The organism is Stenotrophomonas sp. NPDC078853 (assembly GCF_044901215.1).
Lineage (GTDB): Bacteria > Pseudomonadota > Gammaproteobacteria > Xanthomonadales > Xanthomonadaceae > Stenotrophomonas > Stenotrophomonas lacuserhaii.
Map to the genome: position 1 here is coordinate 1 of NZ_JBJDOQ010000025.1, position 57,671 is coordinate 57,671.

Annotated in this window: 45 protein-coding genes and 1 pseudogene (1 of these 46 running past the window's edge); 30 read left to right on the top strand and 16 right to left on the bottom strand. The window is 67.1% G+C overall.

Going from position 1 to position 57,671, the window contains the following annotated elements:
- From ACI2JH_RS18475 to ACI2JH_RS18495, 5 genes and pseudogenes are all read left to right on the top strand, one after another.
- Positions 1-272 (top strand): annotated as a pseudogene (locus tag ACI2JH_RS18475) (succinate--CoA ligase subunit alpha); the annotation flags it as partial.
- Positions 273-422: 150 nt separating this feature from the next.
- Positions 423-2,057: an NAD+ synthase gene (locus tag ACI2JH_RS18480; RefSeq protein WP_101098803.1), complete on the top strand. Its 1,635-nt coding sequence runs from the start codon at positions 423-425 to the stop codon at positions 2,055-2,057.
- Positions 2,058-2,157: 100 nt separating this feature from the next.
- Positions 2,158-3,006, top strand: a complete 849-nt coding sequence (locus tag ACI2JH_RS18485; protein WP_404736890.1) for a hypothetical protein — start codon at positions 2,158-2,160, stop codon at positions 3,004-3,006.
- 4 nt (positions 3,007-3,010) lie between these two features.
- The gene (locus tag ACI2JH_RS18490) at positions 3,011-3,136 is read left to right on the top strand and encodes a hypothetical protein (protein WP_404736891.1); all 126 of its coding nucleotides are present in this window, start codon (positions 3,011-3,013) and stop codon (positions 3,134-3,136) included.
- A 74-nt stretch (positions 3,137-3,210) separates the two neighbouring features.
- The gene (locus tag ACI2JH_RS18495; protein ID WP_404736892.1) at positions 3,211-4,116 is read left to right on the top strand and encodes a hypothetical protein; all 906 of its coding nucleotides are present in this window, start codon (positions 3,211-3,213) and stop codon (positions 4,114-4,116) included.
- An 84-nt stretch (positions 4,117-4,200) separates the two neighbouring features.
- Here ACI2JH_RS18495 and ACI2JH_RS18500 read toward each other — a convergent pair whose 3' ends face one another.
- The gene (locus ACI2JH_RS18500; RefSeq protein ID WP_101098806.1) at positions 4,201-5,085 is read right to left on the bottom strand and encodes an outer membrane protein assembly factor BamD; all 885 of its coding nucleotides are present in this window, start codon (positions 5,083-5,085) and stop codon (positions 4,201-4,203) included.
- Between the two features lie 114 nt (positions 5,086-5,199).
- On the opposite strand from ACI2JH_RS18500, the gene rluD reads away from it, so the two are divergent.
- Positions 5,200-6,195, top strand: a complete 996-nt coding sequence (gene rluD, locus ACI2JH_RS18505) for a 23S rRNA pseudouridine(1911/1915/1917) synthase RluD (protein ID WP_191770620.1) — start codon at positions 5,200-5,202, stop codon at positions 6,193-6,195.
- A complete protein-coding gene (pgeF, locus tag ACI2JH_RS18510) occupies positions 6,195-6,962 on the top strand; it encodes a peptidoglycan editing factor PgeF (protein WP_404736893.1) in 768 nt (255 codons plus the stop codon). Before rluD ends, pgeF begins: the two co-directional genes overlap by 1 nt.
- 78 nt (positions 6,963-7,040) lie before the next feature.
- On the opposite strand, the gene otsA is transcribed toward pgeF, so the two are convergent.
- The 4 genes from otsA to ACI2JH_RS18530 all read right to left on the bottom strand — a co-directional run bounded on the left by otsA (position 7,041) and on the right by ACI2JH_RS18530 (position 13,604).
- Complete coding sequence (otsA, locus tag ACI2JH_RS18515; protein ID WP_182656886.1) at positions 7,041-8,405, bottom strand: alpha,alpha-trehalose-phosphate synthase (UDP-forming); 1,365 nt, start codon at positions 8,403-8,405, stop codon at positions 7,041-7,043.
- Entirely contained in the window at positions 8,402-10,183 is a 1,782-nt protein-coding gene (locus ACI2JH_RS18520; protein ID WP_404736894.1) for a glycoside hydrolase family 15 protein, read from the bottom strand. The genes otsA and ACI2JH_RS18520 overlap by 4 nt, the downstream gene beginning before the upstream one ends.
- Before the next feature lie 36 nt (positions 10,184-10,219).
- Complete coding sequence (otsB, locus tag ACI2JH_RS18525; RefSeq protein WP_101098811.1) at positions 10,220-10,978, bottom strand: trehalose-phosphatase; 759 nt, start codon at positions 10,976-10,978, stop codon at positions 10,220-10,222.
- 196 nt (positions 10,979-11,174) lie between these two features.
- Positions 11,175-13,604, bottom strand: a complete 2,430-nt coding sequence (locus ACI2JH_RS18530) for a TonB-dependent receptor plug domain-containing protein (RefSeq protein ID WP_404736895.1) — start codon at positions 13,602-13,604, stop codon at positions 11,175-11,177.
- A gap of 250 nt (positions 13,605-13,854) precedes the next feature.
- On the opposite strand from ACI2JH_RS18530, the gene ACI2JH_RS18535 reads away from it, so the two are divergent.
- The 4 genes from ACI2JH_RS18535 (at position 13,855) to ACI2JH_RS18550 (ending at position 18,716) form a co-directional block, all read left to right on the top strand.
- The gene (locus ACI2JH_RS18535; RefSeq protein WP_404736896.1) at positions 13,855-14,331 is read left to right on the top strand and encodes a DUF3574 domain-containing protein; all 477 of its coding nucleotides are present in this window, start codon (positions 13,855-13,857) and stop codon (positions 14,329-14,331) included.
- A 5-nt stretch (positions 14,332-14,336) separates the two neighbouring features.
- On the top strand, positions 14,337-15,206 hold the full coding sequence (locus ACI2JH_RS18540) for an XAC2610-related protein (RefSeq protein ID WP_404736897.1): 870 nt from the start codon (positions 14,337-14,339) through the stop codon (positions 15,204-15,206).
- Positions 15,207-15,272: 66 nt separating this feature from the next.
- Positions 15,273-16,991, top strand: coding sequence for a thiamine pyrophosphate-dependent enzyme (locus ACI2JH_RS18545; RefSeq protein ID WP_404736898.1), 1,719 nt, complete (start codon positions 15,273-15,275; stop codon positions 16,989-16,991).
- Positions 16,992-17,120: 129 nt separating this feature from the next.
- Positions 17,121-18,716, top strand: coding sequence for a hypothetical protein (locus tag ACI2JH_RS18550; protein ID WP_101098816.1), 1,596 nt, complete (start codon positions 17,121-17,123; stop codon positions 18,714-18,716).
- A 76-nt stretch (positions 18,717-18,792) separates the two neighbouring features.
- Here ACI2JH_RS18550 and ACI2JH_RS18555 read toward each other — a convergent pair whose 3' ends face one another.
- The gene (locus tag ACI2JH_RS18555) at positions 18,793-19,503 is read right to left on the bottom strand and encodes a glutathione S-transferase (RefSeq protein WP_101098817.1); all 711 of its coding nucleotides are present in this window, start codon (positions 19,501-19,503) and stop codon (positions 18,793-18,795) included.
- A 185-nt stretch (positions 19,504-19,688) separates the two neighbouring features.
- Here ACI2JH_RS18555 and clpB point away from each other — a divergent pair, with 185 nt between their 5' ends.
- A complete protein-coding gene (gene clpB, locus ACI2JH_RS18560; protein WP_404736899.1) occupies positions 19,689-22,274 on the top strand; it encodes an ATP-dependent chaperone ClpB in 2,586 nt (861 codons plus the stop codon).
- Between the two features lie 40 nt (positions 22,275-22,314).
- Here the strand turns inward: clpB and ACI2JH_RS18565 are convergent, their stop codons facing one another.
- From ACI2JH_RS18565 to ACI2JH_RS18580, 4 genes are all read right to left on the bottom strand, one after another.
- The gene (locus ACI2JH_RS18565) at positions 22,315-24,558 is read right to left on the bottom strand and encodes a M13 family metallopeptidase (protein WP_404736900.1); all 2,244 of its coding nucleotides are present in this window, start codon (positions 24,556-24,558) and stop codon (positions 22,315-22,317) included.
- Positions 24,559-24,870: 312 nt separating this feature from the next.
- Positions 24,871-26,727, bottom strand: a complete 1,857-nt coding sequence (locus ACI2JH_RS18570; RefSeq protein ID WP_404736901.1) for a M28 family metallopeptidase — start codon at positions 26,725-26,727, stop codon at positions 24,871-24,873.
- Positions 26,728-27,229: 502 nt separating this feature from the next.
- Entirely contained in the window at positions 27,230-28,933 is a 1,704-nt protein-coding gene (ybaL, locus tag ACI2JH_RS18575; protein WP_101098821.1) for a YbaL family putative K(+) efflux transporter, read from the bottom strand.
- 128 nt (positions 28,934-29,061) lie between these two features.
- Positions 29,062-31,443, bottom strand: coding sequence for a TonB-dependent receptor plug domain-containing protein (locus tag ACI2JH_RS18580; protein WP_404736902.1), 2,382 nt, complete (start codon positions 31,441-31,443; stop codon positions 29,062-29,064).
- A gap of 326 nt (positions 31,444-31,769) precedes the next feature.
- Between ACI2JH_RS18580 and ACI2JH_RS18585 the strand changes: the two genes are divergently transcribed.
- Positions 31,770-33,635, top strand: a complete 1,866-nt coding sequence (locus tag ACI2JH_RS18585) for an ABC-F family ATP-binding cassette domain-containing protein (RefSeq protein WP_404736903.1) — start codon at positions 31,770-31,772, stop codon at positions 33,633-33,635.
- A 44-nt stretch (positions 33,636-33,679) separates the two neighbouring features.
- Here the strand turns inward: ACI2JH_RS18585 and ACI2JH_RS18590 are convergent, their stop codons facing one another.
- On the bottom strand, positions 33,680-34,543 hold the full coding sequence (locus tag ACI2JH_RS18590) for a LysR family transcriptional regulator (protein ID WP_404736904.1): 864 nt from the start codon (positions 34,541-34,543) through the stop codon (positions 33,680-33,682).
- 179 nt (positions 34,544-34,722) lie between these two features.
- On the opposite strand from ACI2JH_RS18590, the gene blaL2 reads away from it, so the two are divergent.
- Complete coding sequence (gene blaL2, locus ACI2JH_RS18595) at positions 34,723-35,619, top strand: L2 family extended-spectrum class A beta-lactamase (RefSeq protein ID WP_404736905.1); 897 nt, start codon at positions 34,723-34,725, stop codon at positions 35,617-35,619.
- Between the two features lie 60 nt (positions 35,620-35,679).
- Here blaL2 and ggpS read toward each other — a convergent pair whose 3' ends face one another.
- A complete protein-coding gene (ggpS, locus tag ACI2JH_RS18600) occupies positions 35,680-37,926 on the bottom strand; it encodes a glucosylglycerol-phosphate synthase (protein ID WP_182656953.1) in 2,247 nt (748 codons plus the stop codon).
- Between the two features lie 68 nt (positions 37,927-37,994).
- Positions 37,995-39,236 (bottom strand): MFS transporter, encoded by a 1,242-nt coding sequence (locus ACI2JH_RS18605; protein ID WP_182656872.1) that lies wholly within the window; start codon positions 39,234-39,236, stop codon positions 37,995-37,997.
- A 118-nt stretch (positions 39,237-39,354) separates the two neighbouring features.
- Here ACI2JH_RS18605 and ACI2JH_RS18610 point away from each other — a divergent pair, with 118 nt between their 5' ends.
- A complete protein-coding gene (locus ACI2JH_RS18610) occupies positions 39,355-39,591 on the top strand; it encodes an FmdB family zinc ribbon protein (RefSeq protein ID WP_182656871.1) in 237 nt (78 codons plus the stop codon).
- Between the two features lie 46 nt (positions 39,592-39,637).
- Positions 39,638-40,291, top strand: coding sequence for a hypothetical protein (locus tag ACI2JH_RS18615; protein WP_404736906.1), 654 nt, complete (start codon positions 39,638-39,640; stop codon positions 40,289-40,291).
- A 187-nt stretch (positions 40,292-40,478) separates the two neighbouring features.
- On the opposite strand, the gene ACI2JH_RS18620 is transcribed toward ACI2JH_RS18615, so the two are convergent.
- Positions 40,479-41,234 carry a DUF3011 domain-containing protein gene (locus tag ACI2JH_RS18620; protein WP_404736907.1) on the bottom strand — a complete coding sequence of 252 codons (756 nt, stop codon included), beginning with the start codon at positions 41,232-41,234 and terminating at the stop codon, positions 40,479-40,481.
- Between the two features lie 159 nt (positions 41,235-41,393).
- Between ACI2JH_RS18620 and aspS the strand changes: the two genes are divergently transcribed.
- Both aspS and ACI2JH_RS18630 read left to right on the top strand, forming a co-directional pair.
- Positions 41,394-43,145, top strand: a complete 1,752-nt coding sequence (aspS, locus tag ACI2JH_RS18625) for an aspartate--tRNA ligase (RefSeq protein ID WP_404736908.1) — start codon at positions 41,394-41,396, stop codon at positions 43,143-43,145.
- Positions 43,146-43,229: 84 nt separating this feature from the next.
- Entirely contained in the window at positions 43,230-43,784 is a 555-nt protein-coding gene (locus ACI2JH_RS18630; protein WP_101098831.1) for a GNAT family N-acetyltransferase, read from the top strand.
- A 12-nt stretch (positions 43,785-43,796) separates the two neighbouring features.
- On the opposite strand, the gene ACI2JH_RS18635 is transcribed toward ACI2JH_RS18630, so the two are convergent.
- Together ACI2JH_RS18635 and ACI2JH_RS18640 are read right to left on the bottom strand one after the other, a co-directional pair.
- Positions 43,797-45,623: a hypothetical protein gene (locus ACI2JH_RS18635; RefSeq protein WP_404736909.1), complete on the bottom strand. Its 1,827-nt coding sequence runs from the start codon at positions 45,621-45,623 to the stop codon at positions 43,797-43,799.
- A 16-nt stretch (positions 45,624-45,639) separates the two neighbouring features.
- Positions 45,640-46,029, bottom strand: coding sequence for a hypothetical protein (locus tag ACI2JH_RS18640; protein ID WP_182656867.1), 390 nt, complete (start codon positions 46,027-46,029; stop codon positions 45,640-45,642).
- 348 nt (positions 46,030-46,377) lie between these two features.
- Between ACI2JH_RS18640 and ACI2JH_RS18645 the strand changes: the two genes are divergently transcribed.
- The 12 genes from ACI2JH_RS18645 to tolB form a co-directional block, all read left to right on the top strand.
- Entirely contained in the window at positions 46,378-47,376 is a 999-nt protein-coding gene (locus ACI2JH_RS18645; RefSeq protein WP_404736910.1) for a hypothetical protein, read from the top strand.
- Positions 47,373-48,005, top strand: coding sequence for an esterase/lipase family protein (locus tag ACI2JH_RS18650; RefSeq protein WP_404736911.1), 633 nt, complete (start codon positions 47,373-47,375; stop codon positions 48,003-48,005). Before ACI2JH_RS18645 ends, ACI2JH_RS18650 begins: the two co-directional genes overlap by 4 nt.
- Positions 48,006-48,099: 94 nt before the next feature.
- A complete protein-coding gene (locus tag ACI2JH_RS18655) occupies positions 48,100-48,825 on the top strand; it encodes a YebC/PmpR family DNA-binding transcriptional regulator (protein WP_101098836.1) in 726 nt (241 codons plus the stop codon).
- Between the two features lie 8 nt (positions 48,826-48,833).
- Positions 48,834-49,355: a crossover junction endodeoxyribonuclease RuvC gene (gene ruvC, locus ACI2JH_RS18660; protein ID WP_101098837.1), complete on the top strand. Its 522-nt coding sequence runs from the start codon at positions 48,834-48,836 to the stop codon at positions 49,353-49,355.
- A 13-nt stretch (positions 49,356-49,368) separates the two neighbouring features.
- Positions 49,369-49,962, top strand: coding sequence for a Holliday junction branch migration protein RuvA (ruvA, locus tag ACI2JH_RS18665; protein WP_042613465.1), 594 nt, complete (start codon positions 49,369-49,371; stop codon positions 49,960-49,962).
- A 41-nt stretch (positions 49,963-50,003) separates the two neighbouring features.
- Positions 50,004-51,914 carry a potassium transporter Kup gene (locus ACI2JH_RS18670; protein ID WP_123700595.1) on the top strand — a complete coding sequence of 637 codons (1,911 nt, stop codon included), beginning with the start codon at positions 50,004-50,006 and terminating at the stop codon, positions 51,912-51,914.
- Between the two features lie 617 nt (positions 51,915-52,531).
- The gene (gene ruvB / locus ACI2JH_RS18675) at positions 52,532-53,572 is read left to right on the top strand and encodes a Holliday junction branch migration DNA helicase RuvB (RefSeq protein WP_042613825.1); all 1,041 of its coding nucleotides are present in this window, start codon (positions 52,532-52,534) and stop codon (positions 53,570-53,572) included.
- On the top strand, positions 53,565-54,023 hold the full coding sequence (ybgC, locus tag ACI2JH_RS18680) for a tol-pal system-associated acyl-CoA thioesterase (protein WP_404736912.1): 459 nt from the start codon (positions 53,565-53,567) through the stop codon (positions 54,021-54,023). The genes ruvB and ybgC overlap by 8 nt, the downstream gene beginning before the upstream one ends.
- A complete protein-coding gene (gene tolQ, locus ACI2JH_RS18685) occupies positions 54,020-54,796 on the top strand; it encodes a protein TolQ (protein WP_042613823.1) in 777 nt (258 codons plus the stop codon). The genes ybgC and tolQ overlap by 4 nt, the downstream gene beginning before the upstream one ends.
- A gap of 20 nt (positions 54,797-54,816) precedes the next feature.
- On the top strand, positions 54,817-55,242 hold the full coding sequence (gene tolR, locus ACI2JH_RS18690; protein WP_042613822.1) for a protein TolR: 426 nt from the start codon (positions 54,817-54,819) through the stop codon (positions 55,240-55,242).
- On the top strand, positions 55,232-56,302 hold the full coding sequence (gene tolA / locus ACI2JH_RS18695; protein WP_101098840.1) for a cell envelope integrity protein TolA: 1,071 nt from the start codon (positions 55,232-55,234) through the stop codon (positions 56,300-56,302). Before tolR ends, tolA begins: the two co-directional genes overlap by 11 nt.
- Positions 56,303-56,560: 258 nt before the next feature.
- Positions 56,561-57,671, top strand: partial view of a Tol-Pal system beta propeller repeat protein TolB gene (tolB, locus tag ACI2JH_RS18700; RefSeq protein ID WP_101098841.1) — the 5' portion only. It continues 209 nt past the right edge of the window; only the first 1,111 of its 1,320 coding nucleotides appear in the window; it begins with the start codon at positions 56,561-56,563; its stop codon lies off the right edge, out of view.

Genomic DNA, 57,671 nt, shown 5'->3' on the forward strand with positions numbered 1-57,671 from the left:
AGACCGAAGGCATCATCATGGTCGGCGAAATCGGCGGTGACGCCGAAGAAGCCGGTGCCGAGTACATCAAGCAGTTCGTGAAGAAGCCGGTGGTCGGCTTCATCGCCGGTGCGTCGGCTCCGGCCGGCAAGCGCATGGGCCACGCCGGTGCGATCGCATCGGGCGGCAAGGGCACCGCGGAAGGCAAGTTCGCCGCCATGGAAGCGGCCGGTGTTGTCACCGTCCGTTCGCCGGGCGACCTCGGCGCTGCCATCGCCAAGCTGGTCAAGTAAGGCCTCTGCCGGCCCCGGCCGGCACGATTCTGTAGCGCCGAGCCATGCTCGGCGGCTGCAGGAGTAAACAGAAAGCCGCCTTCGGGCGGCTTTCTGCGTTTGGGCGCGGCGCTACAATGGCGGCATGGCAACCACAGGCTGGAATCCCTAATGGCTTCGATCCGCATCGCGATGGCGCAGTTTGATTTCCCGGTCGGCGCAGTCGCCGCCAATACCGACCGGATCATCGAGATGATCGAGCAGGCGCGCGACGACCACGGCGCCGACCTGGTGCTGTTCCCCGAACTGGCCGTCAGCGGCTATCCGCCGGAAGACCTGCTGCTGCGGCCGGGTTTCCTGCAGCATTGCGAACAGGCAATGCAGCGCATCGCGCTGGCCTGTACCGGCATCACCGCCGTGGTCGGTTGGCCCGAACCGGCCGGCGCAGTGGTCTACAACGCGGCCAGCGTGCTGCGCGATGGCATCGTGGAAAAAACCTACCGCAAGCGCGAGCTGCCCAACTATGCGGTGTTCGACGAGCGCCGTTACTTCGATATCGACCCGGACGGCCCGAGCTGCGTGTTCGACGTCAACGGCGTGCCGGTAGGCGTACTGATCTGCGAGGACCTGTGGTTCGCCGAGCCGCTGGCCGACACCGTGCGCAATGGCGCGCAGCTGGTGGTGGTCCCCAATGCATCGCCCTATGAGCGTGGCAAGCATGCGCAGCGCGATGCGGTGCTGGCTGCGCGGACGCGCGAAAGCGGGGCCGCCATCGCCTACCTCAACGTGGTCGGTGGCCAGGACGCGCTGGTGTTCGATGGCGCGTCGGTGGTGGCCGACGCCGACGGCACCGTGCACCCGGCCGCCGCGGCCTTCGCCGAACAGTGGCTGGTGGTCGAGTACGAAAGCGAAGCCCGGCGCTTCATGCCGCTGCAGTGGATGGACGACGGCGATGAGAGCATGGACGCGCTGGCATGGCGCGCGGTCACCCGCGGCCTGCAGGACTACTGCAGCAAGAACGGGTTCCGGAAAGTCTGGCTGGGCTTGTCCGGTGGCATCGATTCGGCGCTGGTGCTGGCGATGGCCGTGGATGCACTGGGCGCGGAGAACGTGACCGCCGTGCGGCTGCCTTCGCGTTACACCGCCGGACTGTCCAACGACCTGGCCAGCGAACAATGCGAGGCGCTCGGCGTGAAGCTCGAAGAAATCTCCATCGAGCCTGCGTTCAAGGGCCTGATGGAGGCGCTCGGGCCGATGTTCGAAGGCACCACGCCGGACATCACCGAAGAGAACCTGCAGAGCCGCAGCCGCGGGGTGATCCTGATGGCGCTGGCCAACAAGTTCGGTGGCCTGCTGCTGACCACGGGCAACAAGAGTGAGTACGCGGTGGGTTACGCGACCATCTACGGGGACATGTGCGGCGGATACGCACCGCTGAAGGACCTGTACAAGACCGAAGTGTTCGGGCTGGCCAAGTGGCGCAATACCGTGGGCGGCGCACCGGTGATTCCGCCGGCGGTGATCAGCCGGCCGCCGTCGGCCGAACTGCGTGAGAACCAGACCGACCAGGATTCGCTGCCGGCCTACGACGTGCTGGACGGCATCCTGTACCGCTTCGTGGACCAGGAACAATCGCGGGAGGAAATCATCGCCGCCGGTTATGCCACCGAGGTGGTGGAGCGTGTGCTGCGGCTGGTGCGCATCAGCGAATGGAAGCGCCACCAGGCCGCGCCGGGCCCGAAGGTCTCGCGCCGCGCATTCGGGCGGGAGCGACGCTATCCGATCACCAACGGATACCAGGGCTGAAGAGAGCAAACCCCTGAGAGCAGTGCTCTGAGCGAAATCTGCATGCAGCCACCTGTGATAGCGGCAATCTTGGTAGCCCCGATCAGCAGGAGTGCATTGCATGAATCTGACTCCCACCCTGCCTGTACAGGCGACGATCAGCGCCGTGAGCGCAGCCCCCGCCCGACGGCGCTGTCCCGCCCCCCACGCCGGGTCACTGCCGGGCCGTTTGAAGCAGGTGTCCAACGCGGCGGGGTGCTTGGCGCTGCGGGGCCTGAAGGCGGCATGTCGTGAGCCGGGAAGGGCCCTCACCTTGATGGCGGCGATGCTGGCCGGCCTGCGCCCGGCCGGCGCGGGGCCGTCCGGCTGCCGGTATCCTGGGCTGCCCGGCCCGGAGGGTGTTGCCGATGCACCCGCTTCGACGGCTGCTGACCAGTGGGAACAGACAGGCCGCCACATCGGTGCCGAGGTAGCGCTGTGCATGCGCACGCGCCATCTGGCGGGTATCGTTCCGGCCGCTACCGAGGCGCACTGCATGGGACAGATCGCGTTCAATCGTGCGATGGAGATCCCGTTCGATCCGGATCAGTTCCGCGAGGTAGGGCGTGAGGCGCCTGACCTTGATTCCGAAGCCGGCCGGTATGTCGCCCTGGTCGAGCGTGGCATGCATGCGTCGGTGACGATGGTGAAGCCCACGCCGGTACTGCAGAACATCGAGGATGCGGCGCGTCTCGCCAATGGGCTGCCTGCGGTCCAGCATCGGATCAAACACGCCGCAGGCCGCATCATCAGGGACTGCAACCTTGACGAGCGCGTGGACAATGATGCGCTGGGTCAACCAGGATTGTTCATCCGGGCGGACCTGGACCTGGTCCTGCAGGAAGCGTGCAGCGAAGAGATATTGGCTCCCCCGACCACCATGGAGCGGGGCGCTGCGGCGCGCCAATGCGGCGTTGTATTACCAGTCTGACCGCGTGAAGGACGAGCGCGCCTTCCTTGTCGGGCAGCATCGCATCCATGCAGGCCAGGCGTCCGCATCGGCAGAGGGGGCCTTCGAAGCGAAGGTCGTCGATCTGATCGCCGAACGCACCGGGATCTGAGTTCCAGGCGCGCGCCGGGTGAGCGGCGCAGCCTGCTTTCCAGCAGCACGCATGTGCAACCCAGGAGCAACCAGATGAGACTTGCCGAGATGTTGGTCGCCGGCCTTGGCGCCGTGGCCGGGCTGCAGGGCCGAAGTGCCCAGCGGGCCAGCCAGCCTTCCGTCGACTCCAGATTGATGCATCTGCCCATTGCCGATATCTGCAACCACGGCACCCACTGGATCGTGCCCAACGGTGCCGGCCGCCAGCTGCAGGATGCGCCGATCGGCTTGGCGGACGTGGAGGTCGCATTCGAGAATTGCCTGTATCGCATCTCGTCTCGTGGCCTGCCGGAGCAGCGCAGGACTGCGTTGTGCCTGCTCGAGCTGGCCGGCGATGCCTGCGCCGACGGTGACGATGTGTGGTGCGTCGATGCACTGAGGCGATCAGCGATGGATGTGATACCAGATGCGGGCAGGAGGCTTGCCGCTTCCTTCGAGCCCGGCACGTTGCCCAGGGCGACCTATCGCTCGCTGGACCAGCTGCGCAAGGACGTGCATGCCGAGTTCAGCGGAAAGAGCACGTATCAGGATGCCATGTTGGCGCTGGAGATCGAGTTGGTCGACCGCACTGGACTGGGCCTGGAGCGACTGACGTCGCCGCTGACCGTGGCCGATCTGATGCAGGTACTGAGCGAAAAGGACAGCGGTGAAGTGGTGGGCGCCACCACGATGGATCGTTTCGACTGGGTTGCCAAAGACGAGGGGCTCAAGCTGGGCGAGCTGCTGAGGGCCATCGGGCAGGAGACGATCAACGCCCGGCCCGAGCATTACCCGGAAGATCTTGGCGTCGAGCTGGCGAACTGGCTGGGCCGGAACTTCCCCGATGATCCTGCCGTGCCGCTCACCCCGCACCAGCGGCGGCATGTGCTACGCCTGTTGGTGGACCACATCAATGCACGTATCCCCCAGCGGAGCAGCAGCGCCGAAGCAATCGACTGATTGCGGAAACGGACCGGCCCGCCACAGAAAAGCCCCGCAGCAGAACTGCGGGGCTTTCAGTTTTTCAGCGACGCATGAGGCTGATTACTTGCGGTTCATCGTCGCGTTGCGCATGCCGGTGGTGGCCGACTTCTCGCCCGCGAACGGGTTGAGCTTGCGGATCATCCACGGGTAGTTCGGCCAGTCGTTCTGCAGCCACGGGTGGTCCGGGGCGTTGAGCTCCAGCACACGGCGGGCGTCACCGGCCAGCGTCTCGTTGCCGGCGCGGGTGTAGGCCTCGGCCAGCACCGCCACCGCATCGTACTGGTAGGCACTCTGCGGGTAGGTTTCCAGCAGGTAGTTGGCACGGCCCGCAGCGGACAGCCACGCTTCCCGGCGCAGGTAGTACAGCGCGTTGTCCAGCTCGTGCTGGGCGAACACGTCACGCAGTTCGGTCATCCGGCGGCGCGCATCTTCGGCGTAGCGGCTGTTCGGGTAGCGGTCGATGACGATGTTGAAATCGGCATAGGCCTGGCGCGGCGTGGACAGGTCGCGGCGGCTGGCGTCCAACGACCATACGCGGCGCAGGAAAACCGTATCGCGGTTGCTGTTGGACAGGCCACGCAGGTAGTACATGTACGCCACGTTGCGATGGGTCGGGTAGGTCCGGATGAAGCGGTCGATGCTGGACACCGCATCGTCGTGCTTGCCGGCCTTGAACTGGGCGTAGGCGGTTTCGATCATCGCCTGTTCGGTGTACGGGCCGTACGGATACTGGGCCACCAGGCGGCGGAAGCTGGTTTCCGCACCGCTCCAGTTGCCGCCTTCCATCAGGCCGTGGGCCTTCTGGTACAACGTCTCGACCGGTTGGCCTTCATCGGGGTTGTCCCCCTTGGTGCCACGGTTGCAACCAGTGGCGGCGATCACCAGGACCAGCAGCAGGGCGGTCAGGCGGACGGGCGCAAAGAGCGGGGAAGAGCGTCGGATCATGAGGTCAAGGCGGGACGCGGCTGGAATACGAAGGGTCGATGATAGCCTAGTGTCCTGTCCCGCGACTGAAACCTGTCCACGGGACCCCCAATTTCGTCTCCAAAAGTTGCCGCCATGTCCGAATCTGCTGCTGAACAGGCCCGCCAGGCCGTTGTCCCCGATACCGCCGCCGGTCGTCGTTTCGACGCGGTGCTGGCCGAACTGTTCCCCGAATACTCCCGTTCCAAGCTGACCGAGTGGATCAAATCCGGCGACGTGCTGCTGGACGGGGTGACCGTGCGCGGCCGTGACCCGGTGCGCGGCGGCGAGGTCGCCACGCTCAATGCGGTGCTGGAAACCCAGACTCATGCCGAGCCGGAGGACATCCCGCTGGACGTCCTGTTCGAAGACGAACACCTGCTGGTGATCAACAAGCCGGTGGGCCTGGTGGTGCACCCGGGCGCCGGCAATTCCAGCGGCACCCTGGTCAACGCGCTGCTGTTCCGCGATCCGTCGGTGTCGGCGCTGCCGCGCGCGGGCATCGTGCACCGGCTGGACAAGGACACCAGCGGTGTCATGGTGATCGCCCGCACCATCCAGGCACAGACCGCGCTGGTGGAACAGCTGTCCGCACGCCAGGTGCATCGCCAGTACCTGGCGGTGGTGGTCGGTGCGCTGGTGGCCGGCGGTACCGCGGATGCGCCGATCGACCGCCATCCGCGTGACCGCCTGAAGATGGGCGTGCGCGAAGACGGCAAGGAGGCGATCACCCATTACCGCCTGCGTGAGCGCTTCCGTGCCCATACGGCGCTTGAGTGCCGGCTGGAAACCGGCCGCACCCACCAGATCCGCGTGCACATGGCGCACCTGCGCCACGCGATCGTCGGGGACCAGCTGTACGGCGGCGCGCTGAAGCTGCCGAAGGGCGCCAGCGATGAGCTGGTCGCTGCGCTGCGTGGTTTCAAGCGCCAGGCCCTGCATGCCGAAACGCTGGAGTTCGTGCACCCCATCACCGGCGAAATGGTGCGCAACACCGCGCCGGCGCCGGCCGACATGCTGCAGCTGTTGAAAGCCCTGCGCGAAGACAGCGAGCTGTTCGCCGAGCGCGAGCGCGGCCGCGACCGCCGCTGATGGACAGCGCGCTGCCCCTGCTGATGCCGCAATGGCCGGCCCCGGCCGGGGTGCGCGCGCTGACCACGCGGCGGCATGGGGCGGGGGTGTCGTTGCCGCCGTTCGACCAGTTCAACCTGGGCAACCGGCATGCCGCCGATGGCGACCAGCCGGCCCACGTGGAGCGCAACCGCGCGCTGCTGCACGCCGGCCTGGCCTTGCCCTCACCGCCGCACTGGCTGCGCCAGGTACATGGCACCACGGTGTTGCGGTTCGACGCAGCGCCGGTGGCCGGTGCGAGTGAGCCGGTGGCCGATGCCGCGGTGACCTCGGTGCCCGGCGTGGTGCTGGCGATCCTGACCGCGGACTGCCTGCCGGTGGTGCTGGCCGCTCGCGATGGCAGCGAGGTGGGGGCCGCGCATGCAGGCTGGCGTGGGCTGGCCGATGGCATGCTGGAAGCGACCGTGGTGGCGATGCAGACACCGCCGTCCGGGCTGCTGGCCTGGCTGGGGCCGGCGGCCGGACCGGCTGATTATGAGATCGGCGAAGAGGTCCACCATGCATTCGTGGGTCATGACCCTGCCGCAGCGGCCGCCTTCGTGGCGACGCGTCCGGGCCACTGGAAAGTGGACCTGTACGCCTTGGCGCGGATGCGCCTGCAGGCGGCGGGGCTGAAGGGCGCTGACATCCATGGCGGCACGTACTCGACGATGGCCGACCCGGATCTGTTCTCGCACCGCCGCGACCGCCGAACCGGGCGCATGGCGACCCTGGCCTGGATCGGATAGCGCCGAGCCGTGTTCGGCGGAATGGATCGGCCAACGGCCCGCTGCGCTCGCCGACCATGGGTCGGCGCTACCGGGATGTCAGGCCTCCAGGGCCTGCAGGAAGGTCTGCCGCCAGTGGTTGATGTCGTAGCGGCGCAGGTGGTCCATCATCGCGTTCCAGCGCTCCTGGCGGCGCTTGAGCGGCATGGTGGCCGCGGTGGCGATGGCATCGGCCACACCGTCCAGGTCGTGCGGATTGACCAGCAGCGCCTGCTTCATCTCATCGGCCGCACCGGCCAGCAGTGACAGTACCAGCACGCCGGGGTTGTCCGGGTCCTGCGACGCCACGTATTCCTTGGCGACCAGGTTCATGCCGTCACGCAGCGGTGTCACCAGGCCCACGGCGGCGGCACGGTAGAAGCCGGTCAGCGTGGCGTGGGTGAAGTTCTGGTTGACGTAACGCAGCGGTGTCCAGTCCGGTGCCGCGTGGCCGCCGTTGATGTGCCCGGCGATCTGCTCCAGCTGGCTGCGCAGATCGCGGTACTCGGTGACGTCGCCGCGCGATACCGGGGCGATCTGCAGATAGGTCAGGCTGCCATGCTGGTCGGCATGCCGTTCCAGGTAGCGCTCGAAGCCCTTGAAGCGCTCCGGCAGGCCCTTGGAGTAATCCAGCCGGTCCACGCCGATCGCCAGTTGGCGCTCACGCAGGCTGTTGCGCAGATCCTTGACCGCCGGCTTGTTGGCCGCAGCCTTGGCCTGCTGGGCGATGCGTTCGGTGTCGATGCCGATCGGGAAAGCGGCCGCGCGGAAAGTGCGGCCGTCCGGAGCCTCCAGCTTCCCATCACCCAGCACGCGGCCACCGCCGAACAAGCGCAGGTAGGTCTGGAAGCGGTCCGCATCGCGCTGGGTCTGGAAGCCAACCAGATCGCAGGCGTACAACGCGGAGAACAGCCGCAGGTGGTCGGGCATGGCCTGCAGCAGATCGGCCGAGGGCAGCGGGACGTGCAGGAAGAAACCGATACGGCAGCCGATGCCGCGTTCGCGCAGCATCGCCGCCAGCGGGATCAGGTGGTAGTCGTGGATCCAGACGATGTCGTCTTCGCGCAGCAGCGGCGCCAGCTTGCTGGCGAACAGCTCGTTGACCCGGTGGTAGGTTTCGCGGGTGCCGCGATCGTAGTCCACCAGGTCCAGGCGGAAGTGCAGCAGCGGCCACAACGTGCGGTTGGCGAAGCCGTTGTAATACCCGTCCACGTCACGCTTGTTGAGGTCCATGGTGACATAGCGGATATCGCCGTCGACCTGCTCATGCAGCGCACCGCTGTTGTCCTTCACCGACTTGCCGCTCCAGCCGAACCACAGGCCGCCGCGCTCCTTCAGCGCGGCCAGCAGGCCCACTGCCAGGCCTCCCGGACGGGTATCGCCGGGAATGGCGACGCGGTTGGAAACGACGACCAGACGACTCATGAAGCCTCCTGCCAGGAACGCGAAAGCCGCATCGCGGCGGTGATCAGGCCGACGTGCGAATAGGTCTGTGGGAAGTTGCCCCAGGCCTCGCCGCTTTCGAAGGAAAGGTCTTCGGAGAGCAGGCCCAGGTGGTTGCGCCGCGACAGCAGTACCTCGAACATCGCGCGGGCTTCTTCCATGCGACCGATCGCCGCCAGCGCGTCGATGTACCAGAAGGTGCAGATGGTGAAGCTGGTTTCCGGCTCGCCGAAGTCGTCGGGTGCGACGTAGCGGTACAGCGCGTCGCCGTGCTTGAGGTCACGGCCGATGGCCTCCACCGTGGTGATGAAGCGCGCATCCATGGGTTCGATGAACCCGATGTCGGCCAGCAGCAGCAGCGAGGCATCCAGGCGGTGCCCACCGAAGGCATCGGTGAAATGGCCAAGCTCCTCGTTCCACGACTCCTTCATGATGCGCTGGTGGATGGTGTCGGCGCGCTCGCGCCAGTAGAACGCGCGGTCGTCCAGCTTCAGGCGCACGGCGATCTTGCACAGGCGGTCACAGGCGGCCCAGCACATCGCGGCGGTGTAGGTGTGCACTTCGGTGCGGCCGCGGAATTCCCACAGGCCAGCATCGGGGACGTCGTGCAGCAGGTAGGCCTGCTCGCCCAGCGGCTCCAGCCGCGCGAACGCGTGTGCGTCGCCGGGGTCCTGCAGGCGGCGGTCGAAGAACAGCTGGGTGGAGGCCAGCACCACGCTGCCGTAGACATCGTGCTGGCGCTGCACCCAGGCCAGGTTGCCGCGACGCACCGGCCCCATGCCGCGATAGCCGGACAACGAGGGCACCTCGTGCTCGTCCAGGGTGGCCTCAAAGCCGATGCCGTACAACGGCTGCAGGGTGCCATCGGCAGTGGCCAGGTTGAAGATGTAGCCGAGGAACTGCTCCATGGTGCGGGTGGCGCCGAGCCGGTTGAGCGAGCGCACCACGAAGGCCGCGTCACGCAGCCAGCAGTAGCGGTAATCCCAGTTGCGGATGCTGCCCGGCGCCTCAGGGATGGAGGTGGTCATCGCTGCGATGATCGCGCCGCTGTCTTCGTACTGGCACAGCTTCAGGGTGATCGCACTGCGGATCACCGCCTCCTGCCATTCCAGCGGGATGGACAGGTAGCGCACCCACTCGCGCCAGTAATCGCGCGTGCGCTGGAAGGATTCCTGCACGTAGCCGCTCAGCGAGCGGTTGAGTGATTCATCCACGCCCAGCACCAGGTGCACCGGGTGGTTGAGCACGAACGGCAGGCCGTCGCGCACGAAGCGGATCGGCACGTCGGTGGTCAGGCGCAGTACGTGGTCGGGCAGTACCCAGCGCACGTGGTTGCTGCCCCAGGTGGAGTCGGGCACGCGCTGGCCCCAGTCGGCAAGCGGACGCGCCAGTACCCGGATGCGTGGGCTGCCGGCGATCGGGCGCACTTGGCGGATCAGGCTGACCGGGCGGTAGAAGCGGTCGTTCTGGCGCCAGCGTGGAGCGAAATCGATGATCTCCAGCGCGCCGCCGTGGCTGTCGCGCAGCACGGTGCGCAGGATCGCGGTGTTGCTGAGGTATTCCTGTTCGGTGCTGGCCAGGTCTTCCAGTTCGATGGCGAAATCGCCGCCTTCCTGCTGGTTCGGACTGAGCAGCGCGCAGAAGGTGGGGTCGCCGTCGAAGGTGGGCAGGCAGCTCCATACAACGCGCGCCTGGCGGTTGATCAACGCGCCGAAACTGCCGTTGCCGACGACACCGAGGTTCAGATCAGGTTGGGACATGGGCGAAGCTTCTCGTCTGCGGCCGTGGGGGCCGGCCTACCACGCATTCTCACGCAACCATGCGTGCACGCTGCGTATGTCCGACAACTGGAAGACCGCCACGCTGGGCTCGCGTTCACCGACCAGCACGCTCCAGCCATGCAGCCCGTTGGAGGCTTCGAAACCGTGTTCGTCGGTCAGATCATCGCCGATGAACACCGGCAGGCGACCTCGGAAGGGCAGGTACTGCATCATCCGGCGGACCGCGCGTCCCTTGTCGCTGCCGACCGGGACGAATTCGACGACGTGGTCGCCCGGCTGCAGTCGATAGCCGGCATTGCCGCGGATATGGCGGTTGGCGAAGGCGCGGACGTCGCTGGCGGCGTGCGGCGCACCGCGCCAGTGCAGGGCCATGCTGGGGCCTTTGTCTTCGACCAGCACGCCAGGATGGCCGTGGGCGAAGCGCATCGCCTGCTGGTGCAGGGCATGCAGCCATTCGGTGGTGCTTTCGTCCTCGGCGCTGTCGTGCAGCGCGCCGCCGGCATCACGCAGTTGGTGGCCGTGCAGGCCAGCGGCGGGCAGGTGCAGCGGCGCGAACAGCGCATCGAGCTGGTCCAGCGGGCGACCGCTTACCAGCGCCACGGCGCCTTCCAGGCGGTCGCTGATGCGGCCGATGGCCTCACGCACTTCCGGCAGCAGGGTGACCGCGTCGGGGCGGTCGGCGAACTCGATCAGGGTGCCATCCACGTCGAGGAACAATGCGCAGGCATCGTCCAGCAGCGGCGGTGGCGGACGAAGGGGGAGGTCGTTTGCCATGCCCGGCACGATGCCAGCGCTGGCGTGAGCATGGGGTCATCGCAGCGGACTGACCGGTGGATGAGTCAAAGGGTGAGTGAGTGAGTGGGTGGGTGAGTGAGTGAGTAGGTGGGTGACGACCGTTGGTCGTCACCGCTTGGAGGCGTGACGACCACGGTAGTCACCCATCAGGCCGTCACCCAGCCCCTGCCCGCGCTTAGAAGGTGTAACGCACGCGGCCGTAGAAATACGCGCCATTGCTGCCGATCGGCGACAGTACGTCGTACGGCAGGTTGCCGTAGTAGTAGATGTCTTCGTTGGACAGGTCCGGGTAGTTGTCGGTCAGGTTCTGTCCGCCGATCGCCACGCTCCACTGCGGGGTGATGCGGTACTCGGCTTCCGCATCCAGCTGCCACTCGGCCTGGTAGGTCTGGGTCGGTTCGAAACCACCGCCGAAGTTGAACACGCGCGTGGCGCTGCCATGGCGGCTGACGCGGCTGGTCAGCGACCAGCGGTCGTTGCTCCACGAAGCAGAGAACTGCGCGCGCGTACGCGGCGTGGCATCGCTCAGCGTGTTGCTTTCCTCCACGCCGAACAACACATACGCCGGGTCCAGCGCCTGCAACGCGGCCGGGGTCGGCAGCACGTTCTTCAGCTCGGTCTTGGCGTAGGCCCAGGTGCCGGTCAGCTGAAGCTGGCCATCGCCCAGCGCATGCCGCCAGTTGGCCACCAGTTCGGCGCCACGGGTGCGGGTGTCGGCGGCATTGACGAAGAAGCTGGCGCTTTCCAGGCCGGTCACGCCGTACTGCTGCTGGACGAAACCGGTCAGCGCATCGCCGGTGATCGCTTCGGACAGCGCGATGCGGTCATCGATGTCGATCTGGAACAGGTCCAGCGAGACGTCGAAGTTGTCACCGATGCGGCTGGTGAAGCCCAAGCTGGTGTTGAGCGACTTCTCCGGCTTCAGGTCGGTGGCGCCGAGCCCGCGGGCGATCGGATTGTTCACCGACAGCAGGCGGCCCTGCACGAGCTGGCCGGCCGCGTTGTAGCCGGTGGAAGTCGACTCGTAACCGATCTGCGCCAGCGACGGGGCGCGGTAGTTGTTGGACACCGAGCCACGCAGCGCGAAGGCCGGGCTGAACGCATAGCGCAGGCCCAGCTTGCCGGTCAGTTCGCCACCAAAGTCATCGTGGTGTTCGTAGCGCGCGGCGATATCACTGGAGAAATTGTCGCCGATCTGGCTGGACACGCTGGCGTAGACGCTGGCCACGTCGCGCGCCAGGTCTGCCGCATCCTGCGGGGTCAGGCCACCGCCGGCCTGCGAGCCGGTGGGACGATCGGTGAACGGACCGGCAGCGTAGCTGCCCGGATCGCCGGGGCGGGTTTCATAGCGTTCATGGCGGGCTTCCGCGCCCAGGCCAAGGGTATGGGTGATGTTCCCGCCCTGCTCGAACACCCGGCCCAGGTCCAGGTTCGCCACCGACTGCGCGTACTGGTAATCGGCGGTCTTGAAGCGCGTCGGGCTGGTCGGGCCGAGCGAAGCGTTCAAGGTGTTGCGCATGCGGTAGGTGAAGTCGTTCTGGCCGAAGTCCAGGCTGGCATCGTAGGTCCACTCGCCCCACTGGCCACGCGCACCGGCCACGGCCTGCACGTCGCGGTTTTCGCCTTCTGAAACCGGTCGGTAACCGTTGGGATAGATCTCCTTCCAGTTCGCATCGCCATCCGGATAGCGGAAGTAGTTCGCGCCTTCGCTGTCACGCTGGTTGTAGGTACCGAAGGCGTAGAACGTGCTGGTTTCGCCGAACGGGATTTCGGTGTTCAACCAGGCGTTGAGGTCCTTGCTGGCACCGTCGCCGAGCACGTAGTTGCGCTGTCCCTGCAGGGCCAGGTTGGCATCGGTCTGGTCCCACGGTGGGATCTGGTCGAAGCCGGCGCGGTTGGTCGCTTCGCGGTTCTTGTATTCCACGCCGACGCGCAGGAAGCCGCCGTCATCGCTCAGCGCGGTGCCGACGTTGGCGCTGAAGTTGCCGGTCTGGCCGTCGGTGAGGGTGCGGCCGATGGGCTTGAGGTCGGTGTGGTGTGCACCGAAGCTGGCTTCGATGGCGCCACCTTCCGGTGTGTTGTCCAGGATGACGTTGATCACGCCGGCCACCGCGTCCGAACCGTACAACGCACCAGCACCGTCGCGCAGCACTTCAATGCGCTTGATCGCGCTGACCGGGATGGCATTGAAGTCCACCGGCGTGGTGCCGCGGCCGATCTTGCTGCCGGTGCTGACCAGGGCGCTGTGGTGGCGGCGCTTGCCGTTCACCAGCACCAGCACCTGGTCCGGCGACAGGCCGCGCAACTGTGCGGCGCGCACGTGGTCGGCGCCGCCGGAGTTGGACTGGCGCGGGAAATTGAACGATGGCAGCAGCGACTGCAGCGCGCTGCCCAGCTCACCGTTGATGACGCCGGCCTTGCGGATGTCTTCGGCAGTCAGCACGTCCACCGGCGATGTCGATTCGAGCACGGTGCGGTCGGAGGCGCGGGTGCCGGTGACGATCACCGTGTCCAGGTTGGTGGCGTCCTGTGCCGATGCGGCGAACGGGGAAAGCGCGAGCGCGATGGCGAGGCCAAGCGGCGACGCGGAAAGGCGGTGGGACATGCGGACTCCGGGAGCGACAACGTGGGGAAGGGGAGCGGATGGTTTCAATTACATCCATCCGGATATAGCGATATATTATCTTGGCGTGATGGGTTGTGGGACGCAAGTCCCGTTTTTTTAGGCATCAGCAGGTGACCGCGCGGCATGACGGTGGTTGCAGATGCAACTGGCTGGGCCGTGTACGCTGCTGCGCTGTTTTGCCTGTCGTGCGCGGCGCGATGGGCACACCTGCCCTTGGAGAGTGATCGATATGAAGCGTTTGTCCCTTGTTTTTGCCGTGTTGCTGGCCACCAGCGGTTGCGCCAGCCTGCCCGCCAGCGGGCCGGGCACGCCACCGACGACGGCCACGATGCAGGGCGATGCGGCACGGCCGGCGCAGGCTGCGGGCTGGGTGCGCAGTGAGCTGTACTTCGGCGTGGGCGAAGAGCGCGGAGCCGGTGAGCGCGAACAGGCCACTACCATCAGCGACGCGCAGTGGCGTGCCTTCCTGGACAAGGAAGTGACCCCGCGCTTCCCGGATGGGCTGACGGTGTTCGATGCCTACGGCCAGTGGCTGTTTCGCGGTGATCCCGAACCCAACCGCCTGCGCACCAAGGTGCTGGTGGTGCTGCACGAAGACAGCCCGCAGCGCCGGGCCGACATCGAAGCCATCCGCCTGGCCTGGAAGACCGCCACCCAGCACCAGTCGGTGCTGTGGTCGCGCCAGCCGGTGGAAGTGTCGTTCTGAACCGGATGCGCGCAACGCTGCTGATGATGGCGCTGTGCAGCGCCGGCATGGCGATGCAGGCCCTGGGGGCGGAAAGTGACGGCGTGGCGTTCGACGCTGCAACCGGCGTGCCGGTGCGGGCGCGCATGCTGGACGGCGGTCGCGTGGAAGTACGCATCGGCAAGGACGCCGCATTGCAGCTGCTGGATGGGGTGGCCGATGAAGAAGGCCGCTCGCGGCTGGACCATGAGGACGTCGACTTCGACGGCGTGCAGGACCTGGTGGTGCGCGCCAGCGTCGGCCAGGTCAACGAAGCGGTGGCGGTGTATCGCTACGATGCCCGGACGGCGCGGCTGCAGCCGCTGGCGGCGCCCACCGGTACCCCGGCCAACTGCGATGGGTTGTGGTCGCTGAGCGTGGATGCGCCCACCCGCACCCTGGTCAGCACCTGCCGCGGTGGGCCGATGTGGTACACCGATTTCTACCGGTACCAGGGCGAGAAACTCTATCTCTACCGCGCCGAGCAGCTGCTGATGCTCGACCTGCAGGCGCTTGCCGCGGTGCTGGCGCTGGATGAGGGCGGAGATGACGCCGGCCCGCTGGCGGTGTGGACCACCTTCGATGCGGCAGGCCGCGCGTTGGAGCGTGCCATCGGCGATGGCTTGTCACCGCCGGTCAGCGGCGTGCCATTGCGTGGCAGGAACGCGCGGGTGGTGCCGACGCGCCTTGCGCTGTACAGCGCCGTTGGTGATGCCAGCACGCCTCGCTACCTGGTGGCAGGGGACCGGGTGGAGCTGCTGGACGAGCGCGATGGCTGGCTGCAGGTGCGCTACCGCAATCCCACGCGTGGGCCGGTCACGGGCTGGATACAGCTCGCTTTGCCGGAACAGGGGTGATCCCCACGGCGGTGTCACCTGACGCGGTCTAGGCTCAGGCTTCCCCCGTTCCAGGAAGTCCAGGCCATGAGCAAGCGCGTTGCCGATATCGTCGTCGAGACTCTGCAGCAGGCCGGCGTGCGGCGCTGTTACGGCATTGTCGGTGACACCCTCAATCATGTGACCACGGCCATCCACGGCAGTGATATCGACTGGGTGCACGTGCGCCATGAAGAAGTGGCCGCGTTCGCCGCCGGCGCTGATTCGCTGATAAGCGGACAGCTGACGGCCTGCGCCGGCTCCTGCGGACCAGGCAGCCTGCATTTCATCAATGGCGTGTTCGAGAACAACCGCAACAAGGCACCGATGGTGCTGATCGCCAGCCAGGTGGTCACCAGTGAGCTGGGCATGGAGTTTCCGCAGGAAGTGGATTTCAAGGCGGTCTATTCCACGTGCAGCGTGTTCTGCGAACAGGTGTACAGCGCCGAACAGGCGCGCCGCGTGGTGACGCTGGCCTGCCAGGCGGCGATCAGCCGGCGGGGCGTAGCGGTGGTGATCCTGCCGTCGGACATCAGCGAACAGGTGGTCAAGCACGATCCTCCGTTCGCCGTGCATTACACCCGTCCGGTGCTGCGACCGGGCGATGACGAACTGCTGCGCATCGCCGAACTGCTGGGCCAGGGCAAGCGGATCGGCATCTATGCCGGCGCGGGCTGCCAGGGCGCCCACGCGCCGCTGCTGGAACTGGCGCGCAGGTTGCAGGCGCCGATCGCACATACCTCGCGGGCGAAGGATTTCGTCGAGCCGGACAACCCCTTCAACATGGGCATGACCGGTATTTTCGGCATCGAATCCGGCTTCCATGCGGTGATGGAGTGCGACACCCTGCTGCTGCTCGGTGCCGACTTCGCCTGGGGCCAGTACTACCCGGACAAGGCCACCATCATCCAGGTCGACCACGATGGCAGCCACCTGGGCAGGCGCCACCCGGTGACCCTCGGCGTGGTCGGTGACATCGGCCCGACGCTGGAGGCGCTGCTGCCCATGCTGCCGCCGCGCGAGGACGCCGGCTTCCTGGACGAGTGCATCGGGCACCGCGAAAAGGCCCTGGCCAGGCGCGCCGAAGAAGAGGCGCCCGGCGAGGGCGAGCTGATCCACCCGCAGTACCTCACCGCCCTGCTGGACCAGCACGCCGCAGACGATGCGCTGTTCACCGCCGACTGTGGTTCGCCGATGGTGTGGGTGCTGCGGCATATCCGCGTCAACGGCCGCCGCCGTACGTTGACCAGCCTGCTGCACGGCACGATGGCCAATGCGATGCCGCAGGCGCTGGGCCTGCAGAAGGCCTTCCCCGGCCGCCAGGTGGTCGCGCTGTGCGGTGATGGCGGGCTGAGCATGCTGATGGGCGACCTGCTGACCGCCGTGCAGGAGAACCTGCCGATCAAGATCGTGGTGTTCAACAACGGTTCGCTGAACTTCGTGGAGCTGGAACAGAAGGTCGAAGGTCTGCTGGATTACTACACCGAGCTGAAGAATCCCGACTTCGGCAAGCTGGCCGAAGTGATCGGCTTCCATGGCCGCACGGTGACCCGCAGCCAGGACTTGGCGTTGGCCGTGCAGGACCTGCTGGCCCAGCCGGGGCCGGCCCTGCTGGACGTGCATACCGCCCCGACCGAGCTGGTGATGCCACCGCAGGTGGAGGCGGGGCAGGTGATCGGGACCGCGCGTTACATGGCCAAGGCGGTGCTGGCCGGGCGCATCGGCCAGGTCAAGGAGCTGCTGGCGGACAACTTCCTGAAGCGCTGAATATCCACTGCAGAAGGGGCCGCAGGAGGGGTCAGCAGGAAAAGGAATCCGACCCCTGCCGACCCTCATTGGCATCCACATGCTGCGGGGCCTACCATCGGCGGTCCCCACACCCCTTCCTGCCCCCACATGTCCGTTCCTGCTCCTGCCGCTCCGCGGCGCTGGTTCGTCGCCGGCGATCTCAATGGTTTCTTCGGCCTGGTGGTCGACAACCTCTCCATCCTCGGCTTCATCGCCATGGCGCTGGTGGGAATGTTCCAGTTCCCGGCCGAGGTGGTGTTCACCCGCATGTTCCCCGGCACCGCCTTCGGCGTGCTGGTCGGCAACCTGCTGTACACGGTGATGGCACGCCGGCTGGCCGCCCGTACCGGCCGCGACGACGTCACCGCGATGCCGCTGGGCCTGGATGCGCCGACCAGCATCGGCATGGCGCTGCTGGTGCTCGGCCCGGCGTTCGTGGCCTTCAAGGCACAGGGACTGGATCCGGACGCGGCGGCGATCGCCACCTGGCAGCTGGGCATGGCCGCGCTGGTGATCATGGGCCTGCTCAAGCTGGTGCTGTCCTTCTTCGGTGAAGCGGTGACCCGCGCACTGCCGCGGGCGGCGCTGCTGGGTTCCATCGCGGGCATCGCGCTGGTGCTGATGGGCCTGCTGCCGCTGCTGGAAACACTGCGCTCGCCGCTGGTCGGCTTCGTGACCCTGGGGCTGCTGCTGTACGTGCTGATCGCCAAGGGCAAGCTGCCGGTGCGGGGTCCGGCGGTACTGCTGGCCTTCGTGTTCGGCACCGTGCTGTATTACGGGCTGGGCCTGGCCGGGCTGGGCGCGCCGGGCTTCCAGGTACCGGTGTGGAACGCCCCGCAGATCGTGCTGCCGCTGCCGTCGCTGGGCTTCCTTGCCGGCATGCCGACGGCGATGACCTACCTGCCGCTGCTGCTTCCGTTCGGCCTGCTGATGGTGGTCGGTGGCATCAACGTTTCCGAAAGCGCACGCGCGGCCGGCGATGACTACCGCACCCGCGACATCCTGCTGGTGGAGGCCATCGCCACGCTGGTGGCCGGTGTCTGCGGCGGCGTGGCGCAGACCACGCCGTACATCGGGCAGCCGGCGTACAAGCACATGGGCGCACGCAGCGGCTACACGCTGCTGACAGGTCTGTTCATCGGCATTGGCGGCATGCTCGGCATCGTCTCCGGGCTGGTGCAGTGGCTGCCGCTGGCGGTGCTGGCGCCGATCATCGTGTACGTGGGCATCGACATCACCACCCAGGCTTTCCAGGCCACGCCGAAGCAGCATGCCGGCGCGATGGTGCTGGGCTTCCTGCCCTCGGCCGCCTACCTGCTGGCGATCAAGGCGCCGGGCTGGATCGCGCCGGAACAGATGGCCGCCATGCTGACCAAGGTGGACGGCCATGGGTTGCCGGAACTGGCGGTGATCTTCGCGCTGGGCAATGGCTTCATCATCACCTCGATGCTGTGGATTGCCACGGTGGCGGCGATGGTGGACGGGCGCCTGCGCCGCGCCTGTGGCTTCCTGCTGGTGGCTGCCGGACTGACCGTGTTCGGGCTGATCCACTCGGTGGACCCGCGCGGTGGCATCTACCTGCCCTGGGACCTGCAGGGCCTAGCGCGGATCATCAGCTGGCAGTTCGCTGGTGCCTATGTGGCGCTTGCGGTGCTGCTGGGGCTGCTGTCATTGCAGAAGCAGCCGGTGGCCGTGCGGGGATAGCGGTAGCGCCGAGCCATGCTCGGCGAGCGCAGCGGCGGGGGGGGACGACCAACGGTCGTCACCCATCACGGCGGGGTCATTCCGGGCCGTCCAGCTCCGGGTAATGGCGGAAGATGCCGTTGGCGTTGAACGCCAGCCGGCGATCGGATGCCAGATAAGCGGCGACGCCCGGGCGTTTTTCCACCCGTTCCTTCAACGCCGCCAGCAGCGGCAGCCTGGGCCACAGCGCCCGCATCCGCTGCGGGAACATGTAGTCCAGCCCGGCCAGCAGCTGGAACAGGGAAAGATCGACGTAGGAGTGCTCGCGCAGCGGGTGGCGGCCACCGTTGTCCTTGACCATGTCTTCGAAGTAACCAAGGAACTTCGGCAGGCGTTCGCCACGCATCGAGGCGGCCCGTGCGATGGCTTCGCTTTTCTGGTCTTCGTAGTACTGCGAGGCGGCGATCGGGTGGTGGGTGTCGTGCACTTCGGCCACCAGGTCGGCGATGGTCAGCTGCAGCTGGATGGCCTGCACCCGGCGTGAGGCCGCATGCGGCACCAGGTCCAGGGTCGGGCCGAGGAAATCGAGAATGGCCGCCACCTGGGCCACCACCTGGCGGCCGGCCTTCAGAAAGGGCGGGGCGAACGGGCGACCGCCCTCGGAGGTACCGGCCAGGAACGGATCCATGACGGCATCGCCGTGGACCCGCGCCATGTCGGTGTAGTCGGCACCGGCGTCTTCCAAGGCCAGGCGCACGAACTCGCCGCGTCCCTGGATGCCGGTCCAGTAATAGAGCTCGTAATGCATGTCGGTCCCGTAAGGTGAAGGCCCGGGCAGTATCCCGCGCGCAATGGCAGGGCCCGGTGAGCATGCCCTACACGCGATGTTTCCTTATCGGGGACGATGATCTCAGGGGCCCTTGAAACGCGCGGCGGCAGCCGCATCTGATGGGTAGTGCCGGCGTGGCCGGCTTCTCTGATCGAGGATTCGACATGCGGATGGACAAGCTCACCTCGCGTTTCCAGCAGGCGCTGGCCGACGCGCAGTCGCTGGCCGTGGGCCGCGACAATTCCATCGTCGAACCGGTGCACGTGTTCAGTGCCCTGTTCGACCAGCCCGGCGGCAGTACCCGGCCGCTGCTTTCGCAGGCAGGTGTCAACGTGACCGTGCTGCGCGAGCGGCTGGACGAAGCGTTGGCGGCATTGCCGAAGGTATCCGGGCAGGCCGGCAACCTGTCCATCGGCAATGACCTCAACCGCTTGCTCAACCACACCGACAAGCTGGCCCAGCAGCAGGGCGATGCCTTCATCGCCAGCGAGTGGTTCGTGCTTGCGGCGCTGGAAGACGGCGGCAGCCTGGGCATGGCGCTGCGTGCGGCCGGTGCGGACAAGGCACGGCTGCAGGTCGCCATCGACAAGCTGCGCGGCGGCGAGAAAGTGCAGTCTGAAAGCGCCGAGGAACAGCGCCAGGGGCTGGAAAAATACACCATCGACCTGACCGCGCGCGCCGAGAGCGGCAAGCTGGATCCGGTGATCGGCCGCGACGAGGAGATCCGCCGGACCATCCAGGTGCTGCAACGACGCACCAAGAACAACCCGGTGCTGATCGGCGAGCCCGGCGTGGGCAAGACCGCGATCGTCGAAGGCCTGGCCCAGCGCATCATCAACGACGAAGTGCCCGAAGGCCTGCGTGGCAAGCGCGTGCTGTCGCTGGACATGGGCGCGCTGATCGCCGGCGCGAAGTTCCGCGGCGAGTTCGAAGAACGGCTGAAGGGCGTGCTCAACGACCTGGCCAAGAACGAAGGACAGGTCATCCTGTTCATCGACGAGCTGCACACCATGGTCGGTGCCGGCAAGGCCGACGGCGCGATGGATGCAGGCAACATGCTCAAGCCGGCGCTTGCACGTGGCGAGCTGCATTGTGTAGGTGCCACAACGCTGGACGAGTACCGCAAGTACATCGAAAAGGACGCCGCGCTGGAGCGTCGTTTCCAGAAGGTGCTGGTCGGCGAGCCCACGGTGGAGGACACCATCGCCATCCTGCGCGGGCTGAAGGAAAAGTATGCCGTGCATCATGGCGTGGAGATCACCGATCCGGCGATCGTGGCGGCCGCCACCTTGTCGCATCGCTACATCAGCGACCGCCAGTTGCCGGACAAGGCCATCGACCTGATGGACGAAGCCGCCTCGCGCATCCGCATGGAGATCGATTCCAAGCCGGAAGAACTGGACAGGCTGGAGCGCCGTCTGATCCAGCTGAAGATCCAGCGCGAGATGCTGAAGAAAGAGAAGGATGAGGCATCGCGACAGCGTCTGGCGGACCTGGAGAACGATATCGATGCGCTGGAACGCGAGTTCTCCGATCTCAACGAAATCTGGAAATCCGAGAAGGCCGCATTGCAGGGCGCAACGAAGATCAAGGAACAGATCGAGCAGGCGAAGCTGGAGCTGGAGTCGGCCCAGCGCCGGCAGGATTTCGGCCGCATGAGCGAGATCCAGTATGGCCAGTTGCCGCAGCTGGAGAAACAGCTGGCGGTCGCGCAGGAAGCGGAGAACACCGAGTTCAAGCTGGTGCAGGACCGGGTAACCGCCGAGGAGATCGCCGAAGTGGTGTCGCGCTGGACCGGTATTCCGGTGAACCGGATGCTGGAAGGCGAACGCGAGAAGCTGCTGCGCATGGAGGATGAGCTGCACCGGCGCGTGGTGGGCCAGGAAGAAGCGATCAAGGTGGTGTCCGATGCGGTGCGTCGCTCGCGCGCCGGGCTGTCCGATCCGGATCGTCCCAGTGGCTCGTTCCTGTTCCTGGGACCGACCGGGGTAGGCAAGACCGAGCTGTGCAAGGCGCTGGCCGAGTTCCTGTTCGACAGCACCGATGCGATGATCCGCATCGACATGAGCGAGTTCATGGAGAAGCACAGCGTGGCGCGGCTGGTCGGTGCGCCCCCGGGCTATGTCGGCTATGAAGAAGGCGGCTACCTGACCGAAGCGGTGCGTCGTCGCCCGTACTCGATCATCCTGCTCGACGAGGTCGAGAAGGCGCACCCGGATGTGTTCAACATCCTGCTGCAGGTGCTCGATGATGGTCGCCTGACGGACGGGCAGGGACGTACGGTCGACTTCCGCAATACGGTGATCGTGATGACCTCCAACCTAGGTTCGCACCAGATCCAGGACATGAGCGGGGATGACTCGCCGGAGGCCTACACGCAGATGAAGGCCGCGGTGATGGGCGTGGTGCAGGCGCACTTCCGTCCGGAGTTCATCAACCGCCTTGACGACATCGTGGTGTTCCACCCGCTGGACAAGCAGCAGATCAAACAGATCGCGCGCATCCAGATGCGTGGCCTGGAATCGCGGCTGGCCGAACGCGGTCTCAGGCTGCAGGTAAGCGATGCGGCGTTTGAACAGTTGGGCACCGTGGGCTTCGACCCGATCTACGGCGCACGTCCGCTCAAGCGCGCGATCCAGGCGCAACTGGAGAACCCGCTGGCGCAGAAAATCCTGTCCGGTGAGTTCAGCAGCGGCGACACCATCGGCGTGGATGCGGGCAGCGGCCAGCTGGTCTTCAGCAGGCAGTGAGCAGTGCAGGGGGCGCCGGGCAGGTCACCGGCGCCATCACCTACAGGAAACGTACCTGTTCGCCCGGCGGGCGCGCCATCGGTGCCCCCTCACTGCAGTTGAACACGCGGGCGAAATCGCGAAGATTGGACGGTGCCATGTCCGCGCGCACCTGGCCGGGGGCATGGCTGTCGGTCGCGCGCTGGGCTTCGGCGCGCTCCTTCGTGGTGATCGTGCGGCACATCAGCGCGTAACTGACGAGCAGGCGCTGCTGGCGCGTCAGGCCGTCGATCATCGCATCAGGAGTACCTGCCGTGGCATGCAGCATCGCATCCATCGCAAGGCTCAAGCCGCCCACGTCCGCCAGGTTCTCGTCGAGCGTCAACTCCCCGTCGAGCGCCCGTCCGTCACGCACGTAGGCTGCGTACTGCGCCTTCACCCTGGCTGCGAGGGTGCCCAGCTGCTGCCGGCTCTGTGCTGAGAGCCAATCGTTCTCCTGGCCTTCGGCATCGAAATGGGTGCCGACGGAATCGAATGCGTGGCCCATCTCGTGCCCGATGATGGCGCCGATCGCCCCATAGTTGAGCGGGGCATCGGCGGCGGGATCAAACAGGGGCGGCTGCAGCAACGCGGCAGGTATCACGATCCGGTTGAGCGAGACGTCCTGGTAGGCGTCGACGGTCTGCGGGGTCAGCTTCCAGTGGGTGGCATCCACGGGCTCGCCGAGCTGGGCGACATTGCGGCGCTGCGCATGCGCCCGTACTGCCTGGATATTGGCCAGGAAGCTTGAACGGCTGGTGCCGACATGGTCCCAGGTAGGCCATGTCCGCGGATGGCCGAGGTCGATCTGCAGCGTGGCGGCCTTGTCCAATGCCCGTGCGCGGCTGCTGTCGTCCATCCACTCACACTGCTGCAACCGGCGCCTGAGCGCGGCAGTCATCTGCGCGGTTATTTCTTCGGCAGCGCGGCGCGTGCTCGGCGGGAACGCGACCTCGGCGTAGGCAGGACCGAGCGCATCGCCGGCGTGCTGCTGGAGGATGCCCATCACGCGGGCAAAACGCGGTACCGGCGATCGGCGGCCCTTTAGGACACCGCCGTGAAAGGCGTCGTGCTGGTCGACGAAGGCACTGGACAGGCAGGGAGCGGCGTTGTCGGTGGCGTGGAAGCGAAGGTAGGCCTTCCAGGCAGCGCGCGGAACGCCTTCCAGCAATGCGTCCACGCGTTGGAAAAAGTCCGGCATGCCCAGCGAGAACGTAGCGGGCGGTTGGACGCCCTGGGCCCGGAAAAACTGCTGCCAATCGATGGCAGGCGTCAGCGTGTGGGCCTCTGCGGGGCTTACCGGATTGTGGTACGCGCCGGGATCGGCCGCGTACACGGCAAAGGGGAGGGAGGCGGCGGCCAGTGCACGTTCAAGCGAGACGATGTCGTGGGATGAACGTCCTGCTGCTTCGGGCGGCATGCCGGACAGCACGAGGGTGGCGGAGACATGGGCGCGGTAGGCGTCGAGGATGTGCTGTTTTTCCGGGTCGTCGTACCAGGTGCTGTCGGGCAGGCCAAGGCCCGACTGCGCCAGGTAGGCGGTGTTCACCGAGGGATCGAGCTGGTCCGGCAATACGCTGAACTCGAACAGAGGGTTGCTGCCGCGCGCGCTTGAATCGAACAAATGGGCGACCAGGCTTGGCAGGTCGCCGATGGCCTCGATCCTGTCCAGCAGCGGCTGCAGCGGGCGCCGCCCGGCCACTTCGATGCCTGCCTCGTCCATGCCCGTCGCCCACAGATCTCCTACCACCTTCGCCGGCGGATCCGGAGCGGGCTGCGCCGCCATCTGCTCGGCCAGTTGCTGGCACTGCAGCAGCGCGATGCTGCGTAGATGGTCCAGCGTCCCGAACTGCGTGCGGCTGGGTTGCAGCGCGCTGGATTGTTCCCATCGCCGGTTGACGTGTGCACCGAGCGAGTCGCACGGCGACAACGTCATGTCCAGTTCGCTGGCGTTGAAGCGGACGGGCCGAAGCAGGCGGGCTGGATCCAGCGTGTAGTGCGAAGTCGCCGCCAGGTCGGTGGGCAGCGGTGCGGGAGCTGCAGCGGGCACGGCAGGACGATGCAGAAGGTAGCCCGCCGCCGCAGCACCTGCCCAGAACGCGGTGACACCGGCGGCCGTCCACAACGCGGTGCCGCACTGGCGGGGGCTGCGCAGGCACCCGGCCAACGCGGCGTCGGAGACCGCGTTGGCGATGCCCGAGGGCGCCATTGCAAGCAGCGGCGCCTGTGCCGGAGAGATGGCGGTCGCGGCTGCGGGAGTCTCCATCGGGAACCCGGCCTGCAGCGCCTGCGTTCCCGGAAGCCACCCCCCACCGGCAGCTGAGCCGGGCGCCGGTGCTGGGGGCAGTGAGCATGGCCCGAGCGGAAGCCGCCCGCTCGCAGGCAGGGCGCTACCCATCATCAGGGCGAACGCGAGCTGGTTGCGGATCCCTTCGACATTCAGCCTGGCGGCCGGCCTGCCGAAGCGTCGCTGGCAGGCTGCCGGATGCGATGGCGCAGCCAGGCCGTGATGCTTCCGGTGGTGGGCGCCCTGCTGCTGGCGGGCTTGGGTGGCGTTGATCGGCATACGCTCTCTCTCTCAGCTGGCCAAGGGCACGGAAACGGGCGCGGGATGGGGGATGTCCGGATCCCATTGCAGGTTGCGGATTCCATCCTCGAGTGCGTCGGCCAAGGCCGCCCCCATCACCGGATCGACCCGGTGCAGGCGATCACGTTGGCTGTGGATCATGACCGGCAGCGCGTTGGGGTGTGCATCGCGCAGTTGCCGGTAGGCATGGTACGCATCGCTTGCCGCCCGGTAGGTTTCCTTCAGTGCGCGGGCCTTGCCGGGCGACAGCTCGAGCGTGCCGTTCCGTTGCGCCTGCCAGAGTGTCCAGTCCACCTGCGCATCACGCTGGTTCCATTCCTTGCGTGCATCTTCCACTTGTTTCCATAGCCGCGCATCGTCTGCGCTCATCTGGCTGATGCCTACGCAGGGAATGGAGGCGTTCTGGAATGGGATGTTGTCCGAGGTGAGCCATGGTGTGTCCTGCGCCGGGGCCGGTGTGAAGCCATGCGCGGCGAGGCGCTGCTCCAGCTGCTGGCGTGCGTGTTGCTCGATGGGCGTGACCGGCGGTGCCTGCAGGTACAGCGTCGGCTGGCCCAGGTGCAGCGAGCCGGCCAATGCGTCGGTGCCTGACATTGCGTAGCCATGGCCGCCGCGCCCGGTCATGTCGATGTTGATCACGAACGCAGGACAATCCTGTCGATCCAGGCATTGGTTGACGTATGCACGCGCGCCGATGAAGCCCAGCTCTTCGTAGGAGGTCACCAGCAGCTCTATCTGGGTGCCCTCCGGGGCCGGGTTGTCCCGGAACCTGGTGCCCATGAGCAGGAGCGTGGCCAGCCCGGAACCATTGTCCAGGGCGCCTTCGGACCCTGACGAGCGACCGATCATGTCGCCATGGGCGACCAGCAGCACGCGGTGCACGGGCGGCTGTCCGCCGGCCGGGGGAAGGGTGACATGCAGATTGAAGGCGGCAGTGCCTTCGGCGATGCCCAGATGGGCCAGCCCGGACAGGGTGTAGGGAAGGCGGGCTACCGGGCCGACGTTGCGTTCGAGCAGTTCAACCATGGTCTCCTGCCGGCGCAGGTTGGCATCGATCCAGCGCTGCTGGATCCCGGCCGGACTGCCCTGGCGGCCGCCGCCGCCGCTCACCGTGCTGGCGACGATGCGCTCGAGGTAATACTGGAAGGCGGCCTGTTCCGGCGAATACAGATTGCTCAGTGCATCCACCAGCGCGAGCAGTTCGCCGCTGGCATCGAACGCTGCCGCCTCGGCCATGGGAGGCCAGGTTGCCTGCGCGGGGCCGGGACGGACCGGGACAGCAGGTACCAGGATGCGCACAAGGCGCGCCACGTCGCTGGCGGGCAAGCGCTCCAACAGTGGATTGATGCCGTCGGCGCGACACGTCCGGTTGCCGGCGCAGTGGCGATGGATCCGCAGCAGCGCGGTCTCCAGTGGCTCGGCATCGCCTTCGGCATCCACCACGCTGATCTGTTGCGCGGCTTCCCGCAGCGCCTCGCGCTCCTGGCTTGCAGCGTCAGGGAATGCCGGTTCGTCCGGGTCCACCGGTACCGGGCCACCCAGCGCATCGCGTGCCGCGCAGTACATCGTCGCCGCGATCCCGGTCGCGGCGCCGACGCCCAATGCGGTTCCGCACAGGCGGGGAGAAGCGGTGCAGGCGGCGGCCGCACTGTTAGCGATGCCGGTCAGCGCGGTGCAGGGCGCTGTGCGGTGTGCAGTCGTCAGTGGGCGATAGTCCGAGTGTGCGCCGGCGGCCGGCAGCAGCGCCACTGCCGGACCCCCACCCGGTTCGCGGGTACCGCTGGATCCAGTGACCGACAGACCGGGCGGGCGCGACGCGCGCGGCGCGGCCAGGGTGCTTGCAAGCAAGGCGCCGACGAACAGATTGGCTGGCCTGCCGAGAAGGCGCAGGGGCGCTGGGTGTGCTCCCCATGCGGCGTGTTGGCGCGAGGCATGTGAGGGTGGCGCCCCGCCGTCATTCTGGAACTTGCCGCTCACTCGTCTTGCAAGGCTGGCATGGTCACATCGCACTGCGCGCGCTCCTCTGGAATCAGCCTGCAGCGTGGCGGCGGAGCGGGCGACTCAGGAAGGGGCGAAAGCGACCCGATGCTGCAGATGCGACGTTTCTGACAGGGCTCCTGTCCAGCGGCCAGGAGGCTTCACGCTTCGCGGCCTGCAAGCGCAGTGCTGATGATTTCCAGCTTGGTCCTCATCGCCGCGCGCCATCACCATCGGCATGGCGCTGCGCTACTCTGGAGCTGCCTCTCCAAGGGCGTGGCAACGCAGTCCCCGGCCGATGCGGGTCGGCCGGGGACAACCTTGTCCAGCCACGTGCAGGCGCGCCGGCCCAGCCGCCGGTGGCGGCCAGGCCTCACACCACCGGAATGCTGTGCTGCTGGCCCATCGTGCGATACGGCGGCGTGGCCATGATCATCTCGGCCAGCGAGTACGCCAGCTCGCGTTCGGCCATTACCGTGCCGTCGGCACCATGTTCGAGCAGGTGACGCACTTCGGCGTCGCTGTGCGCACGCGCCAGCAGGGTCAGGCCGGGATTGATCGCGCGCAGCTTGGCCAGCGCCTCGCCGGCTTCCAGCGGCTGCGGAATCGCCAGCACGGCGATCTTGGCGCGCTCCGGGTGTGCTTCGGCCAGCACCCGATCGGCGGCGGCACTGCCGCGGATGGCCGCGATGCCGGCGGCATGCGCGCTTTCCACGTGTTCCTTGTTGTCGTCGATGACCAGCACCGGTACACCTTTGTCGCGCAGAACCTGGGACAGTTCGCTGCCGACCCGGCCGTAGCCGATGACGATGGCATGGTCGTGCAGGTCACGCGAGGGGCCGTCGGCCTCTTCCGGCTCCGGCTCGGCTGGCTGCAGCGCGAGCTGGCGCGCCTGCCAGCGATCCAGCAGGCCGAACACCAGGGGGTTCAGCATGATCGATACCAGCGCGCCGGCCAGCACCAGGGACTGACCGGTGGGCGGCAGGATCTGCAGTGCAACGCCCAGGCCGGCGATGATGAAGGCGAACTCGCCGATCTGCGCCAGGCTGGCCGAGATGGTCAGCGCGGTACTGGTCGGGTGGCCAAACGCACGCACGATGAAGAACGCGGCGGCGGATTTGCCGAACATGATGATCAACACCGTCGCCAGCACCTGCCACGGGTGCTCGACGATGATCATCGGGTTGAACAGCATGCCGACCGAGACGAAGAACAACACGGCGAACGCATCGCGCAGCGGCAGTGAATCGGTAGCCGCCTTGTGGCTGAGTTCGGATTCGTTGAGCAGCATGCCGGCGAAGAAAGCGCCCAGCGCGAAGGACACGCCGAACAGCATCGCCGAGCCGAACGCCACGCCAAGGGCGATCGCCAGCACGGCCAGGGTGAACAGTTCGCGCGAGCCGGTGCCGGCGATGCGTTCCAGGATCCAGGGAATGACCCGGCGGCCGACTACCAGCATCACCGCCACGAACAGGCCGAGCTGCACGAAGGTCCAGCCGATGTCGGCCAGCACGCTGCCGATGCTGTGGTTCTGCTTGGCGGCATCGGGTCCGAACACCCCGGCCAGCACCGGCATCATCACCAAGGCCAGCACGCAGGCCAGGTCTTCGACGATCAGCCAGCCCACCGCGATCTTGCCGCGCAGGCTTTCCAGCAGCCGGCGTTCTTCCATTGCCCGCAGCAGCACCACGGTACTGGCGGTGGCCAGCGAGAAACCGAACACGATGCCGTGGATGGCCGGCCAGCCCATCAGGCTGGCCACGCCCCAGCCGAGCAGGGTGGCGACCAGGATCTGGCCGATCGCCCCGGGGATGGCGATGGCCTTCACCGCCATCAGGTCCTTCAGCGAAAAATGCAGGCCGACGCCGAACATCAGCAGCATGACGCCCAGTTCGGCCAACTGGTTGGCCAGCGCCTGGTCGGCGACGAAGCCGGGAGTGAATGGACCTACGCAGATGCCAGCAACCAGATACCCGACCAACGGAGACAAGCGCAGCTTGTTGGCCAGCGCGCCGAAGATGAAGGCGAGCCCGAGGCCAACGGCAACGATGTTGATCAGGTCGGTGTCATGGTGCATCAGGTCTCGCAGGTGAATCGGGGGATGTCCCGATTTTCACCGATGGGCCCCGATACGGCAAACGCCGGGCATTGCCCGGCGTCTGTTGCAGTTCCATGCGACCGCGCCGGGCCAGGCCCGGCCGGCCCTTACCAGGTGTAGCGGATGCGGCCGTAGACGTAGGCGCCGTTGAAGCCGAACGGCGAGTAGTTGCTGTACGGCAGCATGCCCCAGGTGGAGTTCTGCAGGTCCACGGTGCGGTCCGGGTATTCGTCCAGCAGGTTGTCCGCACCCAGGGTCAGGGTCCAGTTCTCGCTGGGCTTGTAGCTGGCCGAAGCATCCAGCACCCATTTCGCATCGTAGGTCTGGTCGCGGGTGGCGGTGGCCGAGTTGCGCACGGTGAAGCTGCCGTAGCGGGTGGCGGCCAGGCCCAGCTCCCAATGGTCCGACCGCCACGTGCCGCTGACGATGGCCTTGTCGCGCGGGAAGCTGTCTTCGATGCGGCCGATCTCATCACGCCCGATCAGCGCCTGGGTGATGCCGAGGGCCTGGAAGGCCGCCGGCGAGGCATCGAACTTCTGCACTTCGGTGTCGTTGTAGCTGTAGGCGGCGGTCAGCTCCAGGCTGCTCGCGCTGAACGGCACGGTGTAGCTGGCCACGGCATCGACGCCGCGGGTGCGCGTGTCCAGGCCGTTGGTGAAGTAGGAGAACGCGGTGACCTGCGGCAGGCCCAGGCCGGTCAGCAGGTCGGCCACGGCGGTGTTGCCGGTGGTGGTGATGTTGGACGACAGCGCAATGCGGTCGTCGATCTCGATCTGGTACGCATCCACGGTCAGGTACAGGCGGTCGATCGGCTGCAGCACCAGGCCGACGCTGTAGGAGGTGGAGGTTTCCGCCTTCAGCGGTGCCGAACCGAGAGCCTGTGCAGCGGCGCTGGCGGCCGGGAAGGTGCCGCGCTCGACGAAGCTGCCGTTGACGATCGTGCTGGTGACCGCCTGGTAGCTCTGCTGGGCCAGCGAAGGCGCACGGAAGCCACTGGAGGCAGTGGCGCGCAGGGCGACCTTGTCGGTGAAGGCGTAGCGCGCCGACAGCTTGCCGGAGAACTTGTCGCCGAAGTCCGAGTAGTCCTCGTAGCGACCGGTGACACCGGCGGAGAACTTGTCGGTCAGGTCCGCTTCCAGCCCGGCGTACACCGCGTAGTTGTGGCGGTCCTCGTCGACGGCATTGATCGGGGTGAAGCCGGCGAAGCCCTGCGCACCGCTGCCGGTGTAGGAGTCCGGTTCACCCGGACGCTGCTCCCAGGTCTCGCGGCGGTATTCACCACCGAAGGACAAGGTGACCGGATAGGCCAGGCCCCAGTCCAGCGACTTGGTGAAGTCGGCGTTGAAGATGTCCTGGGTGTACTTCAGGGTGCCGTCGTAGAAGTCGCTCGGGCTGGTGGCGCCGAGGCTGTAATTGATGCTGTTGCGGGTGTGGAAGTCGAGCGTGTTCTCGCCGTGATTGGCGCTCAGGTCCCAGGTCCAGCCACTTTCGGTGCTGCCCTTGACGCCGGCCACGACCGAACGGTCCTTGGAGTACTGGTTGATCTGCGGCACGTAGCCGTCCGGGTAGACCTGGGCCAGCAAGGCGGTCTGGCCGCTGTGGTTGGGCGAGCGGTAGAACGCGAACGAGGTAATGTCGCGGTTGCTGAGCAGTGCGTTGGCGTAACCGGTGACGTTGTCGCTGAAGGCGAAGCTGGCGTTGGCAGAGACCGCCGATGCATCGACCTGCGGATCGCCGACCACGAAGGTCTTTTCGCCGATGTCGGGGAAGTTGCCGGTATTCGGCGTCGTGCCCAGGTAGGGCCCGGCGCGGTTGCTTTCGTCCTGCTGGCTGTACTGGCCCGCCAGGTGGACCTGGCCGCGGCCGTCGCCGAAGGTGAAACCGGCGTCGCCGGAGAGCTGGTTCTTGTTGCCGTCGCCGGCCGCGTACTGGCCGTGGTCGATAGCCAGGCTGCCACCGCTGCCGCTGCCCTTGAGCACGATGTTGACGACACCGGCGATGGCGTCTGAACCGTACTGGGCCGAAGCACCGTCGCGCAGCACTTCCACGCGTTCAATGGCGCCGATCGGGATGGCGTTGATGTCCACCGCCGAGGAGCCACGGCCGATGCTGCCGTTGACGTTGATCATCGCCGAGGTGTGGCGGCGCTTTCCGTCCACCAGCACCAGCACCTGGTCCGGGGACAGCCCACGCAGCTGCGCCGGGCGGATGCCGCTGGTGCCGTCAGTGAGCGCCGGCCGCGGGAAGTTCAGCGAGGGCAGGGCGCGCGAGAGCGCGGTGGCCAGTTCGGAGGTGCCGGTGGACTGCAGCGCCTCGGGGGTGATGATGTCGATCGGCGACTGCGATTCGGCGACCGTACGGTCGGCCACGCGGGTGCCGGTGACGATCACCGTGTCGAGCGTATTGGCGGTCTGTGCGGCGGCGGAGAAGGCGGACGCGCCGAGCATCAGGGCGACGGCGGCGGCGAGTTGGCTGGTCTTGCGGGTCATCAGGACGTGGCTCCGGTTGGGGGAGGCACCGGGGCGACATCTCGGGGAGCGGGACGGCGTTGTTGCGGTGCGCAATACAGCAATTAACGACAATTTAATCCGCTGTCAAATGACGGTAACGTCAAAAACCGTTGCAGAAGCAACAATTTAGCCGCAAGGACAGCATCGTGGGGAGGTGCCCGGAAGGGCGCCGGCCGACCTCCGTGGGAGAGAGAGGAACGACCTTGGCGCGCTGCCGGGATACGTCAAGTATTCGTTAACGTTAGAATTGCGTCGCAGGAAAGGTGCTCACCAGCACATTCCATTCCGTTATATGGACCCCCCCGATGATCTCCCTCCGTAATTTCGCCTTGCGCCGCGGCGAGCGGCTGCTGTTGTCCAACGTCGACCTGACCCTGCATGCCGGTTACCGGGTGGGCGTGGTTGGCCGCAACGGTGCCGGCAAGTCCAGTCTGTTCGCCGCCGTGCAGGGCGAACTGGAAGCCGACAAGGGCGATGTCGACCTGCCCGGCAAGGTGCGTATTGCCAGCGTGGCCCAGGAAACGCCCTCACTGCCAGACCCGGCGTTGAGCTTCGTGCTGGGCGGCGACGTGGTGGTGGCCGCAGTGCTGGCCGAAGAAGCCGCCGCGACCGCCCGCGAGGACTGGGAAGCGGTGGCCGAGGCGCATACGAAGATGGCCGAAGTCGGCGCCTACGATGCCGAAGCGCGTGCCGGCAAGCTGCTGCATGGCCTGGGTTTCCCGGCTGATACGCATCACCGTGCGGTGTCCTCGTTCTCCGGCGGCTGGCGCGCGCGCCTGAACCTGGCTCGCGCGCTGATGATGCCCAGCGACCTGCTGCTGCTCGATGAGCCGACCAACCACCTGGACCTGGATGCGGTGTACTGGCTGGAACAGTGGCTGCTGAAGTATCCCGGCACGCTGCTGCTGATCTCGCATGACCGCGAGTTCCTGGACAACGTGGCGACCCACACGCTGCACCTGCATAACGGCGGCGCCAAGCTGTACACCGGCGGCTACACCGACTTCGAACGCCAGCGTTCGGAGCAGCTGCGCCAGCAGCAGATCGCGCACGAGAAGGAACAGAACGAGCGCGCCCACCTGCAGAGCTTCATCGACCGCTTCAAGGCCACCGCGTCAAAGGCCGCGCAGGCGCAGAGCCGCATGAAGCGCCTGGCGAAGATGGCCGGTACGGAAGCTGTGCGGGCCGAGCGCGAGTTCCGCATCGAGTTCGCGCCGCCGGCCAAGCTGCCGTTCTCGCTGATCCGCCTGAACCACGTGGAGGCCGGTTACGGCGCCGATTCGGTGATCCTGCACAACGTCGGCTTCGGCCTGGAAGCGGGCCAGCGCATCGGCCTGCTGGGCCCGAACGGCGCCGGCAAGACGACCCTGGTGAAGACCCTGGTCGGCGAGCTGGATCCGATCAGTGGTGATCGTGCCGCGCATCCGGACCTGAAGATCGGTTACTTCGCCCAGCATACGGTGGAGTCACTGCACGAAGGCCAGTCGCCGATGGAGCACTTCCGCGACATCGCCCCGGACGCGCCGAACCAGTCGTTCCGTGATTTCCTCGGCAAGTGGAATTTCGCCGGTGACCGCGCGTTCGAGTCGGTGGATGGCTTCTCCGGTGGCGAACGTGCACGGCTGGCGCTGGCGTTGATCGCCTACCAGCAGCCGAACGTGCTGCTGCTCGATGAGCCGACCAACCACCTTGACCTGGAAATGCGTGAGGCGCTGGCCGAAGCGCTGAGTGATTTCGAGGGCGCCATCGTGATGGTGTCGCATGACCGGCATCTGATCGGGCTGGTCTGCGACACGTTCTGGCGCGTGGCCGATGGCGTGGTGGAACCGTTCGACGGCGACCTGGATGAGTACGCGGCGTGGCTGCGTACGCGACCGCAGGCGCAGGGCACCAAGGCCAAGCTGGCCGAGGCCGTTGCACCGGTGGCGGTGAAGACCGAGCCGGTGGTGCAGGTGGTGCAGAAGAAGGCGCCCAACCCGCACAAGCTGGCGGCCGCGGAGGGCAAGGTGGCCGAGCTGGAAGCCAGCCTTGCCGAGCTGGACCGGCAGCTGGCCGATCCGTCCAACTACGCCGATGCCACGCGCATGGCGGTGCTGGGGCGCGATCGCGAAGCGACCGCAGCGCTGCTGGAGAAGGCCGAAGCGGCGTGGATGGCGCTGCTGGAAGGTTGACTGCCGTCTGCGCGTGCGGACCAAGGTCCGCACGCACAGGGGCGTCAGGCCGCGCCCTGCAGCCACGCGGCGAACCGCCGCGCGGGCTCGCGTTCGCTGCGTGAACGCAGCCGTGTCAGCCAGTAGCTGCCCAGCTCGACAGTCTGCGCGAACGGTTGCTGCAACCGGCCCTCGGCCAGTTCCTGTTCGAACATGCACAGCGGCAGCAGCGCGATGCCGGCGCCGCTGGTCGCCGCGGCAGCCAGGGTCAACGAGGAGTCGAAAACCGGCCCGCGCGCTTCCAGCCCGGTGATGCCTGCGGCCTGCAGCCAGCCCGGCCATTCATCAGCGCGGTAGGAACGCAGCAGCGGCAGACCGGCGAGGTCGGCAGGCACGCGCAGGCGGCGCGCCAGGCCCGGTGCGCACAATGGCGCGAATGGCGCCGGCAGCACGCGCGTGCAGACCTGCCCCTGCCAGTCGCCCTCGCCGAAGCGGATGGCCAGGTCCAGACCCTCGCCAGCCAGGTCGATGCGGTTGTTGTGGGTCTGCAGGCGCAGCTCGATGTCTGGATGGGCGGCCTGGAAATCGGCAAGCCGCGGCAACAGCCAGCCGGTGGCGAAGGTGCCGACCACGCCCAGCGTCAGGACTTCTTTCTCTCCACTGCCGGTGAAGCGGGCCAACGCCAGGCTGATCCGCTGGAAGGCCTCGTTCATCACCGGATACAGCGCCGCGCCCTCATCGGTGAGCGCCACGCCACGGGGCAGCCGATGGAACAGGCGAACGCCCAGCCGGTCTTCCAGGCCGCGGATCTGATGGCTGAGCGCGGCCTGGCTCACGCACAGTTCCAGCGCGGCGCGGGTCAGGTTCTGGTGGCGCGCGGCGGCCTCGAAGGCGCGCAGGGCGTTGAGCGGAAGCGAAGGCGACAACATGTGATGCCGTGTTGAGCTGGATTGATGGCGGATGGTAGCGTGCCGCGGCTATCTGGTCGCGGGGTATGGATCCCGAGCGTCCAGCCATGAGAATTTCATGGGGCTTACCCTGAAAGGTCGCGCTGGTCGGTAGGTCTGCCGGCGACCACCATGGGGACCTCACCGTCTGGAGAACGCCCATGCTGTCGCGCCGCCATTTCCTGCAGACCAGTGCCCTGGCGCTGGCATCATCACTTGCCGTTCCGGGCCTGGCACGCAGCGCGCCCGGCCCGGCTGCGGCCACCATCGCCACGGCTGCGGACTTCGCCGCGCTGGAAAAAGCCAGCGGCGGGCGGCTCGGGGTGACCCTGCTGGACACCCGCACCGGCAAGCGGGTGGGGCACCGCCAGGACGAACGCTTCCCGATGTGCAGCACGATCAAGTGGATGCTCGCGGCCGCAGCGCTGCACCGCGCCGAGCGGCAGCCGGGCTTCCTCGACGAGCGGCTGCCGATGCGCGCGGAGGACCTGATCGACCATGCGCCGACGACCCGCCGGCACGTGGGCAAGGACCTGAGCGTGCGCGACCTGTGCCGCACGACGATGGTGACCAGCGACAACCCGGCGGCGAACCTGCTGCTGCGCCACCTGGGCGGGCCGCCGGCGCTGACGGCCTTCATGCGTTCCCACGGTGATGCGGTGACCCGCAGTGACCGGTACGAGCCGGAACTCAACCGGTTCACGCTGGGCGACCCGCGCGACACAACCAGTCCCGCCGCCAGCGCGGCCAGCCTGCAGCGGTTCGTGCTCGGCGATGCGCTGCGGCCGGCATCGCGGCAGCAGTTGGCGGACTGGCTGATCGACAACGAGACCGGCGATGCGACGCTGCGGGCCGGGCTGGACAAGCGATGGCGGGTCGGTGACAAGACCGGCAGCAACGGCAAGGACACGCGCAACGACATCGGCGTGCTGTGGCCGCTGGGCGGTGGCACCGCGTGGGTGCTCACCGCTTACCTGCAGGGCGCCAGCGTGGACGGCGGCCAGCGCGATGCGGTGCTGGCCCGGGTGGCCGCGCTGGCGGAGCGGATGACCGGCTGACGCAGGGCGAGCAAGCTCGCCCGCTACGCAAGTAGTGTCGAGCCTGCTCGACACCGGGTGCTAGGCGGCCTTGCCGCTGCCTTCCACTGCTTCCAGGAACTCGCGTCCCCAGCGGTCCACGTCGTAGTACTCCACGATGCCGTGCAGCTGGCGCTGACGCGCTTCGGCCTCTTCTTCAGGCATCAGCAGCGCCTGCATCAGGCCGGCGGCCAGATCGGCCGGATCATGCGGATTGGTCAATACCGCGCCTTTCAGCTCAGCGGCCGCACCGGCGAACTCGCTCAACACCAGCACCCCGTTGCTGCCTTCGATGCCATGGGTGGCGATGAACTCCTTGGCCACCAGGTTCAGGCCATCGCGCAGCGGGGTGATCCACATCACCTGCGCGGCCGCATAGTGCGCCACCACCTGCTCGAACGGCAGGGCCTTGGCGAAGAAGCGCACCGGCGTCCAGTCCAGCCGGGCGAAGCGGCCGTTGATGCGGCCCACCGCCTGTTCGATCTGGTTCTGCAGGGTGCGGTACACGGTCATTTCGCGTGCGGCCGGCACGCAGACCATCAGCAGGGTGACCTTGCCGCACTGCTCCGGATGCTGCTCCAGCACCCGTTCAAAGGCTTCCAACTTGGCCAGCGTGCCCTTGGTGTAGTCCAGCCGTTCCACCGACAGCACCAGCTTGCGCGCGCCGATTTCGCGGCGGAGCTTGAAGATGTCGTTGCGCACGTCGCTGCGCGCCAGGGTGTCGTGGATGCGGCCGAGGTCGGTGCCGACCGGATGGGCACCCAAGGCGACATCGCGGTCGCCCACGCGCAGGCGGGTGGTCATGGTGTCCAGCCCCACCGCGCAGCCGTAGGTAAGGAAGCGCGGGGCGCAGTTTTCCCAGGCCAGGCGCTCCACCGGTGCGGCACCGCGGACCACGTCCACGAAGTTCTCCACCTGGCGCGGGATGTGGAAGCCGATGTAATCGCACGACAGCAGGCTGCCGATGATCTCGCGGCGCCACGGCACCACGTTGAACACATCCGCCGAAGGGAAATAGGTGTGGTGGAAGAAGGCGATCTTGACGTCCGGGCGCAGCTCGCGCAGGTAGGCCGGCACCATCCACAGGTTGTAGTCGTGGATCCATACGGTGGCCCCGTGCGCCGCTTCGGCCGCGGTGGCCTCGGCGAACTTGCGGTTGACCTTCAGGAACACCTGCCAGTCGTCTTCGCGGAAGCGCGCGCGTTCCCAGAACACGTGCAGCATCGGCCAGAACGCTTCCTTGGAAAAGCGCTTGTAGAAGATGTCCACTTCCTGCCGGCTCAGGGGGACGCGGGTGGCGCGCAGGGTGGGGTATTGCGCCTGGTCCACCTGCACGTGGCGCTGGAACGGCCGGTGCTTGGGATCATCGATGCCCCAGGCGATCCAGCTGCCTTTCTGCCCGCCCTTGAAGAAGCTCAACAGCGAGGGAATGATGCCGTTCGGCGAGCGCGGCGGACGCTGCACCAGCTTGCCGTCCTCGATCGCTTCATCGAAGGGCAGGCGATGGTAGACCATCAGCAGCTGGGCGCCGTCGTGCGATACCGGCGCGGGTGCGGCCAGGTGGGGATCGCGGGCGTCGAGCAGCTTGAAATGGGTGATTGCTTCGAGGATGCCGCCGCAGCCGGGGGCCTGCGCGTGCAGGGTGCGCTGTTGCCCGGCGGTGGCCTCCAGCAGTGCCGGTTCGGACTGGCCCACACACACGCCGCGGAACCCGGCGACGTACATGGAAAGGTCGTTGAGGGTGTCACCGGCGACCAGGATGCGCTCCACCGGCAGCCCCAGCGTGCGCGCCAGCGCGGCCAGCGTGCGTCCCTTGTCGATGCCCGGCGGCAGGATGTCGAGATAACGGTCGGCCGAATACAGCACATCGCAGCCCAGCGAGCGTGCGGTCTGTTCGATCTGCGCGCGCAGCGGTGCGAGCGTCTTCGGATCGCAGAAGTACGAGCAGCGGCGTTCCTGCGGCACGTCCTGGCGCTGCAGCGCGGTGTAGGGGCGCATCGCGGCAGCCACCACGTGCTCGCCGGGCCAGTGCGCTTCGATCATCGACTGAAGCGGCTGCAGGGGTTGCAGGGTGTGGCCATCGACCACGGTGGCACCGACATCGCAGACGATGTAGTCCGGGCGCGGGATCGAGGGATCGGACAGCAGCGGCAACACGGCTTCCAGCCCGCGGCCGGTGATGAAAATGAGCTGGATCCCGGGATGCTGGTCGATCAGCCGGTAGAGGCGGTGGCGCTGTTCGGCGCTGCCTGCCAGGAAGGTGCCATCCAGGTCGGTGGCCAATATCAGTTGCGGCGGTGCTGCGGTTTCAACAGCGGGGATTACGGGTTCGGTAGCAGAGGGAGGGCTTCCAACAGTCAATGCGTTTCCTTTTCAGGGTGGAGGGGAGTTTCGGTTTCGGGCATCAGTTCCAGCGCCGAAGGCGTGGTGCGCAACATCGCGCGGAACGGTGCCGGATGGGTACGCAGGCGGGCGTGCGAAAGCAGCCGCATGCCGGTGAAGACGGCCAGGCAGGTCAACACGGCCGCGAAGTACAGCGGCAGCGCGGGGGCGCCGAAGCGACTCATCAGCGCGCCGGCGATGGCCGGACCGACCGCCGCGCCGACGCCATGCACCAGCAGCAGGCTGCTGCAGCCGGACAGCAGGTCTTCGCTGGCCAGGTAATCGAGCATGTGCGCCACCGCGAACGGGTACAGCGCGAACACCAGCCCGCCGTAGCAGAACACCAGCACGAACATTACGTGCAGCTGCTGCTGGATCAATGGCATGGCCGCCAGCACCGCCAGTCCGGCAGCGGCCAGGCTTACGGTCATCAGGCCGATACGCCGGTCGTGGCCATCGCTGATGCGGCCGAGCGGCCATTGCAGCAGGGCGCCGCCGGCGATGGCGGCCAGCATGAACAACGGCACGCCATCGCCGCTGAGGCCGATGTCCCCGGCGAATACCGGCAACAGGCCCCAGAACGGACCCATCGCCAGCCCGGACAGGCCGGCGGCCACGGTGGCCACCGGCGCCAGGGTGTACAGGTTGCCAAGCTTGAGACGCGGCACGTTGGGCACGTCCGGCTGCTGCAGGCGGGTGGCGGTGACCGGCAGCATCGCCGCGCACACCAGCAGTGCGGTGACGGTGAACATCGCCGCCGCGCCCGCATCGCCAAGCATCAGCAGGACCTGCCCCAGTGCCAGCGCGGACAGGTTGATCATCATGTACAGCGAAAACACCCGGCTGCGCCGCTGCGGATCGGGTTCGGCGTTGAGCCAGCTTTCGATGACGGTATACAGGCCGACCAACGCGATGCCGGTGACCACCCGCAGCAGGCCCCAGCCCCACGGATCCAGCCACAGCGGATGCAGCAGCACCGCCATGGTTGCGAGGGCGGCGTGGAAGGCGAAGGCGCGGCTGTGGCCCATGCGCCGGATCAGCGGCGGGGCAGTGAAAGTGCCGACGAAGAAGCCGGCGAAATAACCGGACATCACCCAGCCCAGCGCGTTGGCGCTGAAGCCTTCCAGCCCGCCGCGCACAGCCAGCAGGGTGCCCAGCAGACCGCCGCCGGTAAGCAGCAAAGCCACGCCAAGCAGCAGTGAAGTCAGCCGCAACATGGGTGCGACCTTCGTGGGGAAGGTTTGGCAAACACGTCACCGACCTTAACACAGGGGGTCTGCCGGGCCGCTTGCAATGCCTTAACATGCGCGCCTGATTTCCTACCTGACAACTACGATGCCGATCTACGGATTCGCCTGCGCCGACTGCGGCCACGCCTTTGACCGCCTGCAGAAGATTGCCGATGCAGACCCGACGCAGTGCCCGTCCTGTGGCAAGGAAACGGTGAAGCGGCAGATCACCGCGCCCTCGTTCCGGCTGGCTGGCGGAGGCTGGTATGAGACCGATTTTGGCTCCAACAAGAAGAACCTGGCGGAAAAGCCCGCAGCGGCGGCACCTGCGAAGAGCGAGTAAGCACAGAGGGTTTGCGCCATGCGGCCTGGCTGGGTAGGGTGGAGCGATGAACCTGCTCCGGACCTCTTCCCTCACTATGCTGCTGGCCCTTGCAGGGTGCAGCGACCCTTCCCCTGATCCGGTGGCGCAGGAAGTGTCCAACGCGCCGGCCGATGCTTTCCTTGCCAGCGTGGCCGCTTACTGTGGCAAGGCCTTTGCTGGACAGGTGGTGGAAGACAACCCGGCCAGCACCGGCCCGGACCCGTTCGCGGGCAAGCGGCTGGTGATGCACGTGCGTGGCTGCGAGGACCCGGCCCACCAGCTGCGGATCCCGTTCCACGTCGGCGATGACCATTCGCGCACCTGGGTGTTGAGCCGTACCGAGAGTGGGCTGCGCCTGAAGCACGACCACCGGCATGCCGACGGCAGCCCGGATGCGATCAGCCTGTATGGCGGCGACAGCAGGCGCCCGGGTACGGCGCAGCGCCAGGAGTTCCCGGCCGACACCGATTCGGTGGCGATGTTCCGCAAGGCGGACATGCTGGCGTCCACGCATAACACCTGGGCGATGGAGATCGATCCGGATCGCCAGTTCGTCTACGAATTGACCCGGCCCGATGGGCGACGCTTCCGCGTGGTATTCGACCTTTCGCGGCCGGTGGCATTGCCACCAGCACCGTGGGGCGCGCGCACGCCGTCTCCGGACGGATCCGCCGGGTAGCGCCGAGCCATGCTCGGCGAGCGCAGCGGCAGGGCGTGACGACCAACGGTCGTCACTACCGAAGCAGGGGTAGCGCCGAGCCATGCTCGGCGAGTGCAGCGGCAACAGCGTGACGACCGACGGTCGTCACCCACCAGGCAGCAGGCCAGCAAGCGGACGGCCAGCGGCCGTCACTACCCGGAGCGGGTCAGCGCACGCCGAAGCGCGCGCGGCAGCCGTTGGCGACCCACAGGCTCCCATTGCTGTAGCCCCAGGTCTGGTTTTCGCGACAGGCGCTGCCGGACAGCTGTTCGATCAGCACCGGGCGGCCGCGGCGTGCTTCCCACGCGCAGCTGGAGCGGCGCTTGTCGTTGCTGCTGCAGGTAACACTGTAGTTGTTGTTGGCCCCGCCCCAGCCGCCGCCCCAGTTGCCTCCCCAGTTGCCTCCGCTGGAGCCGCGGGCTTCGGCGAACTCGCCGCGGCAGCCGCCGTTGACCCAGACCGCACCATTGCGGGTGCCCCAGGTGCGGCCTTCCACGCAGGCCGTGCCGGAGATCTGCCGGACCAGCCGGGCATTGCGCCAGCCCGTGTTGCAGACCCGCTCGCGGTTGTTCTGGCTCTCGCAGCGGGTGTTGCCGCCGTTCTGCCCGCCGCCGCCCCAGTTGCCGCCGTTGCCGCCGCTGCCACCTCCGCGCAGCGAGGTGGCGATGTCCTGCTTGATGCGCGAAAAGCCCCATCCGGAGTTGACCTGGGCCAGGTAGAACCGCAGCTGGTCATCGGGAATACGGCGTCCGTTGGACTGTTCGGCATACTCCTGGCTGATCACCCGGGTCCGGTCACTGCTGGAAAGCTGGGTCAGGTTCTCCGGCGCATAGGCACGTGTGCCGATCTGGGCATGGGCGGGAAACAGCGGGGCAGAGCAGGCAAGCGCGGCGGCCAGGCAGGCCAGGGTCCAGCGGTTCATGGCGACATCCCCGAGCGGTCGATGGTGCGCGAATATAGGAACGAACTGGATTAAATCGGCGTGACTGCCGAGGATTTGCCCCCGGTGGGGGCTCGGCCCCAGAATAACGGGCTTTCCGGTCCTTCCTGGCGCCGGCGTACAACAGCGGAGCTTTCCCCCATGCGTACCCACTTCTGCGGCCTGGTCGACGAGACCCTGATCGGCCAGACTGTCACCCTCGCCGGCTGGACCGACGTGGCCCGTAACCAGGGCGGCGTGTGCTTCATCGATCTTCGCGATCATGAGGGCATCGTGCAGGTGACGGTGGAGGTCGACAATGCCGAAGTGTTCGCCGTGGCCGCCTCGCTCGGTTACGAGGACGTGCTGCAGGTGGAAGGCGTGGTGCGTGCCCGCCACGCAGTCAACGACAAGATGGCCACCGGCAAGGTCGAAGTGATCGCCACCGCCATCACCGTGCTCAACAAGGCCGCGCCGTTGCCGTTCCATGCACACGAGAACCCGGGCGAAGAAACCCGCCTGAAGTACCGTTACCTGGACCTGCGCCGCCCGGAGATGCAGCGCATGCAGCGCACCCGCATCAAGCTGGTGCAGGCGCTGCGCCGCCACCTGGATGAGCGTGGCTTCCAGGACATCGAAACCCCGATCCTGACCAAGGCCACCCCGGAAGGCGCGCGCGACTTCCTGGTGCCGGCGCGCATGCATCCGGGCGAGTTCTACGCGCTGCCGCAGAGCCCCCAGCTGTTCAAGCAGATCCTGATGGTGGCCGGCTTCGACCGCTACTACCAGATCGCGCGCTGCTTCCGCGACGAGGCCCTGCGTGCCGACCGCCAGCTGGAGTTCACCCAGCTGGACATGGAATTCGCCTTCGTGCGCGAGCAGGACGTGCAGGATTTCGTCGAGGACATGATCCGCGGCATCTTCAAGGAGGTGGTCGACGTGGAGCTGGCCGCCCGCTTCCCGCGCATGACCTGGGCCGAGGCGATGCGTCGTTATGGTTCGGACAAGCCGGACCTGCGCATCACGCTGGAACTGGTGGACGTGGCCGAGCTGGTCAAGTCCAGCGGGTTCCCGGTGTTCAGCACGGCCGCCAACGATGCCGAGGGCCGCGTCGCCGCGCTGCGCATCCCGGGCGGTGGCAGCCTGAGCCGCAAGCAGATCGACGAGTACGCCGCCCACGCCGCCAAATACGGCGCCAAGGGCCTGGCCTACATCAAGATCACCGACACCGGCGAGGTCAGCTCGCCGATCCAGAAATTCTTCACCGAAGACGGCTTTGCTGCGCTGCTGGCCCACGTCGGCGCTGGCAATGGGGACATCGTGTTCTTCGGCGCGGGCGGCTACAACAAGGTGTCCGATTTCATGGGCGCGCTGCGTCTGAAGGCGGGCAAGGACTTCGGCCTGGTCGCCGATGGCTGGGCACCGCTGTGGGTGACCGACTTCCCGATGTTCGAATGGGACGAGGAAGCGCAGCGCTACGTCGCCCTGCACCACCCCTTCACCGCGCCTGCGGTGGATGACATCGCCGATCTGCGCGCGCATGCCAAGACCGCGGTGTCGCGTGGCTATGACATGGTGCTCAACGGCAACGAGATCGGCGGCGGCTCGATCCGTATCCACCGTCCGGACATGCAGAGCGCGGTGTTCGAGCTGCTCGGCATCGATGCCGAAGAAGCCCGTGCCAAGTTCGGCTTCCTGCTGGATGCGCTGAACTACGGCGCGCCGCCGCACGGTGGCATCGCCTTCGGCATCGACCGCATCGCCGCGCTGATGGCCGGTACCGAGTCGATCCGCGACGTCATCCCGTTCCCGAAGACCACCGGCGCGCAGTGCCTGATGACCGATGCACCGTCGCCGATCGCCGATGCGCAGCTGGCCGAAGTGCACATCCAGGTACGTCCCAAGAAGGGCTGAGGCCGCTCCAAGGGCTGTCGTGCACAGGCCGGCAGCCTTTCCCAACCACGCCGTCGCGACGGCTTGATGCTACGAGGCAAGCACATGGTCCTGGGTTCCTATGCGATCCGCCGTGCCAGCGTCGACGACGCTGCGATCCTGTCGGTGCTGGCCGCGCGCACCTTCACCGAGACCTTCGGCCATCTGTATCCGCCCCGGCACCTGCAGGATTTCCTCGACGAAAACTATGCGGTGGAGCGCCAGCGGATCATCCTGGCGCACCCGGATTACGCGGTGTGGCTGCTGGAACATGACGGTGTGGCGATCGGCCACGCGGCGGCCGGTCCATGCGGCCTGCCGCATCCGGACGTGCAGCCCGGCGACGGCGAACTGAAGCGGCTGTACCTGATCAAGGCCGAGCAGAGTTGCGGCTGGGGCAGCCGGTTGCTGGAGACCGCGCTGGCCTGGCTGGAGCGCGGTGGCCCGCGCCCGCTGTGGCTGGGGGTGTGGTCGGAAAACTTCGGCGCGCAGCGCTTCTATGCCCGCTACGGCTTCCAGAAAGTGGGCGAGTACCTGTTCCCGGTCGGTGAAACCAACGACCTTGAGTTCATCCTGCGGCGGCCGCTGGTCGCTGCCGCCGATACCCCGGCGACAGCATGAGCAGCGTCCAGATCAGCTGGCGCCCGGTGCGGCGCCAAAGGTGCCGGGCAACGCGGCGGTCTGCATCGCCGTTGTGCGGCTGCGCGTCATCGCTACCAGCAGTTTCAGTTCGTTGCTGCTGAGGAGGCCGCGGGCCAGGTCGTCCTCCATCCGGGACAGCGACTGCTGCCGATCGGGCCAAGGTCCGTACACCGGATCTGCGGCACCCCGTTCCAGCCTGCGCTGCAGGGTCTCGCTGAGCAGGCTGCGCAGCGCGTTGTCGCGGAAGGTTTCGCTTTCCTTGTTGAGGTAGCCGGTGGTGTGGTTGGTGATCAGCCGGTGGTAGGGAATGACTCCCTGCCAGCAGGCGTGGCGTTCGGGGGTGAACATGTCCTTGTGCTCCAGGTAGATCACCTGGTGTCCCATCAGCGCGAACGGTTCCAGTGCGCCGCTACGGATGCCGATCACCGGGCCACCGACTGAATCCAGCAGCTTGTGCATGAAGTACCACTGATGCTCGCGAGGGGCCAGCACGCGCTCACCATTCAGTTCCGCTGCCCAGAAGCGGCCGATATGGGGATGCAGCTTCGGTCGGTACGGATGGCGGTCGGTGAGACGATCCTCACCGTTCTCATCGCGTGCGCGGTTGATGTAAGTATCGGCGATGCAATACACCGGGGAGCCTGCGTGTTCCAGTGCGTCGGCGATCTGCTCGAACATCATGGGCCGTGAAATCGCCTCTGCCTCGCGGGCGTTGGCGTATTCGCGATCGGCGATCCACAACGCGGCCGCGCCGGGCTGGATGCCCTGTTCGGCGATGACCGTGTCGACCAGTGCATCGATGCGTTCGCGCTCGACCGGGTGGACCAGCGCGATGAGTTTGTCGCGGACATCGATGCAGCGCGCTTCGGGCGACAGGTCCGGATCGCGGAAGCGACGCGCGATCAGCTCGGTCGTGGCGGATATGTGGAACACGTGCGTGGCCTCATGCTCGTCGCCGCCGACCAACGGTGAGGGCGCACCCGCCACGTGTTTGAAATCAGCACGCGTAGCGCTGTCGTCCAGCGATTCACGCGCATTCTTCAGGCTTGCACCGGTGTATTCGTACAGCGACACGCGATGCGCTGCATCCTGCTGCCCGCTGGTCCCCAGCGCGCTGCGGATGACCTCGAAGGCTTCGCGGGCATGATGTTGTTCGGCTGCGTTGCCGCGGCTGTAGGCGATGGACACGTTGAGCCGTGGATTGATCAACGTGGCGAGGATCAATGAATAGCGATCACCGGTGGCATAGCCCGGCAGGAAGGTGTGGATTGCTGCATCGGTGGCATCCAGCGCCGCGCGGAACGGCATGTCGCGGGCATGCAGGTACGGCACGCCCTGGCCGGTGGCGGGGTCCATCCGATAGGCCTGTCGCGTCTTGACGTCCTGGAGGGGCACCTGCAGGTCCAGGCGCTGCGCCTGCTCGCGCACCTGGGCCAAGGCGGCCTGGCCAATTTCCTGACGGACGCTCTGGTTGTCATGCGAATGGTTCTGGTAGGCCTGCAGATACAGGTCGCGGGTGGCGCTGTCGGCAGGGTTGGCCGCGGAGAAGAAGGTCGCCGGACGGATCCGCTGTTCTGCGGCAGGGACTTCGACACTGCGGCCCATCATCGTGACGCATGGCCAGCCGGCGATGAACTTCTGCCAATCACGCCCGACGTCGAACTCGGCTGCGGCCCGCGACTGGTTGAGGACCGGCGCGGCCGGTCCGGCCGCGCAGAACAGCAGCGAGGCGTGCTCGTGGATGGGAGACGCCGGCGCATGCGGCGGCGCAGGGGGCAGCAGGGCGGGGGAGGTCTGGGAAATGGTCAACGTCGGCATGTGGGGATCCGAAGGGTCAGAGGGAGGCGAGCAGGTGGCGGCGAATGCACTGCAGGCGCTGCAATGCACCTGGCAGGTCGTCCAGGGCGGGCGACTCGCGGGCATGGGCCTGGATCAGCCGCAGCACACCGCTGCTGATGTCCAGGGCGATGCAGGCGCCGCCCATGGCGTGCGGGTCGTGATGGTGGGCGAGCAGGGCGCGCAGCCGGTGTTCACTGCAGCGCAGCCCGTCATCGGCCAGCTGGCAGTGCAGCAGCAGGTGGTCGTCGGTGACTTCCAGGTGCCATTCCACTCCGCCTTCGTCGAGAAGCGTGTAGGCAGCAGCAGGAACGTCCAAAGGCAGGGGCAGGCGGTGCGCGGCGCGCTGCAGGATCGGCAGCGCCCACGCCGGTGTGTAAGCGGTCATCGTGATACAGCTTCGGGAAACGGAGGCATAGCCTGCGCATTGCGCAGCTGGGAAGCCTGAGTCATGCGTTAACCACTGCGAAATCAATCAAATCGAAGATTTCGAGTGGCAATTTTGGCGGGTAAATCGGCATTACCCATGGTGGAATTACAGGATTCACTCATCTTTCAACACGCGTCATTTCGGAGGCCCGCAGCCTCCTTGCGCGGCGCTTGCTGAAAGCGACATCCCTGCAGCACCTTCAGCGTGGATCCCATGACTACTTCCCCGTCTTCGCCAGCGGAGCCACCCCTCTCCCCCGTGTTCCCTCCCGCGTCGTCGCCCTCGTCTTCCGTGAAATGCCCATGCGTGCTGAACCCTGCCGGCGTGCGCAACCGCAGTCTGACTGAGGCACGCACGGCCGGGCGCTGGCGCGCCGTGGTGGAGGGCGGGCGCGTGCGACGCGCCATCACTGTCACCACGCTCGCGCCAGGGATGATCGCCGTGCGACTGGAAGGACCACCGGCGTTGCTGGAAAGGATGGGGCTGCAGGTTGCGGCTGCGCCGCAGGCCGCCCGCGCCGCAAAGCAGCTTGCCTGGATAAGCCTGGATCCTCGCCGTTTCAGCGGCAGCGTCGTGCAGGGCGAAGCATTGCTCGACCCCTGCGCGGCACCTGCCGGCGGTGAGCGTGCAGGCACGTGCGTGCGTATCAACGGCGGCTACTTCAATTACCGCCAGCGCGCCTGCAGCGCCCAGCCCGAACCGCGGCCGATTGGACCGCTGAACACGGCCGGGGGAAGGCAGCAGCCGGCGTTGCCCGTGCCTTCGGCGTTTGCAGGCGACTATCATCAAATGATGTTCGCCGACGGCTCCTCGTTCGCCAGTGCGCCCCTTCTGGCAGAGCGCGGTGAGCCGGTATTCGGAATCAAAGCCGCAGGTAATCCGATGTACCGCCTGCCGCCCGATTTCTGTTTCGAGCGGGGCGATCTGGTTCCGCCCGGTGTGTTGTGGCACGCGCATGATGCCAACCCACGGGCTGCGATCAGCCTGCCATCCAGCGCTGGAAGTGGTCGCATCCGGCTCGTCGCGGCCCCCATGGGCGACCGTAGCTGCGCCGACTCCGGCTGGACACTTACGGCGTTTTCGGCGGCGATGGCCCGGCTGGACCGCCAGCAATCGCCGCCCAACGTTTCCCTGAACCTGGATGGTGGCGAGTCCGTCGCGCTGCTCGCCTGGGTGGGGGGGCGCCCGCTGCTCGACGTCCGGCAGACGCTGCAGCCGCGACGGGTCGGCAACCTGCTCGAGTTCCATGATGGCCCGCCACAGCGGTCGCCCCGGATGGTCAGATGCGTCAAACTGGAAACATGAATCCCTCCGTCCTGCTCCTGCATGGCATCTGGAACGCCCGCGCCTGGGTCGGCCCGCTCGCCTGGCGCCTGCGCGCGCGCGGCTTCCAGGTCGAGACCTTCGGCTATTCAAGCGTGCTGGGCGGCCCCGAAGTGGCCGTCCCGCAGTTGCTGGAACGCCTGCACCAGCGCGGGCCGGTCTCGCTGGTGGGCCACAGCCTGGGCGGGCTGGTGGCGCTGGAGGCGCTGCGTCAGGCGCCGGACCTGCAGGTGCAGCGGGTGGTCTGCCTGGGATCGCCGCTGCGCGGCAGTGGCACCGCCCGCATCCTGGCCGAACACGGCTGGGCCGCAGCGCTCGGGCGCAGCAGCGGACTGCTGCTGGATGGGCTGCCGGACTGGCAGGGCGAGGCGAAGGTGGGACTGATCGCCGGTTGTGTCCCGCACGGCCTCGGCAGCCTGCTGGGGGCGCTGGAGGGAGACTCCGACGGCACCGTGGCGCTGGCCGAGACCCGCTTGCCGGGACTGGCCGACCATTGTGTCGTGCGCTGTTCCCACAGCGGGCTGGTGTTCTCGCTGGAGGCAGCGCGGCAGACCGCGCAGTTCCTGCGCCACGGACGCTTTCATCCTGGCCAGGCCTCCGCTGCCGCTTGACCGCGCCAGGTCCTGCGGCGGGGTGGACACGGATGTGGCGCCCGATCAGGTAGAATCCGCGCCCTGTTCCTGAAGCTGCCAAACGGAAGCCCCCATGGGTAGAGGTCCCTCCATCGAAGGCCGCAAAAACGCGTCTGACGCGAAACGCGGCAAGATTTTCACCAAGATCATCCGCGAGATCGGCGTTGCCGCGCGTGGTGGCGGAGGCGACCCCAACAACAACCCGCGCCTGCGCGTGGCGATGGACAAGGGGCTGTCCTCGAACATGTCCAAGGACGTGATCGAGCGGGCGATCAAGAAGGCCACCGGCGAGCTGGAAGGCGTCGAGTACGAAGAGATCCGCTACGAGGGCTATGCGCCCGGCGGCGTGGCCGTGATCGTCGACTGCCTGACCGACAACAAGGTGCGCACCGTCGCCGATGTCCGCCATGCGTTCAGCAAGTGCGGCGGCAACATGGGCACCGAAGGCTCGGTGGCGTTCATGTTCAAGCGCCTGGGCGTCATCAGCTATGCGCCGGGCGCAGACGAAGACCGCATCACCGAGGCCGCCATCGAGGCCGGTGCGGACGACATCGTGGTCTACCCCGATGACGCCTCCATCGACGTGGTCACTGCGCCGGACGCCTTCCACGCCGTGCGCGATGCGATGGCGGCCGCCGGGCTGCCGAGCGACCACGCCGAAATCACCTTCCGCGCCGACAATGACATTGCCGTGGAGGGCGACACCGCCCTGCAGGTGAAGAAGCTGCTGGACATGCTGGAAGACCTCGACGACGTGCAGGATGTCTACTCCAACGCCGATCTCGGCGCGCACGCCTAAGCCCGTCGATGACCCGCATCCTCGGCATCGACCCCGGTTCGCAACGTACCGGGGTCGGCATCATCGACGTCGATGCGGCTGGCCGTGTCAGCCATGTCCACCACCAGCCGCTGGTGTTGCTGGGCGCTGACGACTTCCCGCAGCGGATGAAGATCCTGGTGCTGGGACTGGCCGATCTGATCGTCCAGTACCAGCCGCAGGAAGTGGCCATCGAAAAGGTGTTCATGGCGCGCAACCCGGATTCGGCACTGAAACTCGGCCAGGCCCGCGGGGCGGCGATTTCGGCCGTGGTGCTGCGCGACCTGCCGGTCAGTGAGTACGCGGCCAGCGAGATCAAGCTGGCGGTCGTCGGGCGCGGCGGAGCGGAAAAACAACAGGTCCAACACATGGTCGGGCTCATGCTCGGCCTGAAGACGAAGCTGCAGGCCGACGCCGCTGATGCATTGGCCGTGGCCATCACCCATGCCCACGTACGGGCCACGGCCAACCGCCTGGGGCTCAGCGCCCGCCAGGCGTGGGGCCGGAAATGAGGAGCACTGCTGCATGATCGGTCGCCTGCGTGGAATCGTTGCCTACAAGGCGCCGCCGTGGCTGGTGGTGGACGTCAACGGGGTCGGCTACGAGCTGGAAGCCCCGATGAGCACGTTCTATGACCTGCCGGACATCGGCCGCGAGGTGATCCTGTACACGCACTACGCGCAGAAGGAGGACAGCGTGTCGCTGTACGGCTTCCTGCGCGATGGCGAGCGCCGCCTGTTCCGCGACGTGCAGAAGGTCAGCGGCATCGGTGCGAAGATCGCGCTGGCGGTGTTGTCGGCGGCCAGCGTGGAAGAGTTCGTGCGGATGGTGCAGTCCGGGGACGTCACCGCGCTGACCCGCATCCCGGGCATCGGCAAGAAGACCGCCGAGCGCATGGTGTTGGAACTGCGCGACCGTGCCGCCCAGCTGGGCGCAGGCGGCGCACTGCCGTCCAGTAGCGGTCCCGCCGCGGCTGATCCGGTGTCCGAAGCCACCGTTGCGCTGCAGCAGCTCGGCTACAAGCCGGCCGAGGCGGCGCGCATGGCCCGCGATGCCAATGCCGAGGGCGACGACGTCGCCATGGTCATCCGCAAGGCGCTGCAGTCGGCGCTGCGCTGAGCCTGCCCTTTTCCTCTTCGATACTCCCACCGAGCCCCGCCATGTCCACCCCCAGCAACCCGCAAGATGGCAGCCACGGCCATGCCCCCACCGGGAGCAGCATGGCCTTGGTCGTCGGTGCGATCGGCGTGGTGTTCGGTGACATCGGCACCAGCCCGCTGTACACCCTGAAGGAAGCGTTCTCCGGCCACTACGGGCTGACCAGCGACCATGACACCGTGCTGGGGGTGCTGTCGCTGTCGTTCTGGGCGCTGATCCTGGTGGTGACCCTGAAGTACGTCACCATCATCATGCGCGCCGACAACGAGGGCGAGGGCGGGATCATGGCGCTGATGGCGCTGACCCAGCGCACGCTGAGCAAGGGCTCGCGCTCGGCGTACGTGGTCGGCATCCTCGGCATCTTCGGCGCCTCGCTGTTCTTCGGCGACGGGGTGATCACCCCGGCCATTTCGGTGCTGGGCGCGGTGGAGGGCCTGGAAATCGCTGCGCCCGGCCTGCATCGCTTCATCCTGCCGATCACCATCGTGGTGCTGCTGGCGGTGTTTGCCGCGCAGCGCTTCGGCACGGAAAAAATCGGCAAGGCGTTCGGGCCGATCACCAGCATCTGGTTCATTTCGCTGGCGGCGATCGGCCTGTACAACATCGTCGATGCACCTGAAGTGCTGAAAGCCTTCAACCCGTGGTGGGCGATCCGGTTCTTCATGGACCATGGCTGGCACGGGGTGTTCATCCTCGGCGCAGTGGTGCTGGCGGTCACCGGTGGCGAGGCCCTGTACGCCGACATGGGCCACTTCGGTGCCAAGCCGATCCGCCACGCCTGGTATTTCTTCGTGCTGCCGTGCCTGGTGATGAACTACCTGGGCCAGGGCGCGCTGGTGCTGGAGCATCCCGAAGCGGTGAAGAACCCGTTCTTCGAAGCGGTGCCGGACTGGGCGCTGTACCCGATGATCATCCTGGCCACGATGGCGGCGGTGATCGCCTCGCAGTCGGTCATCACCGGGGCGTTCTCGGTGTCCCGCCAGGCGATGCAGCTGGGCTACATCCCGCGCATGCGGATCAAGCACACCTCGCACGACACCATCGGCCAGATCTACATCCCGGGCATCAACTGGGGCCTGGCGGTGATGGTGATCGGGCTGGTGCTGGCGTTCCAGAGCTCGTCCAACCTGGCGGTGGCCTACGGCATTTCGGTGTCCGGCACGATGCTGATCGATACCCTGTTGCTGGCCCTGGTGGCGCGCAGCCTGTGGCCGAAATCACGGCACTGGATCGTTGCGCTGTGCGTGGTGTTCTTCATCATCGACCTGGGCTTCGTGATCGCCAATGGCGCCAAGCTGATGCAGGGCGCGTGGTTCCCGGTGGTGCTGGGCATCCTGCTGTTCACCCTGATGCGCACCTGGCGGCGTGGCCGCGAGCTGCTGCGCGACGAGATCCGCAAGGACGGCATCCGCCTGGATACCTTCCTGCCGGGGCTGATGCTGGCGCCGCCGGTCCGGGTGCCGGGCACGGCGGTGTTCCTGACCGCCGACCCGACCGTGGCGCCGCATGCGCTGATGCACAACCTGAAGCACAACAAGGTGCTGCACGAGCGCAATGTGTTCCTGCACGTGGTGACCCTGCCGGTGCCGTACGCGCCGGAGGGGCACCGGTTGAAGATCGAATCGGTCGGCGATGATTTCCACCGGGTCTACGTCAAGTTCGGTTTCATGGAGACCCCGGACGTGCCGCTGGCGCTGATGCGTTCATGCGACCACGGCGGGATCTACTTCGACCCGATGGACACCACGTTCTTCGCCAGCCGCGAGACGATCGTGGCCACCGCCAACCGCGGCATGCCGATCTGGCGCGACAAGCTGTTCGCGCTGATGCATCGCAACGCCGCGCCGGCAACCGGGTTCTTCCGGATTCCCGGCAACCGGCTGGTGGAGCTGGGCGCGCAGGTCGAGATCTAAGGGTTTTCTGCGCTGCGCGCGGCTTTCAGGCGACGTCGAAAGCACCGGCAACGTCAACAGCTGCGCGGCTGCTTGTTGGCGGGGCGGGGAGGGTTGGCGGGGGACGGCAACAGCCGCTCCTGCGGGCCTCGTTTCGCGCCATCCATGGCGCTCAACGCCCCCGCCAACCCACCCCGCCCCACCTTGGACAGGCCCATGGCGGCCTTGGAACATGCGTGCCTGGTAGCGCCGACCCATGGTCGGCGGGATGTTTCCGCCAACGGCCCGCTGCGCTCGCCGAGCACGGCTCGGCGCTACCAGGGCCCCGTAGCGTGTCGGGTGGGGGGGAGCCCCTGAGTCAGGGGCGGCCGCGAAGCGGCGGGGTGTGGGTGTTGGTGAGGAGGGGCCCATGGTTTGCGCAGCAAGCGTGGGAGCGGCAGCGCGAATGCGATGACGTGTACCCGCGCCATGGATGGCGCGAAACGAGGCCCGCAGGAGCGGCTTCTGCCGTCCCCCGACCAGCCCCACCGCCCGGCCCAAACCCAGCTGCGGCTTTCAAGCCACCCGCGAGGGGGCATCACCCGTTCGATCACCCACCAATCGCACGGCGCGCGCCCAATTTGCCGCATAATCGGCAGATGACCGAACACCGCATCATTGGCGCCGACGCCACCCGCGAGGATGACGCCGTCGATGCCAGCATCCGCCCCAAACGCATGGCCGATTACCTCGGCCAGGTGCCGGTGCGCGAGCAGATGGACATCTACATCCAGGCCGCCAAGGCACGCGGCGATGCGCTGGACCACGTGCTGATCTTCGGTCCGCCGGGACTGGGCAAGACCACCCTCAGCCATGTCATCGCCAACGAGCTCGGCGTGGCGCTGCGGGTGACTTCCGGGCCGGTGATCGAAAAGGCCGGTGACCTGGCCGCGCTGCTGACCAACCTGCAGCCGCACGATGTGCTGTTCATCGATGAAATCCACCGCCTGTCCCCGGTGGTCGAGGAAGTGCTGTACCCGGCGATGGAAGACTTCCAGATCGACATCATGATCGGCGAGGGGCCCGCAGCGCGCTCGATCAAGCTCGACCTGCCACCGTTCACCCTGGTCGGCGCCACCACCCGGGCCGGCCTGCTTACCGCGCCGTTGCGCGACCGCTTCGGCATCGTGCAGCGGCTGGAGTTCTATACCGCCGAAGAGTTGACGCGCATCGTGCGCCGCTCGGCGAAGATCCTCGGCATCGACTGCACCGCCGACGGGGCAGGGGAGATCGCACGCCGTTCGCGCGGCACCCCGCGCATCGCCAACCGGCTGCTGCGGCGCGTGCGCGATTACGCCCAGGTCAAGGCCAACGGGCACATCGACCAGGACGTCGCACAGGCCGCGATGGTGATGCTGAAGGTCGATCCGGAAGGCTTCGACGAGCTCGACCGGCGCTTCCTGCGCACCCTGGTGGACTACTTCGATGGCGGCCCGGTGGGCGTGGAATCGATGGCCGCGGCGCTGTCCGAAGAGCGCGGCACGCTGGAAGACGTGGTCGAACCCTACCTGATCCAGCAAGGCTTCCTCGTGCGTACCGCGCGTGGCCGGATGGCCACACATCGTGCGTATCGCCATCTGGGCCTGAAGCCGAAGGCCCCCCCGGTAGACCTTTTCGCCGAGCAATCCGACAATGAGTGAGCCGCGGTTCAGTTGGCCGACACGCATCTACTGGGAAGATACCGACGCAGGTGGGGTGGTCTACCACGCCCGCTACGTGGCTTTCATGGAACGGGCACGCACCGAATGGATGCGGGCGCTGGGCTTCGGCCAGGAGCGCATGCGCAGCGAACACGGCATGGTGTTCGCGGTCCGCTCCATGGAGATGGACTTCATCAAGCCGGCGCGACTGGACGATGCGCTGCAGGTGAGCGCCACGCTGGTGCAGTGCCGGCGCGCCAGCATGGTCTTTGCCCAGCAGGTGCTGCGTGATGGCCAGGTGCTGCTGGACGCGCAGGTCAGGATTGCCGCACTGGATGCGGAATCCTTCCGCCCGCGCGCCATGGACCATGCACTGCTGGCGGTCCTGAAGTCGCACGAACACCCCCTTACTCCACACAATCCTGATTTGCAGACTGAGGAACAACGATGATCGCAATGCTTCTGGGCCTGCAGGCCACGGTGGTCGAGGCGCTGCCGGAGGACGTCACCAGCGCCGCCGCCGAAACCGCCGTACAGGCCTCGCGCAGCGGCATCAATTACTGGGAGCTGATGACCAAGGCCAGCATCCCGGTGATCATCATCGTGCTGCTGCTGCTGGCCGGTTCGTTCATCAGCTGGGTGATCATCTTCCGCAAGGCCCGCGTGTTCTCGCAGGCCACCCGTGAAGCGGATGAGTTCGAGAACCGCTTCTGGTCCGGCGCCGACCTCGGCAAGCTGTACTCCTCGGCCACCGACCGCAACCGCAGCGTGGGCGGCCTGGAAGCCATCTTCGAAGCCGGTTTCCGCGAGTACAACCGTCTGCGCGATCGTCGCGGGCTGGACGGCCGTGCCCTGCTGGAAGGCGCGCAGCGTGCCATGCGCACCACCTACACCCGCGAAGTGGACCGCCTGGAGCGCAACCTGGAGCTGCTGGCCAACATCGGCTCCACCGCCCCCTACGTGGGCCTGGTCGGCACCGTGTTCGGCATCATGGTGACCATGCACGACATGATCAACAGCGGTGAGCAGGCCGGCATCGCGTCGGTGGCGCCGGGCATCTCCGAAGCCCTGTTCGCTACTGCCATCGGCCTGTTCGTGGCCATCCCCGCCGTGTGGGCGTACAACCGTTTCACCACGCGCGTGGAGCGCATGGCGGTGCGGTTTGAAACCTTCGCCGATGAGTTCAGCTCCATCCTGCAGCGCCAGACCGGCGCAGACGACTGAGCCCAGGCGAGGAGCCCACCATGAGTGCCATCGGTCGCCGCAAGCGGCGCAAGCTCAAATCCGAAATCAACGTCGTGCCGTACATCGACGTCATGCTCGTGCTGTTGATCATCTTCATGGTCACCGCGCCGCTGCTGACGCTGAGCTTCGAGGTTGAACTGCCCCGTTCCAACGCGAAGGCGCTGGAGAGCAAGCAGGATCCGATCGTCGTTTCCGTGCGCGCGGACGGCCAGCTGAGCCTGAAGCTGTCCGACGAAAAGCAGCCCACGGCGATGTCCGCCGAAGAGATGCAGGCGCGGCTGGGCGGCATCGTGGCGCAGGACAAGACGGTCCGCGTGATCGTCGCCGCCGACCGTGCCGTGGCCTATGAAAAGGTCGTGGCGGCAATGGACGTGCTGAAGCGCGCGAACGTGGAAAAGGTTGGCCTGGCCACCGATGCACAGTGACGCCTTGCCGCCGCCGCGCGACGAAGAACAGGGCTGGGCCTGGCCGGTAAGCCTTGCCGCGCTGGTCCACCTGCTGCTTGCGCTGGTCTTCATCGTGGCCTGGCTGTGGTCGCCCGAGCGCAACACCGAAGCCGCTGCCGGGGACCCGGCGGTGCAGGCCGACATGGCCCTGTCCAGCGCTGAGGCCTCGGCGGCGCGGCAGGCGCTGCGCCAGTCCGAGCGCCTGGAAACCCTGCCCGAGCCGATCCCCGAGCCCATCGCCGAGCCCGAACCGATCCCGGAAGACACCATCCCGCCGCCGCAGCCGACCCCCGAACCGCGCCCGATGGACGCGCCCACGCCGCAGCAGTCGCAGGCGCAGGAGCGCGTGGCGCAGCCGGACAAGGTCGACCAGGACGCGGTCAGCGCGCTGGCCATTTCGCAGGAAAAGGCCAGGCAGGAGCAGGAGGCGAAGCGTCGCCAGGAGCAGATCGACCTGACCGAGCGCAAGCGCCAGGAAGAGGCCGAACAGCGCGCACGACTGGCCAAGCAGCAGGAAGCGGACCGCCAGAAGAAGATCGCCGAGGACGAGCGCAAGGCCAACGAAAGCAAGGCCGAGGCGGACAAGCAGAAGAAGATCGCCGAGCTGCGTTCGCGCCGTGAGCAGGCCGAGAAGGAAGCCAAGCTGGCCGAGCAGCGGCTGCGCCAGGTGGCGGCCGCGCGCAACGCGGCGGCCGCGTCCAATGCCAGTGCCAGCAGTAGTGCGGCCTCGCAGCCGGCGGGTGGGGCAGGCGGCACCAGTGACGACTTGACCGCCAAGTACGCTGCGGCGATCCAGGCCAAGGTGCAGGATGCCTGGATCCGTCCGGACAACATCGCCTCCGGCCAGCGTTGCCAGATCGTGATCACCCAGCTGCGCGGTGGCCGCGTGCTGTCGGCCAAGGTTGGCGCCAGCTGCCCGTACGACGAGGCCGGCAAGCGCTCGATCGAAGCGGCGGTGCTCAATGCCCAGCCGCTGCCGTATGCGGGATTCGAGCAGGTGTTCAACCGCGAGCTGATCCTCAACTTCCGCCCGGATTGACCCGTGCCGGTGGGTGAGGACCGTTGGTCGTCACGCCTTGGAGAGGAAGAGCGTGACGACCAACGGTCGTCACCCACCGAAGCCCCATCCATCGAAGCCGCGGCACCCACCGAAGCCCCATCCACCGAAGCCCCGGCACCCACCGAAGCCCCCGTTACCTCGCACCGACCTTGCTTTCACACCGGTCTGGTTCATGATTGCGAAACCGTTCACCCCGTTCCTGCTATCCCTCGCTGTGGTTCCTTGACTGAGCATTCCATGAAAAAGATGCCCCGCTGGATGGTCGCGTTCGCGGCCCTGTTGCTTCCCTTTGCCGCGCTCGCGCAGCAGAAGGGCCTTGAGATCGACATCGTGGGCGGCAGTGCCTCGGCCACGCCGATCACCGTCGTGCCGATGCCCTACGAGGGTTCGGCCGCTGCGCCGCAGACCGACGTGGCCGCGGTGATCCGCGCCGACCTGGACCGTTCGGGCCAGTTCCGCACGCTGCCCGAAGCGCAGATCGTGGAAAAGCCCACCCGCGGCGGTGACATCCAGTTCCCGACCTGGCGCGCGCTGAAGCAGAACTACATCGTGGTCGGCCGCGTGCAGGACGCCGGTGCCGGCGCGTACCGCGTGGAATACGAGCTGTATGACGTGCCCAAGGGCGAGCGCCTGCTGGGCCTGGCGATGACCGCGCGCGGCAACGCCATGCGCGATGTCGCCCACCAGATGGCCGATGCGATCTACGAAAAGATCACCGGCGTGCGTGGCGCGTTCTGGACCCGGATCGCCTACATCACCGCCAGCGGCCGCGGCGATGCCATGCGCTACGCGCTGATGGTGGCCGATTCGGATGGCTACAACCCGCAGACCATCGTGCGTTCGGCCGAACCGCTGCTGTCGCCGTCGTGGAGCCCGGATGGCGGCAAGCTGGCCTACGTCAGCTTCGAGCGCGGCAATTCGGCGATCTACATCCAGAACATCGCCACCGGCGCACGTGAGCTGGTGACCAGCTTCCGCGGCATCAACAGCGCCCCGGCGTTCTCCCCGGACGGCCGCAAGCTGGCCCTGACGCTGTCGCGTTCGGGCAATCCGGAGGTCTACTCGATGGACCTCGGCAGCAAGCAGCTGACCCAGCTGACCAACCACCTGGCCATCGACACCGAGCCGACCTGGGCCCCGGATGGCAGCGCGGTGTACTTCACCTCCGATCGCGGCGGCCGTCCGCAGGTCTACAAGGTTGCTGCAAGCGGCGGCAGCGCCGAGCGCGTTACCTTCCAGGGCAACTACAACGCCAAGCCGTCGGTTTCCTGGGACGGCAAGAAGATCGCCGTGGCACAGGGTTCGGGCAACAGCTACAAGGTCGCGATGATGGACAGCTCGCTGGGTT

Excerpts from the sequence above, each read along its gene's own strand:
- ACI2JH_RS18480 (WP_101098803.1), top strand. The coding sequence starts at position 423 with ATGGCTTCGATCCGCATCGCGATGGCGCAGTTTGATTTCCCGGTCGGC.
- ACI2JH_RS18485 (WP_404736890.1), top strand. The coding sequence starts at position 2,158 with ATGAATCTGACTCCCACCCTGCCTGTACAGGCGACGATCAGCGCCGTG.
- ACI2JH_RS18495 (WP_404736892.1), top strand. The coding sequence starts at position 3,211 with ATGAGACTTGCCGAGATGTTGGTCGCCGGCCTTGGCGCCGTGGCCGGG.
- ACI2JH_RS18500 (WP_101098806.1), bottom strand. The coding sequence starts at position 5,085 with ATGATCCGACGCTCTTCCCCGCTCTTTGCGCCCGTCCGCCTGACCGCC.
- rluD (WP_191770620.1), top strand. The coding sequence starts at position 5,200 with ATGTCCGAATCTGCTGCTGAACAGGCCCGCCAGGCCGTTGTCCCCGAT.
- pgeF (WP_404736893.1), top strand. The coding sequence starts at position 6,195 with ATGGACAGCGCGCTGCCCCTGCTGATGCCGCAATGGCCGGCCCCGGCC.
- otsA (WP_182656886.1), bottom strand. The coding sequence starts at position 8,405 with ATGAGTCGTCTGGTCGTCGTTTCCAACCGCGTCGCCATTCCCGGCGAT.
- ACI2JH_RS18520 (WP_404736894.1), bottom strand. The coding sequence starts at position 10,183 with ATGTCCCAACCTGATCTGAACCTCGGTGTCGTCGGCAACGGCAGTTTC.
- otsB (WP_101098811.1), bottom strand. The coding sequence starts at position 10,978 with ATGGCAAACGACCTCCCCCTTCGTCCGCCACCGCCGCTGCTGGACGAT.
- ACI2JH_RS18530 (WP_404736895.1), bottom strand. The coding sequence starts at position 13,604 with ATGTCCCACCGCCTTTCCGCGTCGCCGCTTGGCCTCGCCATCGCGCTC.
- ACI2JH_RS18535 (WP_404736896.1), top strand. The coding sequence starts at position 13,855 with ATGAAGCGTTTGTCCCTTGTTTTTGCCGTGTTGCTGGCCACCAGCGGT.
- ACI2JH_RS18540 (WP_404736897.1), top strand. The coding sequence starts at position 14,337 with ATGCGCGCAACGCTGCTGATGATGGCGCTGTGCAGCGCCGGCATGGCG.
- ACI2JH_RS18545 (WP_404736898.1), top strand. The coding sequence starts at position 15,273 with ATGAGCAAGCGCGTTGCCGATATCGTCGTCGAGACTCTGCAGCAGGCC.
- ACI2JH_RS18550 (WP_101098816.1), top strand. The coding sequence starts at position 17,121 with ATGTCCGTTCCTGCTCCTGCCGCTCCGCGGCGCTGGTTCGTCGCCGGC.
- ACI2JH_RS18555 (WP_101098817.1), bottom strand. The coding sequence starts at position 19,503 with ATGCATTACGAGCTCTATTACTGGACCGGCATCCAGGGACGCGGCGAG.
- clpB (WP_404736899.1), top strand. The coding sequence starts at position 19,689 with ATGCGGATGGACAAGCTCACCTCGCGTTTCCAGCAGGCGCTGGCCGAC.
- ACI2JH_RS18565 (WP_404736900.1), bottom strand. The coding sequence starts at position 24,558 with ATGGAGACTCCCGCAGCCGCGACCGCCATCTCTCCGGCACAGGCGCCG.
- ybaL (WP_101098821.1), bottom strand. The coding sequence starts at position 28,933 with ATGCACCATGACACCGACCTGATCAACATCGTTGCCGTTGGCCTCGGG.
- ACI2JH_RS18580 (WP_404736902.1), bottom strand. The coding sequence starts at position 31,443 with ATGACCCGCAAGACCAGCCAACTCGCCGCCGCCGTCGCCCTGATGCTC.
- ACI2JH_RS18585 (WP_404736903.1), top strand. The coding sequence starts at position 31,770 with ATGATCTCCCTCCGTAATTTCGCCTTGCGCCGCGGCGAGCGGCTGCTG.
- ACI2JH_RS18590 (WP_404736904.1), bottom strand. The coding sequence starts at position 34,543 with ATGTTGTCGCCTTCGCTTCCGCTCAACGCCCTGCGCGCCTTCGAGGCC.
- blaL2 (WP_404736905.1), top strand. The coding sequence starts at position 34,723 with ATGCTGTCGCGCCGCCATTTCCTGCAGACCAGTGCCCTGGCGCTGGCA.
- ACI2JH_RS18605 (WP_182656872.1), bottom strand. The coding sequence starts at position 39,236 with ATGTTGCGGCTGACTTCACTGCTGCTTGGCGTGGCTTTGCTGCTTACC.
- ACI2JH_RS18610 (WP_182656871.1), top strand. The coding sequence starts at position 39,355 with ATGCCGATCTACGGATTCGCCTGCGCCGACTGCGGCCACGCCTTTGAC.
- ACI2JH_RS18615 (WP_404736906.1), top strand. The coding sequence starts at position 39,638 with ATGAACCTGCTCCGGACCTCTTCCCTCACTATGCTGCTGGCCCTTGCA.
- ACI2JH_RS18620 (WP_404736907.1), bottom strand. The coding sequence starts at position 41,234 with ATGAACCGCTGGACCCTGGCCTGCCTGGCCGCCGCGCTTGCCTGCTCT.
- aspS (WP_404736908.1), top strand. The coding sequence starts at position 41,394 with ATGCGTACCCACTTCTGCGGCCTGGTCGACGAGACCCTGATCGGCCAG.
- ACI2JH_RS18630 (WP_101098831.1), top strand. The coding sequence starts at position 43,230 with ATGGTCCTGGGTTCCTATGCGATCCGCCGTGCCAGCGTCGACGACGCT.
- ACI2JH_RS18635 (WP_404736909.1), bottom strand. The coding sequence starts at position 45,623 with ATGCCGACGTTGACCATTTCCCAGACCTCCCCCGCCCTGCTGCCCCCT.
- ACI2JH_RS18640 (WP_182656867.1), bottom strand. The coding sequence starts at position 46,029 with ATGACCGCTTACACACCGGCGTGGGCGCTGCCGATCCTGCAGCGCGCC.
- ACI2JH_RS18650 (WP_404736911.1), top strand. The coding sequence starts at position 47,373 with ATGAATCCCTCCGTCCTGCTCCTGCATGGCATCTGGAACGCCCGCGCC.
- ACI2JH_RS18655 (WP_101098836.1), top strand. The coding sequence starts at position 48,100 with ATGGGTAGAGGTCCCTCCATCGAAGGCCGCAAAAACGCGTCTGACGCG.
- ruvC (WP_101098837.1), top strand. The coding sequence starts at position 48,834 with ATGACCCGCATCCTCGGCATCGACCCCGGTTCGCAACGTACCGGGGTC.
- ruvA (WP_042613465.1), top strand. The coding sequence starts at position 49,369 with ATGATCGGTCGCCTGCGTGGAATCGTTGCCTACAAGGCGCCGCCGTGG.
- ACI2JH_RS18670 (WP_123700595.1), top strand. The coding sequence starts at position 50,004 with ATGTCCACCCCCAGCAACCCGCAAGATGGCAGCCACGGCCATGCCCCC.
- ruvB (WP_042613825.1), top strand. The coding sequence starts at position 52,532 with ATGACCGAACACCGCATCATTGGCGCCGACGCCACCCGCGAGGATGAC.
- ybgC (WP_404736912.1), top strand. The coding sequence starts at position 53,565 with ATGAGTGAGCCGCGGTTCAGTTGGCCGACACGCATCTACTGGGAAGAT.
- tolQ (WP_042613823.1), top strand. The coding sequence starts at position 54,020 with ATGATCGCAATGCTTCTGGGCCTGCAGGCCACGGTGGTCGAGGCGCTG.
- tolR (WP_042613822.1), top strand. The coding sequence starts at position 54,817 with ATGAGTGCCATCGGTCGCCGCAAGCGGCGCAAGCTCAAATCCGAAATC.
- tolA (WP_101098840.1), top strand. The coding sequence starts at position 55,232 with ATGCACAGTGACGCCTTGCCGCCGCCGCGCGACGAAGAACAGGGCTGG.